Consider the following 57,671-nt stretch of genomic DNA (forward strand, 5'->3'; position numbering starts at 1 on the left):
TCGAGTTGCGACTGGTCGCCGTGCCGATCGTGAAAAGTGCCGATCTGATCGATGACAAGCTCGCGCGTGATCGATGGGATCGCCGCGTAGAGCGGGACTTCGATGCGGTAAAGCGGCGTTGTTGTGGCAGGTGAAGACGGCGCGTCCGGCGGCGGCGACGTTGGCGTGGTTGGCCCCGTGGGTGGTGGCGGCGCGGGGGGCTCGGTGGGACCGGATGGCGCTGTTGGATCGGTTGGCGGTGGCGCAGGCGGAACTGGCGGAGCGGGCGGTTCCGGCGGCGCAGGAGGGGCCGGTGGCGCAGGCGGAGACGGCGGCGAAGGTGGTGTCGGCGGCACAGGCGGCGCCGTCGTCACACTCGACCGCAAATACCAGTTGTCTCCGCTTCCCGCAGTCACGCCGCCTCGAAACAGGGCATACGTAAACGCTCCCGCCTTGACCGGGCTCGCCAACGAAAACGCCGTCGCCGCCGTCGTTGCGCCCTGAAGTGTCTGCACGACCATGATTCCATCGGATATCGTCTGGGCGCCCGCGCCGCCCGCGTTCCTTACGCCTATCGACGTATCGCCAGTGGCGCTGCCCTGCGATATCACGAGTTTCCCGCTCGGCGAACCATCCGCGCCAAGGACGCTGTCCACGAGCAGCCGGCCGGCGCGCCCCGCATAATCGCCGTTCACAACAAGGGTGTTGCGTGTACTGCCGCTCAGGTCGATCACACCCGCATTGCCCACCGATACCCGCGCGCCCGCCACGGCCGCCATGATCGCCGATGTCCCGCCGCCATTCCACGCAAGCGAACTGGTTGAATCGATGTCGAGCGCGCCCGTTCGCGTTCCGGCGTCTCCGAGCGTGAGGCCTTGAGCATCGAGCGTCACGCGGCTGGCGTTCGTTATCGCCACACTTTCCCAGTTCACAAAGCGGCTCGATCCACTTGCATCGACGTGGCTGAACGTGAGCGTGTCGCGGCCCGCGCCGGCATCGAAGATCGACGTAGACGAGAGTTGCGCGTCGCTCAGATTCGACAGCGTGGCTTCGGTTTGTCCCGAGCCAAACGTGACAGCGCCGGTGATCGTGCCGCCGTCGAGCCATTTGAACGTGGTTTGCCCGTCGCCCGCCGTGAGGCCGCGCGCAATTGAACCGCCCGAGACCGTGACGGCGTTCGTGCCGTTGCCGAGCGTCACCGCGCCGCCAATCGTGCCGCCCGATAACGCCACGGACGTATCCCCCGCGCCGGCTGTCAGGTCCAAGTCGATTGCCCCGCCGGACATCGTAAAGGTGTTCTGCGCGGCCGTCAGTCCAACACTGCCAATGCGCCCGCCAGTGATGTCCGCCACGCCGCCGTTGGTCAGGCCTCCCATCACGCGGCCGCCGCTGAGCGTGAAGCGCGGTTGCGGACCACCCTGGTCGACGTCATCGACCTGTCCTGCGCGCATCACGAAAGTATTGATGCCGGTGCCCTGCCGGATCAGGCCGCTGACCGTGCCGCCATCCATGTTGAACGTGTTCGTGCCGGTATCGGTCCAGACCGCAATACCGCCGCCACTCGAAATCTGGCCCGTGTTCGTGATCGTGATGACATAAGGCCCGGTCGATGAAACAGCAAGATTGCTGCCGCCCGATATCACGCCGCTATTCACGATATCCGCGTTGCCGCCCACGACCGATATCCCCACGTTGCCGCCCGAAATCGTCCCGGCGTTGGTGAAGCTGCCGCCGCCGTTGGCATCGATACCGTTGTTCAGATCGCTCGCAATGCGCGCCCCGGCCGCGTTCACCAGTGTGACCTCGTGCGAAAAGAAAGCGCCAAGCCCGTCCGTTCCGTGCGCGACCACCGACCCCGTGTTCGTGATGAGACCCGGCGAGGCATCGAGTGAAACAATGCCGTGTGCGTTCGACCCATAGGTATCGATGGAACCGTGGTTGGTCAGCGTGTTGTTGCCCGCCGCTCCGTTCGCAAAGAGGCCGTGCGAATTCGCGCCCGTTGTGCTTATGGAACCATTGTTGACGAGCGCGTCGCCGGTGGTTTGGGACGCCATGCCATACGAGCCGTCGCCGGATGTCGTCAGCGTGCCGTTATTGGTCAGCGTCCCGCCGCCTGCTGTGGAGAAATCGAGCATCGCGGCCGAGTTCGCCCCGCTCGTGCCGATCACCCCGCCCGCCGCGTTCAACATGGTGACCGCGGCGGAACCGTTGTACATGCCTTCCGACTCGGTGCCGGTGGTGTGGATCGAACCCGCGTTGGTCAGCGTGTTATGTCCGAAACCGGACGGCGTGCCTTCGGAGGTGATGCCGTCGAAGGTATCGCCTGTGACCTGCAGCGTGCCGAGATTCGTGACGGTGCTCGAATCCCGCACGCCGACCGCACTGCTGTTGCTCACGCTGATGCCCGCGCCCGGCTGAACGAGCACGCTGACACCCGTGCTTCCGCCAACAGCCACGACTCCCGCCGATGGATTCGGCAACCCCGAATCGCACGTCACGGATTCGCCGCTGACGGGCGCGAAGTTATCGCAGTTACCAAGCGCCGACGGCATGCGCAGCAGGCACGTCACACCGATAGCCAAACCCGGCAGACGCCTTGTTCGCAGGAACCTCGCATGGGGTAACGGCAAACGCGGCTTGGGCGTGGTTGCGGGCATCGTTTCGAGCTCCTTGTTTGCAGCCAACGAGGCAGGGCGTCCAGCGTAGAGTACGTTTTGCGCTTCGGCAATCTTGTGGAAATCGATTCAATGCGGCCTGTCGAAAACGAACGGCACCATAATGGACAAGGGTTTGCGTCCGATGCGAAACGACCTTGCCGGACGTTGCCGTCGAGAAACACAATGGCCGGATTTCGCGCATGCAAACGAAGCAAGGCGACCGATTGGCTTCAGAAACCAGAACGTTTGAATGCAAAAAACGCGGCGTCTGTTTCCAGAACCGCCGCGTTTTTTTTAACGTGCACCGCCGTAAGGCGCATGCCTCAGCGTGGCATCACGACTCCACGTCTTCCAGGCTGAAGATTTCCGTCTGGTCGTTGTACGAGAAAATCTCGCCATAGCGGCCCCAGTTGATGACGGCGTCAAGCGTTTCCTCGGCGGCTTTATCTGAGAGGAAGTCTTCCAGTTCCTGCTCGAAGCGAACCCGCGGCGCACGATGCCCCGGCCGTTCGTTCAGCACCTTCTTGATCCGCGCGGCGAGCGGCACGTGCCGCAGCAAATGCTCCGCGAACATCATCTTGCGTTCCTGCGTGCCGAATTCGGCAAATACGCGCGCGGGCGGCGTCAGGAAAATATCGCCTTCGCGGACATCGGCGAATCCAAGGTGCTGCAACACTTCCGCGACCGGAAAGAGATCGTCCACTTCCAGATGCAGCGTGCGCGCGATTTCCGGCATGTCGGCGCGGCCATGGTAAGGATCGGCGGCAAGCGTTTCGATCAAACCCGCCATCAGGTTGGTCGAAACCTGCGGCAGCCAGCTGCTCAACTCAAGCCCCTTCTTCTTCTCTTCGCCAACCTGACGCGCGGTCATCTTGGCGTAGATATCGTCGACAAGCCGCCTGAACGCCGGATCGAGACGGTTGCGCGGATGCTTGAACGGCACGCGGATCTCGGCCATCACGCGTCCCGGGTTGGACGCCAGCACCAGAATCCGGTCGCACATGAACACCGCTTCCTCAATGTTGTGCGTCACGATCAGCACCGACTTGATCGGCATCTTGCCTTGCGTCCAGAGGTCGAGCAGATCGGTGCGCAAGTTCTCGGCGGTGAGCACGTCGAGCGCGGAAAACGGCTCGTCCATGAGCAGCAGCGTCGGATCGACGACCAGCGCGCGCGCGAAGCCCACGCGCTGGCGCATCCCGCCCGACAATTCGCGCGGGTACGCGTTTTCGAAACCATCGAGACCAATCAGGTCGATGGCCGCCAGCGCGCGCTCGCGCCGCTCTTTCGACGGCACGCCCTGCGCCTCCAGCCCCGCTTCCACGTTCTGCAGAACGGTGAGCCACGGAAACAGCGCAAAGGTCTGGAACACCATCGCCACGCCTTTCGCCGGACCGGCGAGCGGCTCGTTCAGATAGGTGACCTGGCCGCCCGTTGGCTCGATCAAGCCCGCGATGATCCGCAACAGCGTGGATTTCCCCGATCCAGACCGGCCGAGAAGACCTACGATCTCGCCTTCGTGCAGCTTCAGGTTGACGTCCTCGAGCACGAGCAGTTCGCCCTGCGTCTTGTTGAAACCGCGGCTCACCTGGTCGACGTGAAGAATTTCCTTGCCGAGGCGAGCAGGCGTGGAGGGAGACGGCGGCATTGGATTGGTCGGATTCGTCTGCGTTGGCATGGGCGCTCGCATGTTACTGATTACAAGATGATGTGGCCGCTGGCGACCAGCGTCGAAAATCCAGGCGTTTTACCGGGTGTTCAATCCAGGCGCAATCGCGCTTCGGCGAAGGCGAACAGCGGACGCCACAGGAGCCGGTTGAAAAGCGTGACGAACAGCGACATCACCGCGATCCCTAGGATGATCTTCGGATAATCGCCATTGACCGTGCTTTCCGCGATATACGCACCTAGTCCGTGCGCCACAATTTTGGTATTTCCCCACGATACCGCTTCGGCCACGATGCTCGCATTCCACGCGCCGCCCGACGCCGTGATCGCGCCGGTCACGTAGTAAGGGAAGATGCCCGGCAAGATGGCCTGGCGCCACCACTGCCAGCCCTTGATCTGGAAATTGGTCGCGGCCTCGCGGTAGTCGTTCGGATACGACGTCGCGCCGGCAATCACATTAAAAAGGATATACCACTGCGTGCCGAGCACGATCAGCGGCGAGAGCCAGATATCCGGGTTCAGGTTGAACTTCACGATCACCACGACAAACACCGGGAACAGCAGGTTCGCCGGGAACGCGGCGAGAAACTGCGCGAGCGGCTGGATCTTGCTCGCAAGCGCGGGCCGCAGCCCGATCAGCACGCCGATCGGCACCCAGATCACCGACGCAATCGCAATCAGCACCACCACGCGGAACAGGGTGATCAACCCAAGCCAGAAGACGTGCCCGACTTCACGCCACGAGACGCCCGACGAAACGAACACGGTGACCTTCCAGACCACGAACGCGGTCAGCGCCACGACAATCGTCGCCCAGACGATGTCGCCGATGCGCGACGCGTTACGGGCTCTCGCCGGCGTCGATGTAAACACCGACGCCGCGCTCGCCAGGAGCGGCAGCTTCACGCCTTGCAGCGACGGTAGCCTGAGAGGCACGCGCGCCAGCTTGCCAATCAGCCAGCCTGCGGGGACGAGCAATTGGTGAATCAGGCGCGTGCGCCGGATCAGGTCGAGCAGCCAGGATTCGGGCACATTGCCCGAGCTCGTGTTTTCCATGCGGAATTTATCGGCCCAGGCAACGAGCGGGCGGAACATGAGCTGATCGTAGGCGAGGATCACGACCGTCATGGCGAGGATCACCCAGCCGATCGCGCCGAGATTGCGCTCGCCAATAGCGGTCGCCAGATACGCGCCAATGCCCGGCAGCACGATGGTACGGTTGCCCACCACGATCGCTTCCGAGGCGACTACGAAGAACCAGCCGCCGGACATCGACATCATCATGTTCCAGATGAGGCCCGGCATGGAGAACGGCACTTCGAGCTTCCAGAAGCGCTGCCAGTTGGTGAGGTGAAAGCCGCGCGAGACTTCATCCAGGTCGCGCGGCACCGTACGCAGCGACTGGTAGAAGCTGAACGTCATGTTCCACGCCTGGCTCGTGAAGATGGCGAAGATCGCCGCGAGTTCGGCGCCGAAAACACGCCCGGGGAACAACGCGAGAAAAAACGTGACGGTAAAGGAGATGTAGCCGAGCACCGGCACCGACTGCAGGATATCCAGAATCGGCACGAGCACGATGGACGCGCGCCTGCTCTTGGCCGCGAGCGTGCCATAGATCAGCGTGAATACGAGCGATGCGACCATCGCAGCGAGCATGCGCAGCGTGGTGCGCAGCGCGTACTCGGGCAAATTCGACGGATCCAGCGAAATAGCCTGCGTCTGCAGCGTTGAGATGGGCGCAAGCGTCTCGTGAAAGCCCACCGCGGTCAGCGCGAGGATGCAGATGATCAGTGGGAACGCGACGAAGTCCCATCGATTCGGTAATAGACGCCACGCCGAAGCATTCGCCGTGCGAGTCAGGTTGAAGCCAAAATCCATTGCACGCCCTCTCCGTTGAGGCTTGTTGCGGCCGGAGCGCCCTCGTCAGGGCATTCTCCGGCGTCTGTATTCCTGTGTGTATTCCTGTGCACCGGCAATCTACGCCGCGCCCGTTTCAGAATCGCACGACACTACACCAACCTTTGTTTCAGGCACAACCTCGGCCAGCCGGTTTACGTTTCGTCATCTGGCGTCACGCTGGGCAAGGCAGCCGGGCGGTTTCCGCTCGCGTACGCAAAGCGTTGCGCCCGCTCGTCAAACTGCGCGGCAAGGTTCAGAAAACCACGTTCACGCCGATAAGAAACTTGATGGACGAAAGAAAACGTCGTCCAATTCAAACGCGAAGCCGCGCGCCGTTCCCAAAGCAGACCGAAGCCGGCTTTAAACCGTTGCCGACGCGGTTCACAGCTCTTCGCGAGACCAAGCATGTTCTCGCAACGGGCGCCACTGTCGGCGATCAGCAACAGCACTTGGGGCAAGTACCATCGGCGCGCGTGGCCGCGCCCGGTAAGATGCTCGTGTGCCGGCACAAAACTCATAACATTGCTCGTCGCGCGGGGCCGCGGGACAGTCAGACAGGCCAGAATAGATGAACAAGACAACCTTCCACCGTGCGATCGCAGCGCTTGGCTGCGCATTGCTTGCATGCGTGTGCTGGGTTGCGGCCGGACTGGTGTCGGACCGAATGGTACAGCAAGAACTGGCTACGTCGATGCACGTAGAACGCCAAATGGCGGCGTCCATTGTCGACAACACCGCGCAGATCATTGCCAGCGACCTCGCCATGTCCCGCGCGATTCCCGCGACCATCGCGGAAATGGACATGATCCAGCTCGCGCTGGTTCAGCCGCATGGCTCCGCCGCCGACGCCGCGCTGAGCGTCGCCGAGCGGCGAGCCAGGTGGCTCGCCTCGCCCGCGTTGCAAAAAGTCGATAACTTCCTGCACAACGCGCGCGGTTTTACCGGCCTGGATTACGTCTGGGTCGTCGATACGCAGGGCTTTTGCGTGGCATCGAGCAATTCCACTGATTCGAACAGCTTTGTCGGCATTGACATGCGGGCGCGCGGATATATTCAGAAGGCGCTGCTCGGCGCATTCACCGAGACGTACGGCGTGGGCCGCTCGAACGGCGATCCGGGAATCTTTATCGCGACGCCGATTTACCGCGACGGACTTCTTGTCGGTGCAGTGATTGCGAAAGTGAGCATCGACCGCTTGCGGCATTGGGTGTCGCGTCCTGGAACATTCGTGACCGACAGCAACGGCGTGGTGGTGATGGCCAACGAAAGCCGGCTGGAAAACCGCGTGCTGCCCAATTCGCCCGTGCTGAAGATGTCGCGCGCGGAGCGGCTCGATGCTTACCGCCGTGTCGACTTCCAGACCTTGCGGATCACGAACGTAGGGGAGCGCGTGCGGGCGGATGCGCCGTGGCTGTCGCCAACGCTCTCGAGCGGCCTGTTCAGCGCCAATAACGGCGTGGCGCCCGCGCTTTACGACGAACGCACCGGGCTGAATTCGGGACTTGCCGCGCATATCGTGCATCCGCTGCCGAACTGGGCCGAAATCGTGCGCAACCAGCGGCGCGACCAGTTGCTCGTGTTCCTGACGGCGCTCGGCGTGGTCGGGCTGGCCGTGGTGATCACCGTGTCCTACTTGCGGGAGCGCCGCCTGCACCGCGCGACGCGGCATCTCGCGAACCAGCTGCAGTCGGCCAATACGCTGCTTTCGGCGGAAGCCCGCCATGACGCGCTGACTGGCGCGTTGTCGCGGCGATATTTCCTCGATACCTTGCGCCGCGAAGTCGATATCGCCGGTGCCGCCGGTACGCCGCTGTCCGTTGCGATCGCGGATCTGGACTACTTCAAGCAGGTCAACGACCGCTTTGGCCATGCAACCGGCGATCGCGCGCTCGAGCATTTCGTGCGCATGTGCGAGGAGCAATTGCGCGCGAGCGACGGCGTTGGGCGGCTTGGCGGCGAGGAATTCGGCCTGCTGCTTCCGCAAACCTCTCTCGCCGATGCTCACGCGGTGCTCGAGCGCCTGCGCAAGCGCTTCAACCAGGAACATTGCGCCCATCTACCCGATGACACCGCGCTGAGCGTGAGTATCGGCATCACCGCATTGAGCGAGGGCGACACTGCGGAGAATCTGCTCAAGCGCGCCGATCTGGCGCTCTATGCGGCGAAATCGGGCGGCCGCGATCGCAGCGAAGTGCACCCAGCCGACAACATCCCGCCAATGCCGCGTCATCCCGAGACCGCCTGACGCGCGCCCGGCCTTTTGCAACGCTTCCTTTTTGCTCCGGATGCACGCCAAACGCGCGGGTTAGCCTGAAGGCCGACTGGGGCAAGCAGCGTGACAGCAGGTATCATCGATACTCGAAGTCGGATATCTGCCGTTATCAGGAGGGGTGAATGAAGGGAAATCTGGTCATTGTCTGCCGCGATCAGGACGCTGAAGCATTCGATCACTTGCTGGCCGAATATGGCGCGTTCCAGACGCGGCTCTCATCCACCGCCTGGTATCTGAGGCTCGACGTCGCGCCGGAAATCATTCAGGAGGAGATTCTCGGGCGGCTGGGGAAATACACCACGCACTATATTTTCGAAGCCGCCACGGTCACGTACAACACCGTCGATAGTGAAGCGGCTTCCGCGCTGAATACCCTGTTCGATTAAAAGCGCAAGCGGATCGTTGGGGCGGGATTTGTTCCAACGCCCCGCCCTAGGCGTGCTTGAGCACGCCATCGACGTGAAGCTGATCCGCCGCCTTTGCCACGATATCGAACGGAAAAGTCATGGCGACCTGCAATCCGCCTTCCTCGCGATTGCGAATGTCGCACTCGCCGCCCACCCGCCGCACCAGTCGATCCACAATGGCAAGCCCCAGCCCGCTGTGACCGCTGCCGCCGCGCGCGGGATCAAGCCTGACAAACGGCCGGCTGGCCTTCACGAGATCCTGCGCGGCAATACCGCCGCCATTGTCAGTGACGCGCAAGACCCAGCCATTGGCCGCGCGCAAGGTTTCTATCTCGATGGGCGGCGCCCCATAAGCATGTGCATTGTCGAGCAGGTTCGAGAGCAATCTGTCCAGCGTCGCCGCCGGCAGGGCAAAGCCGCGTCCCGCCGCGAGCCGCGTCCGAATCGGTTGGCCGCCGGGGGCGACCGCCCTGTAGCTGCGCGCAACTCTCTCGCATTGCTGGTCGACTTCAACCGGTTCGCTGCGATCCGTTCCGTCATGCGCGAACACCAGAAACTGATCGACGATGTGCGCCATTGAGTCCACATCGCGCACCACGCCATCGCGCAGCTTCGCCTCTTCCATCATTTCGGCACGCAGGCGCAAGCGCGCAAGCGGCGTCTTGAGATCGTGCGCCACGCCCGCGAGCATGACCGCGCGGTCGCTTTCCGCCTGCGCCACCTCACGCACCATCTGGTTGAAACCGTGCGTCAACTGCCGCAACTCGCGGGGACCGCGCTCGGGGACGGCGGGCGTAGGCTCGCCGCGGCCGAAACGTCCCACTGCCTGCGCAAGCGAGCGCAGCGGCGTCTGGAGTTGCCACGCGGCGAGGAGCGCCGCCATGACCGCAGTTGTGAAAATGATCGCAAGCCACAGCAGCATGCGGTCGCGCGAACGCGGCGGACGCAGGGGCTGGACCGGCACGACGATCCAGTTCGCGTCGCGTGCGCCGCGCACCCACAAGCTCGGTGGACCGCCGGGCTCGCTGACACGGACGTCGGTGCCATCGGGCAGACGGTCCCGCAAGTCGTCGATAAACCGCGCAAACGGCGGCGGCACGCGATCTGTATCGGCGTCGGCGATTGGACGGGGAACGTCGGGACTGGTCGGGGCAACCACGTGCACGCTCGAGGGCAGCGGCTGATCCGGCGAATTCGCGATGTGCTGGCGCACGGCGTCGACCAGGAACGTGGCTTCTTCTACTGCGTAACGCGTTTGCGTCTGATCGCGTTCGACCCGGATGACCGCGAACCACGCGACGTGCGACAACACCAGCACGCCGATGACCAGCACAACCAGCCGGCCAAATAACGAATCAATGGGCCGGCGCATTTTGCTCGCCGTCGGGCACGAACACGTAACCACGCCCGCGCACTGTCTGTATAAAGCGCGGCGTGGACGGGTCGGTCTCGAGGATCCGGCGCAGACGCCACACCTGCACGTCGATCCCGCGGTCCGTGCCGTCGTATTCCGGACCGTGCAACAGTTCGAGCAGCCGTTCACGCGTGAGCGTGCGCATGGGGTGATTGACGAAAATCTTCAGCAGCGCGAATTCGCTGCCCGACAGCGTAAGCGGCGTCTCGTCCTGATGCAGCGTGCGCGACTGGAAGTCGAGCCTGAAACGCCCGAACGAAAATGGCTCGCGCTGCTCGGGTGCGGCGGAAGGAATCGTGCGGCGGCGGCGCAATACGGCCTGCACGCGCGCGAGCAGTTCCCGCGGATTGAACGGCTTGCCGAGATAATCGTCAGCGCCGAGTTCAAGTCCGACAATGCGGTCCACGTCGTCGGCACGTGCCGTCAGCATGATCACGGGAATGTCGTCGCCGGACGCGCGGAGCTTGCGCAACGCGGTCAGTCCATCGACACCCGGCATCATGAGGTCGAGCACGATCAGGTCGGGGCGCTCGCGTTCGAGGCGCCGTTCGAGCGTGCCCGCGTCATGCAGCACCGATACCTCGATGCCCTGCCGGACCAGATAGTCGCGCAACAAGTCGCGCAGTTCGGAGTCGTCGTCGACGACAAGTATTTGAGTAGCCATGCGACGCAGTTTAACGCCAGTCCGAGCTCAAGATGCCGCAAAACCTCCGTAAACAGTTACCGGGTGTTACCGCGAAAGCGGCGCGTAAACCGGCGTAATAACGCAATAGCGGCTCGTAACACGCGTATCCGGCCAACTCTCTACGCTGTGTCTTACCGAAGGCGCGACGACCCAGTCGACACAGCCAGATCGGATCAGCTCCAGTTCAGTTCGGCACTTGGCCGCTGGGGCTCCGCAAATCAAAAAGGAGTACGCCATGTTGAAGCAGTCCCGATTCCTCGCCATCACCGCTGCGGCGCTCGCGCTGTCCATAGGTACAGCCAACGTCGCGAGTGCGGCGACCCCGGATGCACCGCCCCCGGGTGGCCCGGGCATGATGATGGCCGAAGGCGGTCCCGGCGGCCCCGGCGCTCATCGCGGGCACGGAATGGAAATGCGCATGAAGAAGGAACTGGACAAGCTGCACAGCCAGTTGAATCTCAACGCCGACCAGGAAAAGCTGTGGCAATCCGCGCTGCAAACCATGAAGCAAAATCATGAGGCAATGCGCGCGAGCCATCAGCAAATGCGCGCGCAGATGGAGTCCATGAAACAGCAACCGATCCTGGACCTGAACGCCATGTATGCGACGCATCAGAAGATCGAGCAACAGAATGCCCAGTTGCGCGACCAGACCAGCGCCGCATGGCTCAATTTCTACAACGCGCTCAATGACCAGCAAAAGACCACGGTCAGCTCGGCGTTGAAAGCCCGGTTCGCGAAGATGCATGAGCGTCAGGAAAAAATGCATCAGCGTTGGGGCCAGCATCATGGCGCGCCGGCCGCTGGTGCATCGGCGGTTCAGCCTTGAGGCACTGACAAGGTAGCCCGCGCATGAAAAAAGCCGTGGACCTGTTTGTTTGGTCCACGGCTTTTTCGTCGCCTGCGACTGACCGCGGTACTTCTTGCGCTCAGGCGAGATCGAACAAGATGACTTCCGCGCCGGTTCCCTGGTCGAGCGTCACCTTCGACACCCCTTCGAGCTTGGCTGCGTCGCCGGCCGAAAGCGCTTCGCCATTCACCGATACCGCTCCCCGCGCCACGTGCACATATACGCGGCGCCCGGCGGCAACGTCGAAGTCGGCGCGCTCGTCGCCATCGAAAAGACCGGCGTAAAGCTCGGCGTCCGCGCCCAGTTTCACCGCGCCGTCGCGCCCTTGCGGCGAGGCGATCACCCGCAGGCGGCCACGCTTTTCGGCATCGTCGAAATGCTTTTCTTCGTAGCCCGGTGCGTTGCCCTCGGCGTCCGGGATGATCCAGATCTGCAGGAAATGCGCGGGTTCGGTGGCGGAACCGTTGAATTCGCTGTGCCGCACGCCCGTGCCGGCGCTCATGCGCTGGACGTCGCCGGGACGGATGGTCGAGCCGTTGCCCATGCTGTCCTTGTGAGCGAGACCGCCTTCGAGCACGTAACTGATGATTTCCATATCGCGATGCCCGTGCGCGCCGAATCCCTGCCCGCCCGCGATGCGGTCTTCGTTGATCACGCGCAGCGCGCCGAAATGCACGTGCTCGGGATCGTCATAGCCTGCAAAAGAGAAACTGTGATACGAGTCGAGCCATCCGTGGTTGGCATGGCCGCGTTCATTGGCACGTCGAATCTCAAACATTTCGAACTCCCGTTGATATTGCGATGGAGAGAATGTAAGGGCGCACACGCTCCGGAACAATCGCCTGCACAGGCACCACACCGTCCTGAAAATGCATGCAATCGATACGGCCCACAAACCGCAAGACGGATCGGCGAGCCGCGCGGGCACTCGCGCGCGCGACGGCTTCGGGTAGAATACCGGCCTTTTCGGGACCGGTTGGTGCCGGGCGGATCGGCGGAACCCCGAAAGCTGCCTTGGACATCCTTTCACGCGGCCAGCCCGAAAGCGCTTTTTGTCTTTTCAACGGCCTTTCAAACGCTGCGCACCAATTTTGGACATCTAGAATAGGCACCGCCCGAGGCTGCTTACGGCACGCGGGGCACGCCGGCGACGGGTGGAACGGAGCGAAAGCGCAAACCAAAGGCAAAGACGCGAAGGACCGGACATCCGCCGGGCCGCAAACAAGCTAGTAGAAAGCGACCGAACGCAATCCGGGCAAAAAGCGCGGCTGAATAGGCAAAGGCGCGGGCACAAGGCAAAAAGCCAGCGCCGACGCGCACGTCATCAAGGAATCACCATGTTTCTGCAAGGCTACGGGCCGCTCATCCTCTCGGGCACATGGCAAACCGTCAAGCTGGCGGTCTTGTCGCTCGTGTTCGCATTCGTGATCGGCCTGATCGGGGCGGCGGCGAAGTTGTCGCGCAACCGCATCTCGTCGGGCGTCGGCACGGTCTACACCACGCTCGTGCGCGGCGTCCCCGATCTCGTGCTCATGCTGCTGCTCTTCTACAGCATCCAGATCTGGCTGAATCACCTGACCGACCTGCTTGGCTGGGATCAGATCGATATCGATCCGTTCGTGGCCGGCGTGATCGTGCTCGGCTTCATCTACGGCGCGTATTTCACCGAAACTTTCCGTGGCGCGTTCCTGTCCGTGCCGCGCGGCCAGCTCGAAGCGGGCGCGGCCTATGGCATGACGCCGTGGCAGACCTTCTCGCGGATCATGTTTCCGCAGATGATGCGTTTCGCCCTGCCCGGCATTGGCAATAACTGGCAGGTGATGGTGAAGGCGACGGCGCTGGTGTCGATCATCGGTCTCGCCGATGTCGTCAAGGCCGCGCAGGACGCCGGCAAGGGCACGTTGCGGTTCTTCTTTTTCACGCTGCTCGCGGGCGCCGTTTATCTCGTCATCACCACACTGTCGAATCTCGTGCTGATGTGGCTGGAAAAGCGCTATTCCTCCGGCGTGCGCAAGGCCGATCTATAGGCCACGGCACCGATCACGCTTCCTAAAAGAAACCCGGCACATCCCACGCGGCGGAATCCATGCTCGAAATCATCCAGGAATACTGGCGCAATTATCTTTTCACCGACGGTTATCGCATCACCGGTCTTGCCATCACCATGTGGCTGCTGGTTGTATCGATCGTGCTCGGCTTCTGTCTGTCCATTCCGCTCGCGGTCGCGCGGGTGTCGAAGAACAAGCTGCTCTCGCGCGGCGTCTGGGTCTACACGTATATTTTTCGCGGCACGCCGCTCTACGTTCAGCTTTTGCTCTGCTACACGGGCCTCTACAGCCTGCAAGTGGTCCGCGATCACGTCCTGCTCAACGAATTTTTCCGCAACGGCATGAATTGCACGCTGCTCGCGTTCACGCTGAACACGTGCGCATACACCACGGAAATCTTCGCCGGCGCCATTCGCGCCACGCCTTATGGCGAGATCGAGGCCGCGCGCGCGTATGGCATGTCGTCGTTCACGCTGTACCGGCGCGTCATCCTGCCCTCGGCATTGCGGCGGGCGCTTCCCTATTACAGCAACGAAGTGATACTGATGCTGCACGCAACCACGGTTGCGTTCACGGCGACCGTGCCGGACATCCTCAAGATTGCCCGCGATGTGAACTCGGCCACGTATCAATCGTTCCAGGCGTTCGGCATCGCCGGACTGCTTTATTTATGCATTTCGTTTGCGCTCGTGTGGCTGTTCCGCCGCGCGGAACATCGCTGGCTCGCTTACTTGCGGCCGCAAGGTAAATAAGCCTCATGGATCAGGCACACATGAACTCTCCCGCAACCAAGCTTTTCGTCGATGGCCTTCATAAGCAGTATGGCGATCACGAAGTCCTCAAGGGTGTGTCGCTGAAGGCGAAGGCTGGCGACGTAATCAGCGTGATCGGCTCGTCAGGGTCGGGTAAAAGCACGATGCTTCGCTGCATCAACTTTCTCGAGCAGCCGAACCAGGGCCGGATTTTTGTCGACGGCGAGGAAATCCGTACGCTCAAGGACAAGTTCGGCGCGCTGAAAGTAGCCGAACCCAAACAGTTGCAGCGCATGCGCACGCGGCTTTCCATGGTGTTCCAGCACTTCAATCTGTGGTCGCACCTGAGCGTGCTCGAAAACGTGATGGAAGCGCCGGTGAAGGTGCTGGGGTTATCGAAACAGGAGGCCCAGGACCGCGCGCGCAAATATCTCGAGAAGGTCGGGCTCGCGCCGCGGCTGGAAAAGCAATATCCGTCGCACTTGTCGGGCGGCCAACAGCAGCGCGTGGCCATTGCACGGGCGCTCGCCATGCACCCCGACGTCATGCTCTTCGACGAACCCACTTCCGCGCTCGATCCCGAACTCGTGGGCGAAGTCCTGAAGGTCATGCAGACGCTTGCCGAAGAAGGCCGCACGATGATCGTGGTCACGCACGAAATGGCATTCGCCCGCAATGTGTCCAACCACGTGATATTCCTGCACCAGGGATTGATTGAAGAGGAAGGTCACCCCGACGAGGTCTTTGGAAATACGCGCAGCGATCGGCTGAAGCAGTTCCTGTCGGGAAGTCTGAAGTAAAACTACAAGGTTTCCATCTGCTGATATAGATCAAATTCAAAAGCGTCCTGACGGGCGCTTTTTTAGTTTGAATCTCTAAACATGTGGCGTTTTTTTAGCGTTCGCGCTTTAGCCGCAGATGCATCCCCCAGTCAATAGATGCAATCCATAGCGTTAAGCCCTCAAATCTCGCACTGCCTTATCGCATAAGCCTTTAGGCGATATCTGCATCAATTTGTGCGAACTCACAACACACCAACCATTGCATTTTCGAGACAGAAAGTAGCCAGACAACAATTTTCTTGGCGGCACAAAGGTATTTTGCTAAATTAGTAATCAAAGTACGGAAACGAAGTTCATTAAAAGTAGTTTTACTTCAAAAAGAACTGAGGAGACACCGATCCGACGGGTCGGTTGTGACGTGGGCGGCCTCTTTAACCGTCTGAATCACGGACACCGCCCCTTCGCGTGTCACCCCTCTAAATAGTTTCCGGTTTGGCGCGCTGGCGCTGAACCACTACCGCCGCACTTGGGCTTCTATTTTTTGACAGGGTTGGAGGAGATGATGAAGAAAGCTTTGCTCGCGGCTTCGCTGCTGACGGTCGGCGTTGCAGCACACGCTCAAAGTAGCGTGACGCTCTATGGCCGGCTTGACGCTGGTCTGGAATACATGACGGGCGTGCCGACTGGCGCGAATGCTGCCGGCGCTGCCAACAGCAGCGGACACCGTTTCCGTGCGGAAAGCGGCGACTGGGGTACCAGCCTCTGGGGCATGAAGGGCGTTGAAGATTTGGGCGGCGGCAACAAGGCCGTGTTCCAGTTGGAAGGCAGCTTCAACACCATGACCGGTCAAGGCCCGGGCAACAACGGCATCTTCAATCGTTGGGCGACGGTCGGTGTCGCCAACGACCAGTTCGGTACCTTCTTGCTGGGTCGTGAACTGTTCATCTCCAACGGCGTGTGGGACTTCGACCCGTTCGGTCAGTCGAACTGGTCGTCGGCTTCGCTGGTTCGTGGCCGCAACTGGCCGCAATCGAGCAACAACGTGTCGTACCAATCGCCGAAGGTCGCGGGCTTTGACTTCTACGGTCAATACGCGTTTTCGAATGCGACGAACTTCAACGGTAATGGCACAACGCCGCAAGGCCGTGAAGCGGGCGCACAGATCACCTACACGACGCCCCTGTTCCAGATCCGCGGTTTGTACGATGAAATCCGCAACGCGAACAATGGTGGCCTGTACGGCGGCAACCCGGGCGACATCAATGCAGGCAACGTCTCGGGCGGCGTGTTCGCGGCGTCGCGTGAATACACGGCTGCTGTGAACGTGTTCCTGGGTCAGTTCAAGATCCAGGGCGCTTATCAGGCGATCCGTACCTCGGGCGCAACGGGCGTTCTGCCGGGCCAGCCGACGACGCTCGATCACGAATGGGGCGGTATCACGTGGCAAGCAACGCCGGCGGCTGCAATCATTGCAGCGGCGTATCACGTGAACGGCAACAACGGCGCAGGCAACGCGACGATCTACACGATCGGCGGCTCGTATAACCTGTCGAAGCGCACGTTGCTGGATATTCAAGTGGCGACGGCACAGAACAGCAAGGGTGCTAACTATGGCCTGAATGCGAATAACCCGGGTACGGCAGTCAGTACCGATAACCCGCTGCCGGGTCATAGCCAATCCGGCGTTTATGCCGGTATCCAGCACTCGTTCTAAGCTGAACGGGTTTGCCCGGGCAATAACGACAGAGAGAGTTTGGTTTTTTAAAGCGTAGGTTTTTATAGCTATAGCTTTAATTTTAGTTTTAGTTGGTTTTCACGCTGCTGCGAGAGGCGCGTATCGGTGCGGTGTCCGGAAGGGCATCGCACCGTTTTTTATTTGGGTGGCACCCGGTGATTTGGGCGCTGGTTTCAGGTCTTCGCGCGTTTCGTCTTAGCTGAATTTTTTAGCACTGTTAGCCACTGTCCGTGGCGGGACTTCATTTCTTTTTCCAAACGGCGAAAAAGAAACGAAGCAAAGAAAACGCCTTTCAACCGCTCATTCCTACAGGCCCGAGCGTGCAGTGACATCTGCATGGGACTTCAAAAGAACGCTCAGCCCATAACCCTGGATAGTTGAAACCCTCCCCCTCCGTATCCCTACATCCACACGCTTCGCCTTCCGTGTTCTCGGGCTAGTTCATACGTTTGCTTGTTCCGACAGTTCTATTCCCGGGTTTGCAAATGAAAATGCCGCCGATGCTTTTCGCATCGGCGGCATTCCTTGTTGTTGATACCGCGTTTTTTCTTAATCTCGGGCTATGCCCGCCGCGCCGTGGCTCAGCCAATCCAACACCGCACCCGTGTCGTCATCGCCCGCTTCCCGTACCTTCGTCATCGCTTCACTGACATCCGCACTCACGTTCGGCACCGCCCGGCGGATCGCTACGCCTACCGCCAGAATGTCAATCATCACAAGGTGCAAGATGCGCGAGATCATCGACATCTGCGACTCACGTATCTCAATGTGATCCGTCTCCAACGCAACCGTCGCACGCTTGGCCAACGGCGTATTGCTAGACGTGATCGCAATCACCGTCGCACCCTGCTGCATCGCGATTTCAAGCACACGCAACAACTCCGGCGCACGCCCCGACTTCGATACCGCCACAATCACATCGCCCTTGCCCAACAACGCCGCCGACGCCGCCTGCATATATAAATCGCCATACGCAATCGTCGGGATGCCAAAACGAAAGAACTTGTAGTGCGCATCCTGCGCCACGATGTTCGAATTGCCCAGCCCATAAAACTCGATCCGGCGCGCTCCATTCAGAATATCAATCGCACGCTCCACGTGATCGAAATTCAAATGCTCACGCAATTGAAGAATCGCCGAAACGGTATTGTCCAGAACCTTCGCGCCAAAATCCGTGGCGGTATCGCCAAGATGCACTTGGCTATGGCTCACCGGAATCGTCCCCGTCAAACCCGTCGCCAGCTTCAGCTTGAAATCGGATAATCCCTGGCAGCCAAGCGAGCGGCAAAAGCGAATCACCGTCGGCTGGCTGACGTCGGCTTTACGCGCAATATCGATGATCGGATCATTGATGATGGAACGCGGATGATTCAGCGCAAGATCGGCGACCCGGCGCTCTGCCGGCGTCAACGCATCGCGCATCTGGCGAATGCGCTCGAATACAGCGGACGATCCCCCATTCGCACGATTGGACAACTGCTCGGACAATATCGCCGATACCCCCAGAAACGCCGGGTATTCAGCGGTAATGATGAACGTGGGCACACTCGACAAGTATTGCTGGAAGCGCCCCTTCGCCTCGAAACGCTCACGGAACGACGACTTCGTGAAAAGCTCGCCAAGCTTCAGCACCACGCCGCCGCCAATGAAAATGCCGCCCAGCGCGCCCAGCGTCACCGCAATATTCCCGGCGAAGGTGCCAAGAATGCCGCAGAAACAATCGACGGCTTCCAGCGCAAGCGGCTCGCCGTCGTGCGCGCGCTGCGTGATGCTGGCCGATTCCAGGTCGTCCGGCACGGCCACGCCATCGCGTTCAGCCAGCGCCTGGTAAATCAGCAGCAAGCCAGGACCCGCCGCCACGCGCTCGAACGATACATGCGGAAATTTCCGGCGCGCAAAACGCAGGACTATGTCCTCCGTTTCATTCGATGGCGCAAAACTCGCATGGCCACCCTCGCTGCCAAGCGCGATCCAGCGGTCATCGGCGGGAATCAGGCCTGAGACGCCCAGGCCCGTACCGGGCCCAAGCAAGCCAATCACGCTGCTCTGCCGGCGCGATCCGCCGCCCACCTGCACACGCTGGGCATCGGTCAGGCCGGGCAGCGCCATGGCCAGCGCAGTGAAATCGTTCACGACCAGCAGCGTGTCGAAACCGAGCGCGCGGCGCGTGGCTTCAATGGAGAAGCTCCAGTCGTGATTGGTCATCGCGACATGATCGCCGTCCACCGGATTGGCGATCGCCACGGCCGCATGATTCACGCGGCTGACTTTCGTATCCTTCAAGTACTGCTGCATGGCTTCCGCAATGCCCGGGTAATCGTTGCCCGGATACACGCGAATCTCGCCAATCACGCCCGGCGCCGTTTCGAGCGCGAAACGCGCGTTGGTGCCGCCGATGTCAGCCAAAAGCCGGGGTCCGTCAGCGTGCTGGCTTCCGGCCGCTATCGTTACGGCCTTACTTTGCACACCAGTAGACATCGAGCCTGACTCCTTCTGCTTTTGCCAACGTGGAGATGGCGTTTTTTTGCGGTGCGGCGAGCGCGGCGTTCAATACATCGAGTTTCTTTTGCCCGCCGATGAACAGGAAAAGGTGTTGCACACCCTTGAGCGCGGACATGGACAGCGACACGCGCGCATGCGGCGCGCTGCCCGGATGAACGGAAATGAACCGGTCTGCCGTGGTGATCGCGAAATCCCACTCAGGGGCATCGGCGAAAATGGACGCAGTGTGGCCGTCTTCACCCATGCCCAGCACGGCGACGTCGGGCACGCGGCGTTGCGCATCGGCGTTCAGGTCGGCAATGTGCGCGTCCAGCGGCCGATTCGTATCCACGAGCGGCAGGAAATAGGCGCCGCTGGCCGAGTTTTGCAGCAGCGCCTCGCGCACGAGATGCGCATTGCTGGCGCTATCCGTTTCAGGCACCCAGCGGTCATCCACGAGCGTTACATCAATATGCGCCCAGTCGAGCGCATGCGTGGAAAGCGTTTGCAAGAACGGCTTCGGACTCGTGCCGCCCGAAACGGCAAGCGTTGCGTGCTGGGCTGGATTACCCGACACGGCGGCATCCGCCGACGCGGCTCCGCGAGCCGCGAGCGTCGCGGCAAGCGCGTCGCCCACCGCTACAGCCAATGCGTCGGATTGGGCGCCTGGCTCATCAAAAGTATGAAGCTGGATCACTGCTCCTCCATGCTGCCTTGTTTTGGTTTCATTTCGCCCGACGTGGACGCTTCCAAAACCCCGGAAGCGCCGCCCGACGGGATTTGTCTCGGCTTTAATTGCAACATGTTTACAGCACAACCGTCCTGGAACACGTCCCCACCGACCCGTTCGACTCGCCGAGCGGGCTTAATTCTCTTCTTCGAGCCAGCACGTCCCGTGTTGCGCCAGCATCGCGCTCGCGGCAGCCGGTCCCCACGTGCCCGAAGCGTAAGGCTTCGGCGGTTTTGTCGATGCCGCCCATTCATCCAGGATCGGTTCCACATAACGCCACGCCGCTTCCTGTTCGTCACGCCGCACGAACAACGCGAGACGGCCGTTGATCACATCGAGCAGCAGGCGCTGATACGCCTCCATCTGCCCTTCCTTGAAAAACTTGTCGAAGGCGAGATCCAGATGCACGCTCGCGAGATTCATGCCTTCGCCCGGCTGCTTGGCGAGGCAATACAGGCGAATGGTTTCGTTCGGCTGAAGGCGGATCACGAGACGATTCATGCCGGCGCGCAACGCGTTGGCGCCGAGCGCCGAGTGCGGCACCGGCCTGAAATTCACGACAATCTCAGCCGTGCGGTCCGCGAGCCGCTTGCCAGTGCGCAGGAAGAACGGCACGCCGGCCCAGCGCCAGTTTTCGATCTCGACCTTCAACGCGACAAACGTCTCAGTATGACTATCAGGCCGCACGCCATGCTCGGTCGCGTAAGCGGGCACCGATGTGCCCTTGATCACGCCCGAATGATATTGGCCGCGCACCGCGACCTTGCTGATGTCGCGCGGATCGACGGGCTTGAGCGCACGCAGCACGCGCAGCTTTTCGTCGCGCACGGAATCGGAGTCCATGGAATGCGGCGGTTCCATCGTTACGATGGAAAGAAGCTGCAGCAAGTGGTTCTGCACCATGTCGCGCAAGGCGCCGGTATTGTCGTAGAAATCGCCGCGCGCTTCCACGCCGAGTTCCTCGGCAATGGTGATCTGGATGCTTTCCACCCATTCGCGACGCCACAGCGGTTCGAACAGCGCATTGCCGAAGCGCAGCGCGAGCAGGTTCTGCACCGGCTCCTTGCCGAGGTAATGATCGATCCGGTAGATCTGTTCTTCCGCGAAGATTTCGCCCACCGCGTCGTTGATGGCCTGCGACGACGTCAGATCGTACCCAAGCGGCTTTTCGAGCACGATGCGCGCGTTTTCGCTCAAGCCGACGTCGGCGAGCGCACGGCAAATGGGCACGAACAGCGACGGACCGGTCGCCAGGTAAAACACCCGCGTGCCGCCGTGCCGGTTCACTGCATCGCGCAGCAGCTTGAAATCTTCCGGCTTGCCAAGATCCAGCCGCACATAGTCGATGCGATCAAGAAAGCCCTTCCACACCGCGTCGTCCACCCCGTTTTTCGATACATGCGGCTTCACGTGTTCGTCGACCCAGCTCAGATACGCATCGCGATCTTCCGACGCGCGGGCCACCGCGACGATCTTTCCGCCTTCGGCAAGCATGCCGCCACGATGCGCTTCGAAAAGCGCCGGCAGGATCTTGCGCATCGAAAGATCGCCTGTTCCGCCGAACAGAACGAATGTGAAATTCGAATCGTTTTGCATGTGTCTCCGCAGGGGTTCTGAAGGACCGTAGTCCGATAAAATTTTTTTTGACACTGAATTGTAGTTTAACTACAATTCAAATCAAGGGGTAACGTGATCTCGGAAAAAAACACTTAGTCAACCAGAACATGCGTGTTTTCCCGGAGATTCATGTCTAGTTGCATGGTAATAGACCTGCGCCAATGACGCTTTTGCCGAAAGGTTCACCATGGGTAATGTCATGGCTACGGTTAAAGCTGCAGGATGCAGAACCCCCGACGCACGCCACGCTGGCCTGCCAGTGTGAACGGGCAAAAATCAAAAGAGGAGACACAGTTGCGATTCGACACACTCATCTCTTGAGAGCCGTACGGCCGAGGTTCGGTCTGCGGCCAGACTGGCGCGCCCACGGATCATTGCAGGGGCAACCGGTCTTATCCCGCTGCCATTGCCGACTCCGGCCACTTCAAGTCTGTTCAGTTCCAGCCATCGCTTCCTGGCGGCATCAGGGGCCAATCGTTTTTTGTTCAGGTGTTCGGAGGAGATAAACAATGAAATTTCGCAAGCTCATGGGCGCGCTCGGCGCTGCAGGTCTGTTGTGCGGCGTGACGGCACAGGCGGTTCAGGCTGCAGAAGCCGTTTCCGTGCTGCACTGGTGGACGTCTGGCGGTGAGTCGAAGGCTATTGGCGTGTTGAAGGACGACATGACCAAACAGGGTTACACCTGGAAGGACTTTGCTGTCGCCGGCGGCGCGGGCGCTGCGGCCATGACCGCACTGAAGACGCAGGTGATCTCGGGCAACGCCCCGTCCGCCGCGCAGATCAAGGGTCCGCTGATCCAGGAATGGGCCGATCAGGGCGTGCTGGTGAACATTGACTCGGTCACGGGCGACTGGAAGAAGAACCTGCCGCCGGAAATCGACAAGATCATGCACGCAGGCGGTCACTACGTCGGCGCGCCGTTCTCGGTACATCGCGTGAACTGGCTGTATATCAACAAGGACGCGCTGGACAAGGCAGGCGGCAAGGCGCCGACCACGTGGCCGGAATTCTTCGCCCTCGCCGACAAGATGAAGGCGAACGGCATTGTTCCGGTGGCTGCAGGCGGCCAGCCGTGGCAAGACCTGACCTTGTGGGAAGACGTCGTGCTGTCGCAAGGCGCGGACTTCTACAAGAAGGCGATTGTGGATCTGGACCAGAAGACGCTGAGCTCCGACCAGATGGTCAAGGTGTTCGACACGGTTCGCCACGTCCAGTCGTACTTCGATAACGGCCGCACCGGCCGTGACTGGAACCTCGCCACCGCCATGGTCATCAACGGCAAGGCCGGCATGCAGTTCATGGGCGACTGGGCCAAGGGCGAATTCGCGGGCGCGAACAAGAAGTCGGGTACGGACTATGTTTGCGTAGCGGTTCCGGGCACGGAAAAGGCTTACACGTTCAACGTCGATTCGTTCGTCTTCTTCCAGCAGAAGGGCGCGAAGGATGCAACGCCGGGTCAACTGGCGCTGGCGAAGACCATCATGACGCCTGAGTTCCAGGAGCAGTTCAGCCTGAACAAGGGTTCCATTCCGGTTCGCCTGGGCGTGCCGATGGCCAAGTTCGACGATTGCGCGAAGAAGTCCTACGCTGACGAGCAAACGGCTTTGAAGTCGGGTGGTTATGTTCCTTCGCTGGCTCACGGCATGGCGCAAGGCGATGCAACGGCAGGCGCCATTACCGACGTGGTCACGAAGTTCATGAACTCGACGCAGGATTCGAAGAGCGCAGTTGCCGCTCTCGCGAACGCAGCGAAGACGAAGTAAGGCGCGAAGTGAAACGGAAGTAAGCGTTTTACTGTGACGCACGGGCGCGTTCCGGAAGGTGCGCGCCCGAAAGCACAAGTTGATTATCGTAAAAACCGCTGTATCCCTGTTCCGGCCTGAGACTCTTGCCGGCAAATTTTCAGGAGTCGAGAAGTGGCTGCCTCCCCTAGCGGTATCGCGAGCAAGACATCGCGCACCCCGCCCCGCCGCACGTCGCCCATGGCGGCGCTTGCCGATACTTATATTCCCAAGCTGGTACTCGCGCCCAGCGTGCTGATTGCGCTGGTGTTCGTGTACGGCTTTATTCTGATCACCGGCTATCTGTCGCTGACGAACTCGCGACTGATGCCACGCTACGATTTCGTCGGCTTCCAGCGATACACCGAGTTGTTCAACAACGACGTCTGGTGGACGTCTGCTGCGAATCTCGGCTGGTTCGGCATTCCGTTCATTGGAATCTGCGTTGGACTCGGCCTTTTCCTTGCCATCCTTCTTGACCAGAAGATCCGCAATGAAGGCGCGCTGCGCGCAATTTTCCTGTACCCGATGGCGTTGTCGTTCATCGTGACGGGGACGGCGTGGCAATGGATCCTGAACCCGGGCCTCGGGCTTGAAAAAGTATTCCATGACTGGGGCTGGACGAGCTTTTCGTTCGACTGGCTCGGCAACCCCGACAAGGCCATCTTCTGCGTCGTGATCGCGGCCGTATGGCAATCCACCGGTTTCGTGATGGCGCTGTTCCTTGCGGGCTTGCGCGGCGTGGATGGCGAGATCTTCAAGGCGGCGCAAATGGACGGTGCATCCTTGCCGCGCATTTATCGCAAGATCGTGATTCCGAGCATGCGGCCGGTCTTCTTCTCCGTGCTGCTGATCCTCTGCCACATCACCATCAAGACGTTCGACCTCGTGGTTGCATTGACCGCGGGCGGTCCGGGCACGTCGTCGTCGCTGCCGGCCATGTTCATGTACACGTTTTCGTTCAACCGTGGCCAGCTTGGACTCGGCGCAGCATCATCGATGATGATGCTTGCTACCGTCGTCGCCGTGCTCGTGCCGCTCATGTATCTGGAATCGAGGAGCACCCGCAATGGAATCTAAGATGACGATCAGCCGCGCCGTCATCTATGCGGCGCTGATCCTGTTTGCCCTGTATTTCCTGTTCCCGATCTACGTGATGCTCTCGACGTCCTTCAAGGACCTCGACCAGTTGCGCACCGGCAACCTGCTCACGCCGCCGACTTCGTTCACGTTCGCGCCGTGGGTCAAGGCGTGGTCGCAATCGTGTACCGGCGTGCGTTGCGACGGCATGGAACCGTTCTTCATGAATTCCGTGCGCATGGTGATCCCGGCGGTGCTGATTTCATCGATAGTCGGCGCATTCAACGGCTACGTGCTCACGCACTGGCGTTTCCGTGGCGCGGACCTCGTGTTCACGCTGCTGCTGGTTGGCTGCTTCATCCCCTTCCAGGCCATCCTTTTGCCCATGGCGCGTCTGCAAGGCCTGCTGGGACTTGCGAACACCACAACGGGGCTGGTGCTGGTCCACGTGGTGTACGGTATTGCGTTCACGACCATGTTCTTCCGCAACTTCTACGTGAGCATTCCGGCGGAACTGGTGAAGGCGGCGCGTATTGACGGTGCGGGTTTCTTCACCATTTTCACGAAGATTTTGCTGCCGGTATCGCTGCCAATCTTCATGGTGTGCCTGATCTGGCAATTCACGCAGATCTGGAATGACTTCCTGTTCGGTATCGTGTTCTCGGGCGTGGATTCAATGCCGATTACCGTGGCGCTGAACAACCTCGTGAATACATCGACCGGCGTGAAGGAATACAACGTCGACATGGCTGCCGCGATCATTGCCGCCCTGCCCACCCTGCTCGTCTATATGGTCGCCGGCCGGTTCTTCGTGCGCGGCCTGACGGCGGGCGCGGTGAAAGGCTAGCCGAAGGCTGATTTCCGCGGGGCGCCGTGCAACCGGTTCGAGCCGCAACAGCGCTCCGCGATAAAGATCAACAGATGCACGGACGATCACACTCCGCGCGAGAGACATTAAAGGATTCATAGCATGGCAAGCCTTTCAATCCGCGACGTATACAAGACTTATGCGAACGGCGTTCCCGTTCTGAAGGGCGTGAACATCGATATCGAGGATGGTCAGTTCCTGATCCTCGTTGGCGGTTCGGGCTGCGGCAAGTCCACGTTGCTCAACATGATCGCCGGACTGGAAACGGTCACCAAGGGCGACATCATGATCGACGGCAAGACGGTGAACAACCTCTCGCCTAAGGACCGCGACATTGCGATGGTGTTCCAGTCCTACGCGCTGTATCCGTCCATGACGGTGCGCGAGAACATCTCGTTCGGGCTGAATATCCGCAAGGTGCCGAAGGACGAGCAGCAGGCAATCGTCACGCGCGTGTCCGATACGCTGCAGATCCAGCATCTGCTCGACCGCAAGCCCGGCCAGTTGTCGGGCGGCCAGCGTCAGCGCGTGGCAATGGGCCGTGCGCTCGCCCGCGATCCCGTGATGTTCCTGTTCGACGAACCGCTGTCGAACCTGGACGCGAAGCTGCGTATTGAAATGCGTTCGGAGATCAAGCTGCTGCATCAGCGCCTTGGCACCACGATTGTGTACGTGACGCACGATCAGATTGAAGCCATGACGCTCGGCGACCGGATCGCGGTGATGAAGGACGGCGTTGTGCAGCAGTTCGGCGCGCCGCAGGACATTTATGATTCGCCGTCGAACCTGTTCGTGGCAGGTTTCATTGGCGCGCCGCCGATGAATTTCATCGATGGAAAACTGGTCGAGGCCGGGTCGGGCGTGGGTATCGAGCTGGACACGGGTGTGTCGCGTTCCGTGCTGAACCTGCCCTTCGACGCTACTTCCGTGCGTGGCAAGATTGGCCAGAACGTGATTCTCGGCTTGCGCCCCGAGCGGATCACGGATGCGCGCAGCGCGCACAACGTGGAAGACGCGCGCCTGCAGCCGGTCGAAGTGAAGATCGACGTGATCGAGCCGACCGGACCGGATACGCTGGTATTCACGCAAGTGAACGGCAAGCGCGTGGTGAGCCGCGTGCATCCGGCGGCAAACCCGCAGCCGCTCACGAACATGACGCTGTTGTTCGATGTATCGAAGGCCGTGTTGTTCGATGCAAAGACGGAAGAGCGGTTGGCTTAATCGGATTGTTGGCCGGATAAACGAAACGCCGCTGGGTCTTCAGGACCAGCGGCGTTTTCTTTAGAGCCAAACCGGGAATGACGGAACGCCGGGAACGCCCTATGTGGGCGTTGAAGCGCGTTGACGGGCCAGCGACCTGTTGAAGTCGCCTTTGAAAATCGCCGTTCCTTGATGGGTCAGGTTCGAGTGTGCATCGATCGCCGGCGTTATGCCGATTTGCGCGATCCGCCGGCAAAAGGCGTAATCCTCCGAGAGATAGATGCCTGATTCTGGATCAATCATTGTGTCGAAGAATGTGTAGTGAAATCTGGCCATCTTTCCGGTGTTGTGATCCGGACGGTCGATCAGGCCGGCCTTGTATTGAAGCTCGGGAAAGGCATAGACGAGCCGCAAAAATACGTCTCGCTTGATCAGCATGAATCCTGTGGGTGCATGGAGTGCATCGACAAAACCGCTGTGATCGGGTTCCAGTGCGTCCGCAAATCCCGTAGCCGGATATCTGGCAAAACGTTCGCGGAAATCGGCATGAGTCGTGCCGGCTGGCAACGCTTCCGGCAAGCCCGTTTCTGGCCAGTTATCAGATTTCAGCGGATAGACACCCGCCACCACCGGACGATCGGCTAAAAGCAAGCGGACAATGTCCGAACCTTTGAAACCGATATCGCTGTCGATCCACATCAGATGCGTGAACTGCTCGTCCGCGAGGAATTCGGCAACCATTGTGTTTCGAGCCCGCGTGATCAGACTGTCGAAGCAGTTGAAATTGATCTTGAGACCAAACCCGTGCAAATCCGCAGTGTCGTACAGGTCCAGCAATCCGCAAACGTAGCCGTTTGTAAGCAGGCCCCCATAACTGGGGGTTGCCACGAAAACATTGGCGGGGATTCTTGCAATAGTGGTCATCTTTTCTTTGGAATGATAAATCGATGGTCTTGCGCCTCGGGCCGCCGCCGTCACGCACCGGAGCAAGCTGAAAAGCATTCTAGCGGAACGACACATCTCGAAAAACTTGGCCAAGGCAACCGTTGCGCGCGCGTGCGCTGCGTTGAACAGGCACAATCCGCTGTCATCGACTATTCCCGGCGGCGAGCCATCGCGCTTCCTTCCGGCTGACGCATGTCCGGCATGACCGCGCCTTTCCCGGCCGTTGTGACGGACTTGATCGTCAGCGGTTTGCGCGCTGCAGGCGGGATCCTTCTGCCGAGATCGGACGCAATACTTCGCCGCACCGGATGGATTGCACGGTTTGACACGTCACCACGCATATTTGAGCCCAAGACGCACAACATAGGCGTGATAGCTCTGCGCACCCCATGCGCCGCTTACATTGCTCCACGCGCTCCAGTTCTTGCCGAGATCGCCGTTGAGCCCCAGCTTCGCTTCATAACGATTGGCGGGATACAAATTGCCCACCGGCACCTGGTCGAACGAGATGGTGTTGTCCGTGCTCGTGTGCCACCAATTGGCCGTTGCATAAAACTGCACCTTCTTGCCCGCGCTGCGCTCGAAGGTGCGTTGCAAACGCAGTCCCAGCCGTGTGATGGGGCCGCTGGAACTGGCGCCATCCACCTGTGTGCCGTTCGGTTCGGTCAGTGAATTCTGGTGATAGTCCACATAAAGCAACTGGCCTTGCGGCACGAACACCCATTCGTTGATCAGGGGGAACGCATAGCCCAACTCGCCCGACACTGCCCATCCGTGCGCGTTGTAATTCACCGTTTGCAACTCGTCGCCTTCCACGCTGTTATTGAACCAGCCGTATTGGAGCCAGGTGTCGGCGTATGCGCCGAGCCGGCTCGCTTCATTTTGATACCAGGTGCCATAGGCTCCGACGCTGTCGCCCGCCACGTTGCCGCTTGCCCGCGCCGAGTTGCCTGCGGCCTCCACGTTGCTTCGGGCCGTCTCGTAGGTAGCCATCAGTCCAAGATGCAGGAGATCGGCATTTGAGAGCAACTTTTTCTGCACCAGCTCGCCGCCGCCGTTCATCAAGAACGAATCCGTATTGACGTGGAAGGTGCCATCGGCGCTGTTACTGCCTTCGTTACGCCCTTCCATCCGAAGCCAGACCGAGCCTGGCCCGCTGCCGGTTGTCTGCGAGGTACCGCCGGTGCGGTCATCCAGGGTGTGGACGAACATCTCTGCGGCCACGTGCTGGTTAGCCAGGTAAGCCGCCACTTCCGGCCGAAAAAGCGGCTGCGGCGGCGCGGGCGGCGTAGGAGGTGTCGGAGGCGTCGGAGGCGTGGGTTCAAGTTCAGTGCGCAAATACCAGTTGCCATCCTGAGCCTGTTCGCCGCCCTGGAACAGCCGATACTCATACGGGCCCGCCACCGCGCGGCCGCTTAATGAGAAAGCGCCCGTGGCCGAATGCGCGGGGTCCTGAACCTGTACCACCATGATGCCGTTATCGACCGTCGTCGCCCCGGCGCCGCCGACGTTCGTTACCACAAGCTGCGTGGCGCCCCTGGCTCAGACCAAGGTGCCACCCACCACCAGCAAATCGGAATTCGATGCGGCTCCGCCCTGGTTCAGAACGGTGTCAATCAGGACTTTGCCGCCGTTCGAGGTGTAGATGCCGCCCGTGATCATGCGGTCGCCCGCGACGCCATTTGACATCGTAACGGTGCCGCGATTATCGAGATTTCCCGCGATAGTGAATGTCGCATCCGGCGCATTGGCGAAAGCCGGAAGCGCGTTGCCTACGGCAATCACGCCATCGTTGGTTACGGACCCGGTGACCTTGCCGTATCCACCCAGGGCGCCTGCGGCACCGACCGTGACCGGACCGCCGCCAGCCAGTTCAGCGCCGAGGTGGGATGCATCTCCTATCGCCAAGGTGCCCGCGTTGATGTTGGTCGTGCCGCTATATGTTTGCACGCCATTGAACAAGACCATGCCGCTGCCGGCCTGCGTTACCGATCCCGCTCCGCTGATGATTCCATCGAACGTCAGGTTGTCCGAACGATCGAAGCTCAGCATTGCGTTGTTGCTCACATTGCCCACTATGCCGCCTGCCGTTCCGCCATTGCCCAGTTGCAAAGCGCCGGCGCTGATCGTGGTGCCGCCCGTGTAAGTGTTGTCGCCCGTCAGGATCAAGACGCCATTGCCCTGCTGAGCCAGCGAACCCGTCCCGCTGACAATCCCGCCATAAGTCGTCGCATTGCCGCGGTCAAACACCAGCGCCGCGTTATCCGTGATATTGCCGGCGTAGCTGCCGGTGTTTCCGCCGTCACCAATTTGCAACTTCCCCGCGTTGATTGTCGTAGCACCTGTGTAGGTGTTCTCGCCGGTGAGAATCAGCGTGCCGCCGCTCGCGTTCAATGCGCCACTGGCGCCGCTTATGACGCCGCCAAACGTGCCGCCGTTGTTGATCGTCAGGTTACCCGCATCGATATTGAGGGCGCCCTCCCCGCCGAGCGCGCCAATCGACTGGGTCCGGCCGTTGATATCGGCGGTGGCGCCAGCACTCACGTCGAGCATGGCGGTGCGTCCCAAGGCGTTATTGCTGCCGAGTACGAGCGTGCCGCCATGAACGGTGGTCGTACCGGTGTAGTCGCTCGCGGCGTTGGCGAGAATGGCCGTGTTGACCGCATCGATGAAGAGGTTGCCGCCGCCAGTGATCCTGGCGTTCAGTGTGTTGTCGACGGCGTTGGCGTTGGTCAGTTCCAGCGTCTGGCCGGCTAGCAGGTCGAGTTGCAGAAGGTCATACCCGAGCCATACCCCGGCGTTCGCGCCGGCCAGGACATTGGTGGCGTAGTTGTAGCTGGCAATTGCAACGGCCGTGCCGTTTTCGCTCAGCGCGACGGTCTGCGGAGCGGCAACCGGGGAGCCGTCGAATTTGGTGAGCGGCAACCGCGAGCCTGCACCTGTCACGGTGCCGGTGGCAGATATCAGTTGGAGCTCGATATTGTCGTCCTGGTCGAACAGCGAGGGTTGCGGAGGCAACGCGTGAACCGGGAAGTCACTGGGGATACCGAGTGCGATAGTGCCGCCTGACGCTACGTTCAGGTTCCCGACAGCGAGTTTGCCATCGGGAACGAAACCGGTGCTGATTATCTGAAACGTGCCGCCATTGAAGACGAGGTTGCCGATCGTTCGATTGGCGCTGATCTGGGCCAGCCCGCCGGCGTCCAGACGCAGCGTGGTGTTGGGCATCGCGCTCTGTGCGTTGTTGTCCAGCATGAATGTGCCGCCGGCAATGCCGATGGTGCCGGTAAAGGCGCCACCAACCGTATTGCCCAGCGTGAACGTGTTGGCGCCGCTGCCGAGCGAGGCCTGCAGGGTGCCGCCGCCTGTCAACACATTATTGAAAGTGTAGTTGCCGCTGGCCGGGTTGTTGATCAGTAACGTTCCCGCGTTGGCGAGACTGGCAATGCCGCTGCCAATGCTGCCCGCGCCGGTGAGTTCAAGCGTACCGGCGTTGATGGCGGTGCCACCGCTATAGGTGTTGGCAGCAGTCAGGACCGTTGTGCCGCTGCCTTGCTGGGTCAGCGAACCGGTGCCGCTGATTAGTCCGCCGTAGGTCACGGCGTCGCTGCGATTGAAAACTAATGCGGCGTTGTCAGTGATATCGCCGGCAACTGAGCCGGCGGTTCCGCCACTGCCGATTTGCAGGGTGCCGGCGCTGATTGTCGTGCCGCCCGTGTAGGTGTTGCTGCCCGTCAGGACCAACGCGCCGCTGCCTTGCTGGGTCAGCGAACCCGTGCCGCTGACCACACCGCCATAAGTCGTGGTGTCGCCGCGATCAAATACCAGCGCCGCGTTATCGGTGATATTGCCGCTCACCGAGCCCGTGGTTCCACCATTGCCGATCTGCAATGTGCCCGCGTTGATGGCCGTGCCGCCCGTGTATGTATTGTCACCCGTCAACACCACGGTGCCACTGCCTTGCTGGGTCAGCGAACCCGTGCCGCTGACCACTGCGCCATAGGTCGTGGTGTCGCTGTGGTCGAACGCTAGAACCGCGTTATTCGTGATATTGCCCGCATAACTGCCGGTGGTGCCGCCATTGCCGATCTGCAACGTACCTGCGTTGATCGTCGTAGCGCCGGTGTAGGTGCTGTCGCCCGTCAGGATCAGCGTGCCGCCGTTGGCATTCAGCGCGCCACTGGCGCCGCTGATGGCGCCGCCGAACGCACCGCCGTTGTTGATCGTCAGATTGCCGGCGTCGATATTGAGCGTTCCTGCTCCGCCGAGAGCGCCTATTGCCTGGGTCTTGCCGTTGATATCCGCTGTCGTTCCCGCATTCAGCGCCAGTAACGCAGTGTTGCCCAGCGCGTTGTCACTGCCGAGGACCAGCGTGCCGCCGCTGATGGTCGTGTTGCCGGTGTAGTCATTGGCGGCGTTTATCAGGGTGATGCTGTCGGTGGCGTCTATGGTGAGCGCGCCGCTGCCGGTAATCCGGGCCTTCATGTCAGCCGCCCCGCCTGCGGTGGTGTCGCCGGCAAGCGTGAGGGTCTGACCGGCTTGCAGATCAAGCTGGCTCAGGCCGTAGCCCGCGTAAAAGCCAGTGCCAGCTCCTGTATTCAGCGTGAAGCTATAGGTTCCGATGGCAACGGTATTGCCGCCTTGAGCAATGTTCGTGGTGGCGCTGGCGAGCGGGCGGCCCGCCAGATCGGCGAGCGAAAGGTTGCTCGCATTGCCGCTGACGCTGGTCGCGCTGATCAACCGGGTGTTGGCGCCGTCATCCTGAGTGAGCAGCGAGCCGGTTGGATTGACCGCGCTGCCGGGATCAACCCGCACGGTACCGCTATTGAGCGTGAGTACTCCGGTGCCAAGCGTGCCTGTGGGAAGGTTCGCGAAGATCAGGGTATTGCCGTTCAGCGTCAGGTTGCCGATGCTTTGGGCGCCCGCGCCCACGGTGGTTGTGTTGCCCGCGTTCAACTGCAGTGTGGCGTTCGTGAGTGTGCTCGTGTTGGCGCCGGCAAGGCTAAAAGTGCTCTGGCCGAGCGTGACCTTACCGGTGAAGGCATTTCCCACAGTCGCGCCGAAGTTGAAACTGTTCGTGGCGCTGCCGAGGGTGGCAGTAAGCAGGCCACTTCCGGTGAGGACATTATTGAAAGCATAGTTGCCACCGGCGGGGATCAGCGCGAGCGTGCCACCGTTAGCTATGTTGGCTGCACCGCTACCGATAGTGCCCGCTGTACCAACTTGCAGGATACCTGCGTCGATATTCGTACCGCCTGTATAAGTGTTGGCGCCGTTGAGAATCAGCGTGCCCGTACCCTGCTTGGTGAGCGCGCCGACGCCAGCGACGACGCCGGAAAGCGTGTCGGCGTTCGCCTCCGTATCGATAGTGCCAGCAGTGTTGAGAGTGACGGTTCGGGCTGTGGTAAGCCCACTTGTGAACTGCAGCGTCCCGCCATTGAAGCTCAGCCCTCCGGCTGCGGACCCAAGATTGGCGTCAGCACCCACGCTCAGGATGCCCGCATTGAAATAGGTGCCCCCCGCGTAAGTGTTCACGCCGGTGAGCGTGGTCGTGCCGCTGCCCGCTTGCGTCAGCGACCCTGTGCCGCTGATCACTCCACCATAGGTCGCGGCATTCGAGCGATTAAAAATCAGCGCGGCGTTGTCGGTGATGTTGCCGGCCACCGAGCCGGTGGTCCCGCCATTTCCAAGTTGCAGGATGCCAGCGCTGACGGTGGTGCCCCCTGTATGGCTGCTGTCGCCCGTCAAGACAAGGGTACCGCCGCCTTGCTGCGTCAACGAACCTGTGCCGCTGACCACTCCGCCATAAGTTAGCGCATCGGAATGGTTGAAATTCAACGCCGCGTTATCGACGATATTGCCAGCCACGCTGCCGGTCGTGCCACCGTTGCCTATCTGCAAGGCGCCTGCGCTGATAGTAGTGCCGCCCGTATAGGTGTTGGCGCCGGTCAGGATCGTTGTGCCCGTGCCTGCTTGCGTGACAGTGCCTGTACCGCTGATCGAATTGGCCAGGGTCACGACATCGGAGCGGTTAAAGTTCAGCGTGCCGTTGTCGATGAAGTTGCCCGAAACGCCACCGCTGGTGCCGCCGTTGCCGAGATTCAAAACCCCGCCGTTCGCGATAGTCGTGCCACCGCCCGTGCCGCTATTGCTGATCTCGCCAGTCACGGTCAATGCGCCGTTGACGCTGAGGGTGTTGGCAGCCGTACCAATCAGGTTGATCCGGCCACCGAGGCTCCAGATGCTGCCGGTGGCGGCGGTTAAACCGGAAAACCCCTGCGTGACCGCGTTACTTTTCCCCAGAAAATCGCCATTTTCGCTACCGGTTTCTATCAGGGTAATGGAGTTGCCGGTACCCGCGCTGATCGCAGCCGCGTTGCTGCTTACTCCCGCGGCAAGAGAAGACGTCGTACCGGTGCCTCCGTGCAGATTCGAGCCCGCGCCTAACGTCAGCGAGTTGCCCGATGTACTGAAATAGATTGCGGAACTGGTGCTGCCGCCGTACACGGCTCCACGATTGACGATGTTGGTGACACCCAGCGACGACCATATTCCGGTCACAGCGGCCAGTCCGGTACTGGTTCCAATGGAACCCGTATTCGTGATATTGGCGATGGCTGACGCAGCGCTCACCTTGACGGCAGCCCCGCTTCCCTCCGTGTTTATTACGCCATTGTTAATGATGGTGGTCGCAGCAGCACCGCCCACATCTACAACCACGTTATTGATCTCGCCCGGCCGGTTTAGTACGCCTGTACTGCCGATCTCCAATGTACTTCCGGCACTCATATGCATGCCGGCGCCCGAGTTCAGAATGCCGTCCGATGCAAGGGTTCCAGCTACCGTTACAGTGCCTGTCGTGGTGACCTCGGCGCCGGCGTTGATATGGGAGAAAGCACCATTGGCCACGGTCAGCGAGCTAGCAGTGAGCAGACCGCTCTGCGCAAAATTCAAGGATCCCGCATTGACCGACACCGCTCCGACCGAGTTACCCGCACCGCTCAAGGTCAATGCATTGCTGCCGGTTTTCGTCAGTCCGCCAGTTCCACTGATCAGGCCGCTGAGGTTCGTGTCGCTGCTGTTATTGACCGTTAGCGTTGCCGACCCCAAAGTGACGGAGCCGGCACCGCTAAGATTGTTGACTGTCTGGGCGAAATTATTCAGCGCGAAAATCGCACCACTGTTCACGGTCACCGCACTGCTACTGGCAAAAACGTTAGCAATGCCTGCGGTGAGCCTCCCCGCCTGGATAGCGGTGGCACCGGTGTACGTATTAGCTGTGGAAAGCGTCAGGTTACCCGTACCCGACTGGGTGAGCGAGCCAGTCCCGGAGATAAGCGCGGCATAACTGATCGCATTACTGCGATCAAAGACCAGCGAACCGTTGTCAACAATGTTGCCAGTCACGCTGCCAGCGGTGCCTCCATTGCCGACCTGCAGCGTAGCGCCCGAAGCGATCGTGGTACCGCCTCCCGCGCCACCATTGGTCAGCGCACCGGCAAGGGTAAGGACGCCGCTTTGCACATTGGTAGCGGTAGCGGTCGTTCCTGTCGTCGTGTTCGCGCCGCTAAGCGTCCAGGCAGTGCCGGACATGTTCAGGGTATTGAATCCAGTCAGATTGCTACCTGCGCTGCCCGATCCTTGTAGCGTCAGCACATTGTTTGTGCCAGTGCTGGCGACACCGCCGTTGAGCACCGATCCCGTTCCGAGTATCAGCGTATTCCCGTTTCCCGTAACGGAAACCGCCGTGCCGCTCGTGCCGGTAATGGTGCCGGTGTTGGTCAGGGAAACACCATTGCTTGCGAGTACAGCGCCAGTACCTGCACTGAATGTACCGCTGTTGCTGAATGCACCTGCTGCTGCGCCGCGCGCCCAGAAGGCGTAGTTGGCCGATCCGCCGTAGATTGCGCCCGCGTTGGTACCATCGACGCTGCCAGTGTTGAAAACGACGCCATAGCCCGTACCCCCACTCGTGCCGATCGTGCCAGTTGCACCCTGGGTAAGCGTGCCCCCGGACTCGAAGTACACTCCGGAGAAAATGCTGCTGCTGGTTGTAATTGAACCGTCGTTACCGACGGTCGCTCCTGCACCCGTGATCTTGACACCATCTTCTGTGCCGGCAATAGTGGCGCCCGCATGATTGGTCAGTTGGCCGCCGTTACTCAGCAGGACACCCGTAGAAGTGTTGCCCCTGATAGAGGAAAAATTGTCCAGGGTGACGCCGTTGAGCGCAGCCGAGGACAAGGAGATGCCGGCGACCGCTCCGGTTATCGAGCCGTGATTGCTGAGAACCCAGTTCTGCGCGTTGCTGCCGTCGATACCATCACCCGACGATGCACTGATAACCGTGCCCGCCGGCGCATCGAAAGTGGTCGAGCCCGGGCTCAGGGTTTGCAGCGTGACCGTGGTTGCCGCGCTGGGGATCGAAACGGTTTGCGCATGTGCCTGTGTCTGACTGATGATCGCGCCAATACTGATTAGCAGAATTCCGGCGCTAATGGGTGTCAGGCAGCTTCGGGGGCCGCCGGCAAGGCTTTGTCTATTTTTATAACCGAAATGCAACTGGAAAAACACTGCAGCCATTTGCATGGAATCAAGTGCCCAATCCGGCGCGGCTGGACGAATCCGGTTCATTTATGGCCTCGCTTTGGATGCGGTTACGTTGCATTCAACAGAGTTCGAAACATTATTTCGCCATTGCATGAGCAGCCCCGTCAGTATTAGCACTGGTTAATCGCTGTATTAATGATCCGAATACAGCATGCCTTCGTTGCCGCTCCAGATTCATCGCATGACGATCAACGGGATTGTTGATATAAATTGAACGACGCCGCCCATTCATTTTTTTCGGGTATCAGGCCACAGCAACTAAGCAGCCGCGCTATCTAAATAGATCAGACAAGGATTAACCATGCGTGCGTGGTATTGAATTTTTCTGCATGGATCGATGGATCATTCAATTAATCGGTATTTTTGTTTTTTTTGAAGAATAATCGACGCCTGTAGCCAGCCTCTACTCAGGATTTACCTGCTCGCCTTTGGGATCATCCTATCTTATGCAAGAGCATCCGAGTGCTTTATTTGTTATTTGCTGCGTTTGATGTTTTTACTCTTTAAGGATTTTTTCAATTCAGGCTCAATCTGTGCATCATAAATTATCAAACTTGCAGCCCGATACGTGTTCGTATCTGATTTTTTTTCACAACTTTGCAACGAAATATATGCCTGATCCGACTATCAAAAAATTATTTTTATCGTTACGTTCCGGATAAGGAAACACTAAAAGCGATAATCAACACAAATACGCAGAAGCTTGGTCTGCAATAACGAACTTGACACGCGTGTCGAAGCGCCGAAATCGCCGAGCCGCGCGATCCGAAATCAATTTGACCCGGGGCGGCGTGATGCAACGCCGTAAGGCACAATTCCCCTTCCGAATTTTCGCCAAGGCCGGCTATGTGTTCTCCGGCGACCCAAAGCAGGCTTTGCTCTCCACATGACAGATTCCTTCCTCAGCCGACGTCCCGAACTCGAATGGCCTGTTGCCGACGGCCCTGACCCGTTTATCGACCTGGAAACACTTGAGGACGCCCATGTCAACGCGTGGGTAAGCGCGCAAAACGCGCGCACCATAGAAGCCTTCGGCATGACCGCCGGCACCGACGCACTCACGAAGCGGTTGGCAAAGGCCTACACCTCGCAGGAACGCATCGTTTCGTGTTCGCGTTACGGCGACTGGGGCTACAACACCTGGCAGGATGAGCAGAACCCGTTGGGCATAGTGCGGCGCACGGCCTGGAAAAAATGGCTGGCTGGCGCGCCCGAATGGCAAACAATCCTGGACGTCGACCAGATCGACTTGAATACGAGTGCCGCCAAAGACGGCATCCGCTGGGCGCTGCACGACTTCGACATGCTCTATCCCACCTGGGACCGGGCATTGGTCAGCCTGTCGCCGGGAGGCTCCGACGCATGTGTGGTCCGCGAGTTCGATATCGAAACGCGCGCATTCGTGGAAGCCGGCTTTACACTCCCCGACGTCGGCAAACACGGCATTTCGTGGATCGATCGCGACACGGTGTATGTCGGCTGGGACGATAGCGCGCACAGCAAGAAACCCGCGCTGACCACATCCGGCTTTCCACGCCAGGCGCGTAAATGGGAGCGTGGCACGCCGCTCGCCGACGCCCCCGTGGTCTTTGAAGGCAAGCGCCGCGATGTATCGGCGGGTGTGGATTACGATCAGATCGAGAAGTTGCATCTGGCTTCGCGCGCAACGTCGTTCTTCGAGACGCTGCAATACTGGCTCGATGAAACGACCGGCGAGTGGCAACAATACGATGTCCCGCTCCACGCGGAACTCGAGCACTGGAATGGCTGGCTGTTCGTCACGCCGCGCGAGTCCTGCGAATTGGGCGCAACGACCTACGCTGCCGGTTCGCTGCTCGTCATCCGCCGCGATGCCTTCCTTGAAGGCGCGCGCAATTTCACCGTGCTGTTCGCGCCATCGGGCCGCAGCGTCCTCGCTGATATCGACTTCACGAAGCACTGGCTGGTGGTGTCGCAGATGGACGATGGTTCGCCGCGCGTGGAATTGCGTGGCCCGCCGGCCGGTCTCGAAGGTGAATGGACGCGTCGCGATTTCCCGCTGCCGGCGGCCAGCCAGTCGTATGTGGATTCCATCGACAGCGAGCGCGACGACACCGTGCTTGTTCACGTCGAACATTTCCTCGCGCCGCCGTCGCTTTACTACGCCGATTTCGCGCAGCCGGAAAGCGAATGGCAACTGCTCGCGCGCCTTCCGGCTCAATTCGATGCAACCGGGCTGGTTGCCGAGCGGCGTCACGCACTATCAACCGATGGCGTCGCCATTCCTTATTGGTTGATCGGCCGCGAAGCGAACGTGCGGGGTCATCGGCCGGCGCCTTGTTTGCTCTATGGCTATGGTGGTTTTGAAGTCGCGCTTGACCCGCACTACGATGCGACCACGGGAATCGCGTGGCTCGAGAGTGGCGGGTTATACGCGGTCGCGAACATTCGCGGCGGCGGCGAGTTCGGGCCTGAGTGGCATCAGGCTGCGCAGCGCGAGAACCGCCGGGTTGCCTTCGATGACTTCATCGCCGTTGCAGAAGCGCTGGTGTCGTCCGGGGTAACGACATCGGAACAGCTTGCCATACGGGGTGGAAGCAATGGCGGTTTGCTGACTGGCGTGATGCTCGTTCAGCGCCCGGAGTTGTTTGGCGCGGTGTTATCGGAAGTGCCGCTGCTCGACATGGCGCGGTTTCATGTGTTGTTGCAGGGTGCGTCGTGGGTCGATGAATACGGTGACCCGGACAACGCGGAGGACTTGCGTTTCCTGCTGAGTTATTCGCCGTATCAAAACGTGAAAGCGGAAACGGTGTATCCGCCGGCGTTGTTCACGTCATCGGCGACGGACGATCGCGTTCATCCGGGCCACGCCCGCAAGATGGCGGCGCGGATGCAGGCGCAGGGACATGAGCGCGTGTGGTATCTGGAGAACCGCGACGGCGGTCACGGTGCTGGCATTGAGGCGGAAAGCATTGCGCGGGTGGAAGCAACGGCGTTCACGTTCTTGAAAGAGATGCTTCAACAACAATAATGAAATAACGAAATAACGAGCCAAACCCGGGGCGCGTTTTTCTGTTTGACTGCCACGAACGCGGGTGGCGAAGCGTGTGGGTATCTGTTGCCGGAGCGGGAGGGTTTCAACTGTCCGGGGTTATGCGCTGAGTGTTCTTTTGAAGTCCCAAGCAGATGTCAGTGCACGCTTGGTCTCATTAAGAATTAGCGGTTGGAAGGCGTTTTCTTTGCTTCGTTTCTTTGTCGCCGTTGGACAAAGAAATGAAGTCCCGCCACGGACAGTGGCTAACAGTGCTAAAAAGGATCAACGAACAAGGAACCCGCGAAGACCTAAAAAGCGGGACCCCACAGCAACCCCACCGCCCACAGCAACAAAACCCCGCCGTCACCCCGCGCGCAGCGCCCTGACCGGCCGTCCATGCCACCGCAACACCATCGTCCGCCCGACAAACGTCAACACGCCGGTCACTCCGATCACGATCCCCATCCCTTGCGGGGTGCCATCGTGCAACATCCCGACCGCAACACTGGCGAGCGCCCCGAGCGCCAACTGCACTGAGCCGAACACTGCGGCTGCGGCGCCTGCGTTGTGTGGGTATCGATGCATGAGATCGGTTGTGCAGTTGGCCGACAACAACCCCACAACGCCGACCACGAAAAACAGGCACCCGACGATTGCCCACAATCCCCCCACCCCGGTAATACAAACAAACGCGGTCGCCAGCGCCGCAACAACACTGACAAACGAAGCAATGGAAATCAGTTTCAGTGATCCCAACGGCCCGACGAGCCGCGTATTCGCCACATTCCAACCGATGATCCCGATAATGTTCAGCCCAAAGAAAAACCCGTAGTGCTGCGGCTTCACATGAAAGTAGTTGATATACACAAACGGCGTCGCCGTGATGTACGCGAACATGGAAGCGAACGCCATCCCGCCGCATAAAGCGTGGCCCCAGGTAACGGGATCGGTGAGAAGACGCCCATACGCGGCAAACGACTGCCCGAGCGCTGAAGTCGCGCGTTTTTCTCGCGGCCACGTTTCCGGTACACGCAGATAAGTCGTCACGGCGCACAGCAAGCCGAATAGCGACAGCGTGACGAACACCGCGCGCCATCCGCCAAGCAACAGCAACTGCCCGCCGATCAGCGGCGCAAGCAACGGCCCGATAGACGTGACGATAGCAAGCATGGACAGCACGCGAGCCGCGTCAGACGGCGCATGCGCATCGCGCGCAATGGCCCGCGCCAGCACGGAAGCCGACCCCGCGCCCAACGCCTGCAGAAAACGCAGGACCACCAGTGAATCGATGGAAAACGACAGCGCGCATCCCACGCTCGCGAGCGCGTACAAGATGATGCCGCCAAGCAGAACGGGCCGGCGCCCATAAGCGTCCGAAAGCGGCCCATATACAAGCATTCCCAACGAAAAGCCGAGCATGAAACTGGTGAGCGTGATCTGCGCGGCCGCCGCGGTCGTGCCGAACGCGTTGGCGAGCGCGGGCAGGCTTGGCAGATACATATCGATGGAAAGCGGACCGCACGCCGCCAGCGCGCCGAGCAGAAGGATCAGCCGACGGTCGGAACGGCGCTTGATGATTTCGGGCATGGGAGACGAAAAGAACATGGGAAAGACACGAGACTTCGTTCCGGCGACGGGACCGCCCGTGCAAAAGCCTTGGCAATGGTGTTCGGCGCCGAAAAAAACGACTCAAGCGAACGACTTAAACGACGCCTTAAAAGTGCAAGCATTGTACGCGCACGGATCGGCGGCGCTGGACCGCGACTGCGAGGGACGCCGCCCTTGCGGCCTGATCCAGGCGACTCCGGTACAATTTCAGCTTGATTTCCTGCAGCCGCGCCAACGCGCCGGGCCACCATCCGGCATCTGATCGAGGCCCGATCAGCGCCCGCGACCGCAGCCTTCTGAAGCAACACACGCCATCCAGCGCAGGTCCAGTCATGTCCAGAAATGAAGCTCTCTTCGAACGCGCCCAGAAAACCATTCCCGGCGGCGTGAACTCGCCGGTACGCGCGTTCCGCTCGGTCGGCGGCACGCCGCGATTCATCCAGCGCGCGCACGGTCCGTATTTCTGGGACGCCGACGGCAAGCAGTACATCGACTACATCGGTTCATGGGGGCCGATGATTCTCGGCCACGTTCATCCGGAAGTGCTCGAAGCCGTGCAGCGCGTGCTGGCAAACGGCTTCTCGTTCGGCGCGCCGACCGAATCCGAGATCGAGATCGCGGAAGAGATCTGCAAGCTGGTGCCATCTATAGAGCAGGTTCGCATGGTTTCCAGCGGCACGGAGGCGACCATGAGCGCGCTGCGTCTTGCGCGCGGTTTCACGAAGCGTGACCGGATCATCAAGTTCGAAGGGTGCTATCACGGCCACGCGGACAGCCTGCTCGTAAAGGCGGGTTCGGGTTTGCTGACGTTCGGCAACCCCACGTCGGCAGGCGTTCCCGCCGATATCGCCAAACACACCACCGTGCTCGAATACAACAACGTCGAGCAGCTTGACGAAGCGTTCGCCGCGTTCGGCTCGGAGATCGCCTCGGTGATCGTGGAGCCGGTGGCGGGCAACATGAACCTCGTGAAAGGCTCGCCGGAATTCCTCGCGGCATTGCGCGCGCGTTGCGACGAATACGGCTCGGTGCTGATTTTCGATGAAGTCATGTGCGGCTTTCGCGTCGCGCTTGGCGGCGCGCAAGCGGTCTATGGCATCAAGCCGGACCTTACGTGTCTTGGCAAGGTGATCGGAGGCGGCATGCCCGCTGCGGCATTCGGCGGCCGTCGGGACATCATGGCGCATCTCGCGCCGCTCGGCGGCGTGTATCAGGCGGGCACATTGTCGGGCAATCCGATCGCGGTCGCAGCCGGCCTGAAAACGCTGCAACTGATCCAGGCGCCGGGTTTCTACGACACGCTGACAACACAAACCCGCCATCTCGCCGATGGTCTCGTCGCGGTCGCGAAGGAAGCGAACGTGCCGTTTTCCGCGGACGCCATTGGTGGAATGTTCGGCCTTTATTTCGCCGAAAGCATTCCGGCGAGCTTCGCCGAAGTCACGAAAGGCGACACAAAGCGCTTCAACGCTTTTTTCCACGAAATGCTCGACAGAGGCGTGTACTTCGCGCCGTCGGCGTATGAAGCGGGTTTCGTCTCGATCGTCCACGACAACGCCGTGATCAACGCCACGCTCGACGCCGCCCGTGGCGCTTTCGCCCGGCTCGCCGCCTGAAACGCCAGAAAAGAGAGGCCGCCGCAATGTTTTCGCAGACCGATTTCTCGCACATGGAACGCGCGCTCGCGCTGGCCGCGCGTGGGATGTACATCACGACGCCGAATCCGCGCGTCGGCTGCGTGCTGGTAAAGGACGGCGAAGTCATCGGCGAAGGTTTCACGCAGCCCGCCGGGCAGGATCACGCCGAGATTCGCGCGCTGAAGGACGCACGCGCGCGCGGCCACGATCCGCGCGGCGCGACCGCTTACGTGACGCTCGAGCCGTGCAGCCATTTTGGCCGCACGCCGCCGTGCGTGAACGCCCTGATCGAAGCACGGGTCGCGAAAGTCATCGCTGCCATGGAAGATCCGAATCCGGCTGTCTCCGGGCGCGGCCTTGCGATTCTCCGTGACGCGGGTATCGATGTGCGCTGCGGCCTGCTCGCCAACGAGGCTTATGAACTGAATATCGGCTTCGTGTCGCGCATGACGCGCCGCCGGCCGTGGGTACGCATGAAAGTCGCGGCCACGCTCGACGGCCGTACGGGCTTGCCGAGCGGCGACAGCCAGTGGATCACGGGCGAAGCCGCTCGCGCCGACGGCCATGCGTGGCGCGCCCGCGCATGCGCGATCCTGACGGGCATTGGCACGGTGCGCGAGGACGACCCGCAACTCACCGTGCGCGCGGTGGACACGCCGCGCCAGCCGCAGCGCGTGCTGATCGACAGCCGCCTCGACGTGCCGCTTGGCGCGCGCATTCTGGAAGGCGCGCCGCCGTGGGTTTTTTGCGGCGCCGAGCCCGATCCTGTCAAAGCCGCTGCGCTGCGTGAACGGGGTATCGAGTTCACGCCGCTCACGAATGAACATGGCAAAGTCGATCTCCCCGCTATGCTCGGCATCCTCGCCGATCGCGGCATCAATGAGCTACATGTCGAAGCGGGTCACAAGCTCAATGGCTCGCTGTTGCGCGAGGGCTGCATCGACGAATTGCTGGTTTATCTGGCGCCCAGCCTGCTTGGCAACGCGCCCGGCATGTTCGACTTTGCGCCGCCAGACACGCTCGAAGCGCGGCCGCATCTGCGGTTTCACCGGATCGACCGGATTGGCGACGACGTGCGGATTCTCGCGCGCTTCGCCGTTGTGAAGGCCGACGAACCGGCGGACGCGCGGCCTCTTATCTAACGCAAAAGTAACGCAAAAGCCCAAGGAATCTCAACGATGTTCACAGGAATTGTCGCGGCGGTGGGCCGCATAGAAGCCGTAACGCCGCTTGGTTCGCCCGTTGACGCGGATACCGGTGTGCGCCTCACGGTGGCATCGGGCGGCCTGGATCTCGCGGACGTCGAACTCGGCGACAGCATCTCCATCCAGGGCGCGTGCATGACGGTCATCGAGAAATCGGCGGCGTCGTTTGCCGTCGATGTATCGCGCGAAAGCCTGAACAAGACGGCAGGCCTCTCCCAACCCGGCGACGTGAACCTGGAAAAGGCGCTCCGCGCGCACGACCGGCTCGGCGGGCATCTGGTGTCGGGGCACGTGGATGGTCTTGGCGAAGTGACGCGGTTCGAGCCGGTTGGCGAATCGCATGAGTTGCGGATCCTGGCGTCGAAAGATATTGGGAAATACCTGGCGTACAAAGGCTCGGTGACGGTGAACGGCGTGAGCCTGACGGTGAACACCGTGAACGACCGGCCGGACGGATGCGAGTTTTCGATCAACCTGATTCCGCATACGGTGGAAGTGACGACGCTGCGGCATCTGAAAGCGGGATCGAAGGTGAATCTGGAGATCGATTTGATTGCGCGATATGTGGAGCGGATTTTGAGTGCGTCAGGGACGGCAAACTGACAACACATAATTATGTGTAGCACATAAATCTGCGTTAATATCTTCGCTTATTTATCACTTATGAAGGTGCGCAATGGCGGAAACGGTCAACTTCACCGGCGCGGTCGATCACGATCTGCTCAAGCGCGCCAAGATTCTCGCAGCAAAGTCCGACACGTCGATCAACGCGCTCTTTAACGCCGAACTGCGCTATCTGGTCGAAACCTTCGAAGCGGCGGAAGCCAGCAACAATCAGAACTTTCGCACGCTGCTCGACTTTTCGCTGGGCCGACTCGACGACAATCAGGCCATTCAGGCGCTCGGTATCGCTAGCGACGAGGACTTGTTCCTGCTCATGGCCCGCGCTCACCTTCCCATGCCGCGGCTGCCGGAGCCGGCCGTGAGCCGTATGGTCGACGACCTGAACGCGCTGCCCAAATAACCCATGCCAGCCAATACCACCCTGCTTCCCGATGCAGGGCCGCTGATCACGCTCGCCTATGCGAATGCGCTCGATCTTCTGCTCGCACCGGGCTGGCCTATTGAACTGGTCGATATGGTGCTGTACGAGGTAACGCGTAACAAGACGCCGACCAGCGAACGCATTGCAGCCTGGGCCAGCAAGCATTGCGGGCCTGTCCTCGAGACCAAAGTGTTTCGCCATTACACGCAGGCAGACAGGACGGCTCCAGCCCGCAGGGCGAACCTTGGCGAGTTGGCCATTCAGGAAGCCATGAACGATCTCAGTCTTGATGACCGGCGGATCGGCGTCTTTCTGTTTGAAGATCACAAGATCGCACGCGCCAGTTTTCTGGTGCCGGACAACTGCAGGAAAGTTTCAACGCGTGCATATCTCATGTTTCTGGAACAACAAGGTCTGATCGATTCGGCAGCGCAAATCGAGCGCGCGGCGATCCTTGCGGGACGGCAGTTTTCGCAAATTCGCTTTCCGCCTGACTGACGCGCGCGGCAATGACCTGAAGACAACTCGGCGTCGACCCGACTGCGGCCATTCCCGCTGCCGACGCCCGACACACCCAAAACCGGCAAAACCCCGGCGTTGCCCCTCCCTGTGGCGTAAAATACGCCCTTTCCCGAACGGACGACCATCGCAATGACGCTCGCCTCCACTCCAGAGATCATCGCTGAGCTGAAAGCAGGCCGGATGGTGATTCTCGTCGACGAAGAAGACCGCGAAAACGAAGGCGATCTTGTCATCGCCGCCGATTTCGTGACCGCGGAAGCGATCAACTTCATGGCGCGGCACGGCCGTGGACTGATCTGCCTGACGCTCACGCCCGAACGTTGCCGCCAGTTGAACCTGCCACTGATGACGCAGAAAAACGGCACGCAGTACGGCACGGCGTTCACGGTCAGCATCGAGGCAGCCGAAGGCGTGACCACGGGCATCTCGGCGGCGGACCGCGCCCGCACCATCCAGGCGGCCGTCGCGCACGACGCCAAGGCCGAACATATCGTCCAGCCGGGCCATGTTTTTCCGATCATGGCGCAACCCGGCGGCGTACTCGTTCGCGCCGGACACACGGAAGCAGGTTGCGACCTTGCGGCCATGGCCGGATTGACGCCGGCATCGGTGATCTGCGAAGTGATCCGCGACGACGGCGAAATGGCGCGTCTGCCCGACCTGATCGAATTCGCGAAGCTGCACGACATCAAGATCGGCACCATCGCCGACCTGATTCATTACCGCTCGCGCACCGAATCGATCGTGGAGCGCGTGGCCGAACGCACCATGCAGACGGCGCACGGCGCGTTTCGCGCGGTGTTGTATCGCGATCAGCCGAGCGGTTCGCCGCATATTGCGCTGGTGCGAGGCCGGCCGGCGCCGGACCGCGAGACTCCGGTGCGCGTGCATGAACCGCTTTCCGTGCTGGACCTGCTGGAAGTGGATTCGTCCACACATTCCTGGACACTCGATGCCGCCATGAAAGAGATCGCCGCCCGCGATCTCGGCGCAATCGTGCTGCTCAATTGCGGCGATTCGAAAGAACATCTGGTCGAGGTCTTCCAGGCTTTTGAACGGGAAGACAAGGCGGCCGAACTGAAACGCCGGCCGATCGACTTCAAGACCTACGGCATCGGCGCGCAGATCCTGCGTGAGCTGGGCGTGGGCAAGATGCAGGTCCTGTCGAACCCGCGCAAGCTTGGCAGCATGTCCGGTTACGGACTTGAAGTGACGGGCTTTATTCCCATGCCAGGTTGTCCCGCTACGCAATCCATGGATCCAGCCGACGCCGCTTCGTTCTCTCATTTGCGCTCGGTTTGAAGTGATCCGACCGGCGCTCGCCACCACACGCTCACACTGACAACGGACAAATAATGGAAATCGGACAATATCAACCGAACCTCGACGGCGACGGACTGCGCATCGGCATCGTGCAATCACGCTTCAACGAACCGGTTTGCAACGGGCTCGTGGACGCCTGCACCGAAGAACTTGAACGGCTTGGCGTGATCGGCGAAGACGTGCTGCTCGTCACCGTGCCGGGCGCGCTCGAAATCCCGCTGGCGCTGCAAAAGCTGGCTGAATCGGGTCAATTCGATGCGCTCATCGCACTTGGCGCGGTGATTCGCGGCGAGACTTATCACTTCGAGCTGGTATCGAATGAAAGCGGCGCGGGAATTTCGCGCATTGCGCTCGACTTCGGCACGCCGGTCGCAAACGCCGTGCTGACCACGGAAAACGACGAACAAGCGGTTGCCCGCATGACAGAAAAAGGCCGCGACGCGGCGCGCGTGGCGGTCGAAATGGCCAATCTCTCGGTGGCGCTGGAACAGCTCGGCGGCGACGACGAAGATGAAGACGACGAGGACCGTGCATGAAAAGCGCTCGACGCCGCTCGCGCGAACTCGCGACACAAGGGCTTTACCAATGGTTGCTGTCGGGCTCGCCCGGCGGCGAGATAGACGCGCAGTTGCGCGGCGCGCAAGGCTACGACAAGGCCGATCAGGAGCACCTGGACGCCCTGCTGCACGGCGTGATCAAGGAAGCGGACGTCATTTCCGCCGAACTTCAGCCGTGCCTTGATCGTCCGCTCGACCAGCTTTCCCCGGTCGAACGCGCGGTGCTGATGGTCGCCGCATTCGAGTTCAAGCATCACGTGGACATTCCGTATCGCGTGGTGATCAACGAAGCCATCGAGCTGACCAAGACCTTTGGCGGCTCCGACGGCCACAAGTACGTGAACGGCGTGCTCGACAAGCTCGCGGTCCAGTTGCGTCCGGCGGAAGCGCAAGGCCGCGGACAACGTACCTGAATCGATCCTTCCAACGCCGATGAACTTCGCTAAAGATCCGCTCGGCGCCGTGTCCGAACGCGCGATTCGCTATGCGGCGCGCGTGGACGCCATTGAGCCCTTCTACGTCATGGAACTGGCGAAAGAAGCGCAGGCGCTCGAACGCGCGGGACGCGACATCATCCATATGGGTATCGGCGAGCCGGATTTCACGGCGCCCGAACCGGTGATCGCAGCGGCTGCCGACGCCTTGCGGCGCGGCGTCACGCAGTACACGAACGCGCTCGGTCTGGCGTCATTGCGCGAGGCGATTTCCGGCCATTATCGCGATGCGTTCGGACTCGATATCGATCCCGCGCGAATCGTGGTGACGGCGGGCGCATCGGCGGCATTGCTGCTGGCGTGCACCGCGCTCGTGGACCGCGACGACGAAGTCCTGATGCCCGATCCCTGCTACCCGTGCAACCGCCATTTCGTGGCGGCGACCGAAGGCCGTCCGGTGCTGATCCCGAGCGGCCCGGCCGAGCGGTTCCAGTTGACCGCCGCGCAGGTTGAAGCGCACTGGACGCCCGCCACGCGCGGCGTACTGCTCGCATCCCCGTCCAACCCGACTGGAACGTCCATCGAAGCGGCGGAACTGTCGAAAATTGTCGACGTAGTGCGCTCGCACGGCGGTTTTACGATCGTCGACGAGATTTATCAGGGCTTGAGCTACGACGCGAAACCCGTATCGGCGTTGTCGCTCGGCGACGACGTGGTGACGGTCAATAGCTTCTCGAAGTACTTCAACATGACCGGATGGCGGCTTGGCTGGCTGGTCGTGCCGCCCGGAATGGTCTCGACGGTCGAAAAACTCTCGCAGAACCTGTTTATCTGTGCATCCGCGCTCGCGCAACATGCGGCACTCGCGTGCTTCGAGCCAGCCACGCTGGCGATCTACGAATCGCGTCGGCTGGAATTTGCGCGCCGACGCGATTTCATCGTGCCGGCGTTGCGCACGCTTGGATTCGACGTGCCGGTGGTGCCGGACGGCGCATTCTACGTCTATGCTGACACGCGCCGCGTCGCGCATCCGGCTGCCGGCGACAGCACCGCGCTGACCCGCTCGATGCTTCATGACGCAGGTGTTGTGCTGGTTCCGGGGAACGACTTCGGCGTTCATGCACCGCGGGACTATATCCGTTTGTCGTACGCGACCGCGTATTCGAAACTTGAGGAGGCCGTACAACGGCTTGGGACGTTGTTTCGCGCTTAAGCCGTAGTGATTCAGCCTTGGCGAATGAAAAAAGCCGTTCCAGCATGAAGCTGAAACGGCTTTTTGTATCTGCTGCCGGATCTATCGCGTGAAAGACCTTCTCAAGCGCCCACTTCCCAAGCCCCGCCATGCTCATGCTTGTTGGCTTGCGTCTCGGCGTCGTCGGTTTCCTTGCGATCGCTTGCCTGCGGCGACGCCGCCTTGGCAGGCGCTGTAATCGGCGGAACGCCATCGAGCGTGAAGTGGACGCGCTTGTCAGCGGAACCGTTCGCCGATGCCATCACCGTCTTTGGCGCGACTGGCTGCGCCGGCGCTTGCGGCGCGTTGACCGGCACGTTGCGGCCGCGGGCCACGTCGCGAAGCCGTGCGCGTTCGGCCAGCACCTTCGCGCCGTAGCCGCCATCGTCCTGTGCCGTCGAACCTACGTAGAACCGCAGGCCGCCCGCCACCGAGCCGCCGCGCGCAATGCAATCCTTCAGCACCAGCGCGCCGACCTTGATATTCGCAAGCGGTTCAAGCGCGGCGTGCGAACCGCCAAAGTATTCGAATTTGTCGGAATGAACCTTCGACATGACCTGCATCAGGCCCTGCGCGCCCACGCCACTTTCGGCATACGGATTGAAGCCCGATTCGATCGCCATCACGGAAAGCAGCAGCAGCGGGTCAAGGCCGACTTCGCGACCGGTATCGAAGGCTGCACGAACCAGTTCGCTCACGGGCTCCTGCGCCACGTGATAACGCCGTGCAATGAAGTTCGCGACGAGGTTCTGCTCACGCGTGGAGACCAGCACACGATCGTCGCGGGCATCGGCTACGACGCGCTGCGAGGAAATGGCGCTGGCAAGCGTTGAAACTGTCGGCAAGGTGCGGGGATCGAGTCCGTTCGGCGATACTGCAAGGCTCAGTCCGCCAGTGAGCTTGCGGGCGCTGTCGTCGTCGCTGGCAGCGGCGCCAAGCGAGGTCGGATCGCCGTTGCGCAATGCTTCTTCGCGCTGGTGCCCGATTGCGAACGGCGGCAACGGCTGGCCGGCGAGCAAACGCGCGGGGCCGGCTTGTACCGCAGCCGAGACCAGCGGCATCAATTTTGCGGCGAAAGAACCGCGCCATGCGGGAAGTAACCACAGCGCAAGCGCGGTGACAACGGCCGCGCAGCCGACCAGGCTGAACACGGTAAGACTCATATGTTTGGCGCGACGTAGCGCAGCACGTAGATACAGCGCTATGCGAGCGTCGGGACGCCATGACAACCAGGCATTCATTGGAGCTCCCAAATGCATTGATTTCTACAGATGTAAGCCCTGAAAACCGGCACATCACGCAGAAATCGATACCGCCAGCTCTGGGATAGCCCACGAGCGGTATCGGGAAAACGGCACAAACCGTTGGGATGGCCTGACCGGAACACTTCGATTCCGGGTGCGCGCGGCACGAGGAACATGCCAGGGCGCGCACACAAGCCACCACGCGAAAAACCGGCGAAGAAGGGCGCCGGCGAGAAAACCAAAGCCATTGCAAAACCGGAACAATCCGGCCGGGCGACGCACAGCGTCATTTCAAAAGACCCGTGGCAGTGGTAAAAAGTTTCAATCGGTGTTGTTAATGTCGATGGATTCTAGCAGCCTCAAATGATCCGTCAATGCTGAGAAATGTAAAAGCTATTACTTTTGGTTATTATAAACGGTGTTCAGAGCCTTCAAACCACCTTCCCAAGCGGTTTTCCAGCGGTCAGGCCCGAGTTGTGCCGTTGTGTGACCTGACGTACCGACATCGACACAGGTAAAATCGACAATCGCCCGCGCGCGCCAATGCGCGTCGGCTGCGGATTTCCTTTCCTCGCAGGCCCTCCCCCTTAGCCGATGAAATACAAAGACCTGCGTGACTTCACCGCCCGCCTAGAAACGCTCGGCGAGTTGCGCCGCATCAAGCAGCCGGTTTCTCCCATTCTCGAAATGACCGAACTGTCCGACCGCGTGCTGCGATCGGGTGGCCCAGCATTGTTGTTCCAAAAGCCTGCCGGACATTCCATGCCGGTGCTGGCCAATCTGTTCGGCACGCCACGACGCGTGGCGCTTGGCATGGGTATCGAAACAGACGCGCAAGCCATGTCGGATCCCAGCCTTTTCAGCGATAAAGCCGCCCTCGAGTCGCTGCGCGATGTCGGGCGTTTGCTATCGGCGCTCAAGGAGCCCGAGCCGCCGAAAGGGCTCAAGGACGCGGGCAAGCTGTTGTCCCTGGCCAAGGCCGTGTGGGACATGGCGCCGAAAACGGTGAGTTCGCCGCCGTGCCAGGAAATTGTATGGGAAGGCCAGGACGTTGACCTTGCACGCCTTCCCATCCAGACATGCTGGCCAGGCGACGCCGGCCCGCTGATCACATGGGGCCTCACGGTGACGCGCGGTCCGAACAAGACTCGGCAGAACCTCGGCATCTACAGGCAACAGTTGATCGGGCGCAACAAACTCATCATGCGATGGCTGGCGCATCGCGGCGGCGCGCTCGACTTCAGGGAATTCGCGCTCGCCAATCCGGGCAAGCCGTATCCGGTGGCCGTTGTGCTGGGCGCCGATCCCGCCACCATTCTCGGCGCGGTAACGCCAGTGCCCGACTCGCTCTCCGAATACCAGTTTGCCGGCTTGCTGCGCGGCGGCAGGACCGAACTGGCGAAGTGCCTCACGCCGGGTGTCGATACATTGCAGGTTCCCGCGCGCGCGGAGATAGTGCTGGAGGGATTTATCCATCCGCAAGACGGTCCTCTGCCGCAAGCGCCCGAGGGCGCGCCGCCCCGGCCACAGAATCATGCTTCCGCGAAATACGAGCATGCGCTCGAAGGCCCGTACGGCGACCACACGGGTTACTACAACGAACAGGAGTGGTTCCCGGTCTTCACGGTCGAAAAGATCACCATGCGCCGCGACGCGTTCTATCACTCTACGTATACAGGCAAGCCGCCCGACGAACCCGCCGTGCTCGGTGTGGCGCTCAACGAAGTGTTCGTGCCGCTCTTGCAGAAGCAGTTCACCGAGATCACCGACTTCTATTTACCGCCCGAAGGCTGCAGTTACCGCATGGCGATCGTGCAGATCAAGAAGAGCTATCCGGGACACGCCAAGCGCGTGATGTTCGGCGTCTGGAGTTTCCTGCGGCAGTTCATGTACACGAAGTTCATCGTGGTGGTGGATGACGACGTGAACATTCGTGACTGGAAGGAGGTGATCTGGGCGATTACCACGCGTATCGATCCATCGAGGGATACGGTGCTCGTCGATAACACCCCGATCGACTATCTGGATTTCGCGTCTCCGAAGGCGGGCCTGGGATCGAAAATGGGACTCGACGCCACGAACAAATGGCCCGGCGAGACGGATCGCGAATGGGGCCGGCCAATCCTGATGGACGACGCGGTCAAGCGCCGCGTCGACGCGTTGTGGGACGAGATCGGATTTTCGGGAGGCACGCCATCATGAGCGTTGCGGCGACGGTTTATCGTGGGGAATCGGTGGAAAACACGCACGCCGCGCACGTCGCGGTAGTCGATGCCGAAGGCCGTGTGTTGTACGCGTTCGGCGATCCTTCGCGCATGACGCTGGCGCGCTCCGCCGCAAAACCGGCGCAGGCGCTGGCCGTGCTGGAAACCGGCGCGCTCGAGCGTTTTGGCTTCGATGACGCCGATCTCGCCCTGATGTGCGCGTCGCACAACAGCGAGCCGCGCCACATAGAACGCGTACGGGCGATGCTTGCAAAGGCGCACGCGAGCGAATCCGATCTCCGGTGCGGCGGCCATCCGCCGTTATCGGATGCGGTCTGGAAGGACTGGGTCAAACGCGACTTCACGCCCACGGGCGTCTGCAGCAACTGCTCCGGCAAACACGCGGGCATGTTGGCGGGCGCGCAGGCGCTGGGCGCGGCGATCAAGGACTATCACTTGCCCGCCCATCCGTTGCAGCTTCGGGTCAAGCAGACCATGGCGGATATTTGCGATCTTCCGGACGATGGCGTGCAATGGGCTATCGATGGATGCAACCTGCCTACGCCGGCATTTCCACTGGATCGGCTGGCGCGCCTTTTTGCGAAGATCGCGGATGCCGCAACACGTCCGGAAACGACGCCGCGCTCGAACGCCCTCGCCCGGATCTATCGCGCGATGACGGCTTATCCCGAACTCGTCGCCGGCGAACAGCGTTTTTGTACGGCGTTGATGCGCGCCTTCGAGGGCGAACTCGTCGGCAAGGTGGGCGCCGAAGCGAGCTATGCGATCGGCGTGCGTGGGTCGGAGTCGAGCGGCGCGCTGGGGATCGCGGTGAAAGTGGAGGACGGCAATACCACCGTGCTCCATGCAATCGTGGCCGACGTGCTCGCGCAGCTCGGCATTGGCACCGAAGCGCAACGCGAAAAACTCGGCGCTTATCGCAATCCGGCGATGCGCAACACCATGGGTATCGAAACGGGCCGGCTTGTGGTTTCAGTGCCGCTCGAACGCATGTAACTGGCGCCTCGCTCAATAACAACTAACAAGGAAAGCCTGGATGCACGCGTTGCCATTGCTGTCGGATGGATTTTTTCTGTCGTTGTCGCTGTGTCTGGATATCGGTATTGCAAACGTCGCGATCATCTCGCTGACGCTTTCCCACGGATTCAAGCCCGGCATGATGCTGGGTCTCGGCACCTGTTTCGGGGATCTCGTGTACGCCGCGCTGGCGCTCGCGGGCATGGCGGCTTTACTCCAGTTCGACGCCGTGCGCTGGATCGTATGGATCGGCGGCTCAATCGTTCTGCTGTTTCTTACGTTCAAGATGGCACGTGAGGCGCTGTACCCGGCTTCGGCGCCTTCGGTGGAAGGCGAGCCCGATCTTGCCACGCCGCGTCCGTCACATCTGCGCAGCTTCTTGCGTGGCGTATTGCTGGCGGTTTCATCGCCGAGCGCCATTCTGTGGTTTGCCGCCGTGGGCGGCGCGCTGATTGCAAAAGCGGGCGCAACCGGCAAGCTGAGCGCTTCGGTGTTTCTCACCGGATTCTTTTGCGGCGGCCTCGCGTGGACTGTGTTTATCTGCGCGCTTGCAAGCCACGGCCGCAAGCGCGCGGGAACGGCGTTACTGCGCGCTTGTCACGTGTTGTCGGCGGTGCTGTTCGCATACTTCTCTTACAGCGTTATCGTGCATGGATATCGTGATCTGATTTGAAGAGCGTGCCGGCGTTCTCCTGTAACTGCATCAGCCGGCATGCCAGCAAACGAACCGTGTCTGCATTACCAGCGCGGAAAGACCGGCCCGCAAAGCAAAACGGCGCAACACGACTCGATCGTGTTGCGCCGCATTTATCAGCTTGCAACGTAGCCAGCCGCCCTACGGCAGGTCAATGACGCCAACCGCCATAACCGCCGCGATAACCGCCCCGATATCCATAACCGCCGTGATAACCACCCCAGTACGGGCGACGGTAATACCCCCCGCCGACGACAACCGCAGGCGGCGCGTAGACCACGGGCGGCGCGTAATAAACAGGCGGCGGCGGTGGCGCGTAATACACCGGCGGCGGTGGCGCGGCATACACCGGATATGCTGGCACCCCAATGCCGATCCCCACGGACACATGAGCTTGAGCCGCACTCGTAAAGCCTGCGCCGAGAGCAGCGGCAATCAGAAACGGAACTAATTTTTTCACTTTTCTTCTCCTCGCCGCAGGACCCGTGCACACGACGGGACAACGCAACGACATGCATTCAATGTAGCGAAAAACCCTGAATCCCACCTTAAGCATTTGTAGCAAATTGCAATTGGCATCGTCTTAAAACTGGGCGCTTTTCTCCCAGTTTCAAGGGTTACCGCCCTTGTCGGCGAATGGCTGCAGCCGCGCAGCGGGTGATATTAAGGATTTGCGGGGCTCTCTACCGATTACGCATTGCATCGAGCGTTTATTCCAAATGTCACCAAAGAAATGATTGATTACACTTGACTGTCGACGTGCACAAATAACAAAGCCCCGCCGACGGAAAACCATCGGACGGGGCGCAATGCTTTTTAGGCCTGATCGGCGACGTGGGCGTCGCCGCGTCGCCTAGCCCACTTTTACGTAGGCGAATTCGCGCGTGACGCTGGGCGGCACATAGGCCCCGCTGATCCGCACGCGTGGTGTGAGCCTTTTGCGTTGATCCCACCACTGACGCCGATGCGTCTCGCTGAGAAAACGAAGATGTTTCCGGTAAGCAAAGATACTCATGACGACTCCCGAACGTTGCGAAACCAGCACTGGCAATCAAAGAACCCAATGTGAAGCGCCCTGGACTGTCGCCTGCGAGCGAAACGCCGCCTGTTCACCAGTGCGCATCGCGCGATGGATTCGCGCGACAATCAATCCAACCCTTTCGATCAAGCAAAGTCCATGCCTTTTTGTCGCGATTACGCATTCCGATGCACATGTGTACAACCGGGCCGGCCGCCGCGCCGTGTGCGATACAAGCGTGCCGATGAAAGTGCGTAAGTACGAAACTGCAAGCGAACTTTTCGAAGACCGTCGCCAACATGTCGATATTTGTATTTTTAACCGTTCTCAACGACGCCATTGGTGCGACGGCGAACGCTCGGGAACCGGAACTGCCACTCCGTTTGCTCGACTCACAGCGTGCGGCAACCATCCCAAGGTGCGCTCAAGCCATGCTATCGTGATGCCCGGCGCGCCCGCGTGGCAAAGCCGCCGGGGGACTCGGCAGGCGCGCCGGGCGATTGCTTCCAAAACGCCCGTTTGAATGTCCGGGTTGACACCGGACAGAAACGTGTAGAAACGGCCACAAACGCCCAAGGATCCGGCCGCCTTCGACGCCAATCCGTTCAGCTACGAGAAAAAACAATGATCAAGGTCAGCTTTTTATATCCGTACAGCGAGAATGCGCGCTTCGACATCGATTACTACTGCTCGCACCACATGCCGTGGGTTGCCAGCTTGCTGGGCAGCGCATTGAAAGGCTGGTCCGCGGACGCCGGCGTCGCGGGCGGTGCGCCGGGTTCGAAGCCTGCGTATGCGGGCGCGGGTCACCTGCTGTTCGATTCCGTCGATGCCTTCACGGCGGCCGTCGCGCCGCACATGAAAGCATTCACGGACGATATTCCGAATTACACCGACGGCGATCCGCCCGTTGTGCAGATCAGTGAAGTTCGCGCGAGCAGCTAGACGGCTGACTCGCCATGCGGCCGGTGTCCCCGCGCCGCTTTTATACTGCCCTCGTGATACCCCGCGCGGCCGCGAGCGCCGCGCTTTTGCCTCGAAAAGGAATTGAGATGTTCGGCGAGATCGCCCGTTTTGTACTCAACACTGTCTTTACGCTGTTTGGCGCCGCGCTGTTGCTGCGCGCCTGGATGCAGTTCGTCCGCATGCCGCCGTACAACCCGGTGTCCAACGCCGTGATGCAGGCCACCAACTGGCTCGTCCTGCCGTTGCGCAAGATCCTGCCGGCCACGAAGTCAGTTGATCTGGCGAGCATCATTGCGGCGTTCATTGCTGCGCTCGTATTCCTGATCCTCATGGTGCTGCTCGCGGGCGTCGATGCAGCGGGTCTTCCGGTGCTGCTTCCCACGCTGCTGCTGGTCGCGGTGATCACGGTCATCAAATGGGCGCTGAATCTCATCATCTGGATGACTATCCTGATGGCGCTGCTGTCGTGGCTCAATCCTCAATCGCCAGCCATGCCACTGCTGTATCAGCTCACGGCGCCGTTTCTGGAGCCGTTGCGGCGCATCTTGCCGCGCATGGGCGGTATCGATCTGTCGCCCATCCTGCTGTTCGTGATCGTGCAGGTGCTGCTGATGATCGTGACGCGCCTTGCCGTGACGATGACCACGTTCGGCATCTGAAAGCTCGCCGCGGAACCAAGGTTGCGGGAACGCAGCCGTTCCGCGTAAAATCGTGGTCTCTGCGGGCGTCGTATAATGGCCATTACCGTAGCTTCCCAAGCTACAGACGTGGGTTCGATTCCCATCGCCCGCTCCAGTCATGAAATGCAAAAAGCCGCCCTCGCAGGCGGCTTTTTGATTTAAGGCGGCGTGGTTGTTCACTGCGGTTCACTGCCGTTTACTGCCATACCGCCTTTGTCCCGCCCCGGCTCAACCACAGATTCCATCCTTGCCGATGATCCACGATCCCACCCCAGACCACGACAATGCCAACGCAGCCAATGCGGGATCAAGCGAAGTCGAGCAGACGCCCGAAACCCGCCCGCACCGCCGCATCCGCAGCTTTGTGACGCGCGCGGGCCGGGTATCGACAGGACAACGCCGCGCGCTCGATGATTTCGGCCCGCGCTTCGTCCTGCCTTTCTCGCCGCAACCGCTCGACTGGGACGCCGCGTTTGGCCGCAGCGCGCCGCGCGTGCTTGAAATCGGCTTTGGCATGGGCGGGACAACAGCGGAAATCGCCGCAGCACGCCCAGCCGATGACTTCCTGGGCGTCGAGGTGCATGAACCCGGCGTGGGCGCGCTGCTCAAGCTGATCGGCGAACAAGGGCTGTCAAATATCCGGATCGTCCAGCACGACGCCGTGGAAGTGCTCGAGCAGATGATCGCCGGTCAAAGTCTTGACGGTGTCCACATCTATTTTCCGGACCCGTGGCACAAGGCGCGTCACCACAAGCGCCGTCTGATCCAGCCAGCGTTTGTCGCGCTGCTGGT

General features: G+C 60.8%; 45 protein-coding genes, 1 tRNA gene and 1 pseudogene (2 of these 47 cut by a window edge). 30 read left to right on the forward strand and 17 right to left on the reverse strand.

Annotated elements, in window-relative coordinates; translation table 11 throughout:
* The 4 genes from AWB64_RS02755 to AWB64_RS02770 form a co-directional block, all read right to left on the reverse strand.
* Positions 1-2,636, reverse strand: the 5' portion of a protein-coding gene (locus AWB64_RS02755; protein WP_060817059.1) for an autotransporter outer membrane beta-barrel domain-containing protein. Its footprint begins 841 nt before the window's first position; only the first 2,636 of its 3,477 coding nucleotides appear in the window; it begins with the start codon at positions 2,634-2,636; its stop codon lies beyond the left edge, outside the window.
* A gap of 334 nt (positions 2,637-2,970) precedes the next feature.
* Positions 2,971-4,284, reverse strand: coding sequence for an ABC transporter ATP-binding protein (locus AWB64_RS02760; protein WP_060817196.1), 1,314 nt, complete (start codon positions 4,282-4,284; stop codon positions 2,971-2,973).
* 110 nt (positions 4,285-4,394) lie between these two features.
* Positions 4,395-6,182 (reverse strand): ABC transporter permease, encoded by a 1,788-nt coding sequence (locus AWB64_RS02765; RefSeq protein WP_060817060.1) that lies wholly within the window; start codon positions 6,180-6,182, stop codon positions 4,395-4,397.
* Positions 6,183-6,355: 173 nt separating this feature from the next.
* The gene (locus AWB64_RS02770; RefSeq protein WP_157766574.1) at positions 6,356-6,652 is read right to left on the reverse strand and encodes a hypothetical protein; all 297 of its coding nucleotides are present in this window, start codon (positions 6,650-6,652) and stop codon (positions 6,356-6,358) included.
* Positions 6,653-6,771: 119 nt separating this feature from the next.
* Between AWB64_RS02770 and AWB64_RS02775 the strand changes: the two genes are divergently transcribed.
* Together AWB64_RS02775 and AWB64_RS02780 are read left to right on the forward strand one after the other, a co-directional pair.
* Positions 6,772-8,448: a sensor domain-containing diguanylate cyclase gene (locus tag AWB64_RS02775; RefSeq protein ID WP_060817062.1), complete on the forward strand. Its 1,677-nt coding sequence runs from the start codon at positions 6,772-6,774 to the stop codon at positions 8,446-8,448.
* 149 nt (positions 8,449-8,597) lie between these two features.
* A complete protein-coding gene (locus AWB64_RS02780) occupies positions 8,598-8,861 on the forward strand; it encodes a double-stranded DNA-specific endonuclease (RefSeq protein WP_060817063.1) in 264 nt (87 codons plus the stop codon).
* Between the two features lie 46 nt (positions 8,862-8,907).
* On the opposite strand, the gene AWB64_RS02785 is transcribed toward AWB64_RS02780, so the two are convergent.
* Both AWB64_RS02785 and AWB64_RS02790 read right to left on the reverse strand, forming a co-directional pair.
* The gene (locus tag AWB64_RS02785) at positions 8,908-10,254 is read right to left on the reverse strand and encodes an ATP-binding protein (RefSeq protein WP_060817064.1); all 1,347 of its coding nucleotides are present in this window, start codon (positions 10,252-10,254) and stop codon (positions 8,908-8,910) included.
* Positions 10,238-10,960 carry a response regulator gene (locus AWB64_RS02790; RefSeq protein WP_060817065.1) on the reverse strand — a complete coding sequence of 241 codons (723 nt, stop codon included), beginning with the start codon at positions 10,958-10,960 and terminating at the stop codon, positions 10,238-10,240. Before AWB64_RS02790 ends, AWB64_RS02785 begins: the two co-directional genes overlap by 17 nt.
* 256 nt (positions 10,961-11,216) lie before the next feature.
* Between AWB64_RS02790 and AWB64_RS02795 the strand changes: the two genes are divergently transcribed.
* Positions 11,217-11,810 carry a Spy/CpxP family protein refolding chaperone gene (locus AWB64_RS02795; protein WP_060817066.1) on the forward strand — a complete coding sequence of 198 codons (594 nt, stop codon included), beginning with the start codon at positions 11,217-11,219 and terminating at the stop codon, positions 11,808-11,810.
* 100 nt (positions 11,811-11,910) lie between these two features.
* Here AWB64_RS02795 and AWB64_RS02800 read toward each other — a convergent pair whose 3' ends face one another.
* A complete protein-coding gene (locus AWB64_RS02800) occupies positions 11,911-12,609 on the reverse strand; it encodes a pirin family protein (RefSeq protein WP_060817067.1) in 699 nt (232 codons plus the stop codon).
* 559 nt (positions 12,610-13,168) lie between these two features.
* Here AWB64_RS02800 and AWB64_RS02805 point away from each other — a divergent pair.
* The 4 genes from AWB64_RS02805 to AWB64_RS02820 all read left to right on the forward strand — a co-directional run bounded on the left by AWB64_RS02805 (position 13,169) and on the right by AWB64_RS02820 (position 17,127).
* The gene (locus AWB64_RS02805; protein WP_060817068.1) at positions 13,169-13,858 is read left to right on the forward strand and encodes an ABC transporter permease; all 690 of its coding nucleotides are present in this window, start codon (positions 13,169-13,171) and stop codon (positions 13,856-13,858) included.
* 59 nt (positions 13,859-13,917) lie between these two features.
* Entirely contained in the window at positions 13,918-14,631 is a 714-nt protein-coding gene (locus AWB64_RS02810) for an ABC transporter permease (protein WP_060817069.1), read from the forward strand.
* A gap of 20 nt (positions 14,632-14,651) precedes the next feature.
* A complete protein-coding gene (locus AWB64_RS02815; protein ID WP_060817070.1) occupies positions 14,652-15,431 on the forward strand; it encodes an ABC transporter ATP-binding protein in 780 nt (259 codons plus the stop codon).
* 544 nt (positions 15,432-15,975) lie between these two features.
* Positions 15,976-17,127 (forward strand): porin, encoded by a 1,152-nt coding sequence (locus AWB64_RS02820; protein WP_060817071.1) that lies wholly within the window; start codon positions 15,976-15,978, stop codon positions 17,125-17,127.
* 570 nt (positions 17,128-17,697) lie between these two features.
* Here the strand turns inward: AWB64_RS02820 and AWB64_RS02825 are convergent.
* From AWB64_RS02825 to zwf, 3 genes are all read right to left on the reverse strand, one after another.
* The gene (locus tag AWB64_RS02825) at positions 17,698-19,626 is read right to left on the reverse strand and encodes a bifunctional transcriptional regulator/glucokinase (RefSeq protein ID WP_060817072.1); all 1,929 of its coding nucleotides are present in this window, start codon (positions 19,624-19,626) and stop codon (positions 17,698-17,700) included.
* Positions 19,604-20,326 (reverse strand): 6-phosphogluconolactonase, encoded by a 723-nt coding sequence (pgl, locus tag AWB64_RS02830; RefSeq protein ID WP_060817073.1) that lies wholly within the window; start codon positions 20,324-20,326, stop codon positions 19,604-19,606. The genes AWB64_RS02825 and pgl overlap by 23 nt, the downstream gene beginning before the upstream one ends.
* Positions 20,327-20,494: 168 nt before the next feature.
* Positions 20,495-21,955 (reverse strand): glucose-6-phosphate dehydrogenase, encoded by a 1,461-nt coding sequence (gene zwf, locus AWB64_RS02835; protein WP_060817074.1) that lies wholly within the window; start codon positions 21,953-21,955, stop codon positions 20,495-20,497.
* Positions 21,956-22,485: 530 nt separating this feature from the next.
* Between zwf and AWB64_RS02840 the strand changes: the two genes are divergently transcribed.
* The 4 genes from AWB64_RS02840 to AWB64_RS02855 all read left to right on the forward strand — a co-directional run bounded on the left by AWB64_RS02840 (position 22,486) and on the right by AWB64_RS02855 (position 26,926).
* Positions 22,486-23,739, forward strand: coding sequence for an ABC transporter substrate-binding protein (locus AWB64_RS02840; protein WP_060817075.1), 1,254 nt, complete (start codon positions 22,486-22,488; stop codon positions 23,737-23,739).
* A gap of 219 nt (positions 23,740-23,958) precedes the next feature.
* Entirely contained in the window at positions 23,959-24,837 is an 879-nt protein-coding gene (locus AWB64_RS02845) for a carbohydrate ABC transporter permease (protein WP_099050474.1), read from the forward strand.
* Positions 24,827-25,684, forward strand: a complete 858-nt coding sequence (locus AWB64_RS02850) for a carbohydrate ABC transporter permease (RefSeq protein WP_075643223.1) — start codon at positions 24,827-24,829, stop codon at positions 25,682-25,684. Before AWB64_RS02845 ends, AWB64_RS02850 begins: the two co-directional genes overlap by 11 nt.
* Before the next feature lie 123 nt (positions 25,685-25,807).
* A complete protein-coding gene (locus tag AWB64_RS02855) occupies positions 25,808-26,926 on the forward strand; it encodes an ABC transporter ATP-binding protein (protein ID WP_060817078.1) in 1,119 nt (372 codons plus the stop codon).
* 99 nt (positions 26,927-27,025) lie between these two features.
* Here the strand turns inward: AWB64_RS02855 and AWB64_RS02860 are convergent, their stop codons facing one another.
* From AWB64_RS02860 to AWB64_RS02875, 3 genes and pseudogenes are all read right to left on the reverse strand, one after another.
* Positions 27,026-27,943 carry a hypothetical protein gene (locus AWB64_RS02860; RefSeq protein ID WP_244163911.1) on the reverse strand — a complete coding sequence of 306 codons (918 nt, stop codon included), beginning with the start codon at positions 27,941-27,943 and terminating at the stop codon, positions 27,026-27,028.
* A gap of 237 nt (positions 27,944-28,180) precedes the next feature.
* A pseudogene (locus AWB64_RS02870) lies at positions 28,181-29,377 on the reverse strand (autotransporter family protein); the annotation flags it as partial.
* Between the two features lie 15 nt (positions 29,378-29,392).
* Positions 29,393-36,484 (reverse strand): autotransporter-associated beta strand repeat-containing protein, encoded by a 7,092-nt coding sequence (locus AWB64_RS02875; RefSeq protein WP_060817081.1) that lies wholly within the window; start codon positions 36,482-36,484, stop codon positions 29,393-29,395.
* 862 nt (positions 36,485-37,346) lie between these two features.
* Here AWB64_RS02875 and AWB64_RS02880 point away from each other — a divergent pair.
* Complete coding sequence (locus AWB64_RS02880) at positions 37,347-39,470, forward strand: prolyl oligopeptidase family serine peptidase (RefSeq protein ID WP_060817082.1); 2,124 nt, start codon at positions 37,347-37,349, stop codon at positions 39,468-39,470.
* Positions 39,471-39,836: 366 nt separating this feature from the next.
* Here the strand turns inward: AWB64_RS02880 and AWB64_RS02885 are convergent, their stop codons facing one another.
* Positions 39,837-41,060 (reverse strand): Bcr/CflA family multidrug efflux MFS transporter, encoded by a 1,224-nt coding sequence (locus AWB64_RS02885; protein ID WP_060817083.1) that lies wholly within the window; start codon positions 41,058-41,060, stop codon positions 39,837-39,839.
* A 16-nt stretch (positions 41,061-41,076) separates the two neighbouring features.
* Here AWB64_RS02885 and AWB64_RS02890 point away from each other — a divergent pair, with 16 nt between their 5' ends.
* The 10 genes from AWB64_RS02890 (at position 41,077) to AWB64_RS02935 (ending at position 49,017) form a co-directional block, all read left to right on the forward strand.
* Positions 41,077-41,343, forward strand: a complete 267-nt coding sequence (locus AWB64_RS02890) for a hypothetical protein (protein WP_157766575.1) — start codon at positions 41,077-41,079, stop codon at positions 41,341-41,343.
* A gap of 70 nt (positions 41,344-41,413) precedes the next feature.
* Positions 41,414-42,697, forward strand: coding sequence for a glutamate-1-semialdehyde 2,1-aminomutase (gene hemL / locus AWB64_RS02895; protein WP_060817085.1), 1,284 nt, complete (start codon positions 41,414-41,416; stop codon positions 42,695-42,697).
* A gap of 26 nt (positions 42,698-42,723) precedes the next feature.
* Entirely contained in the window at positions 42,724-43,860 is a 1,137-nt protein-coding gene (gene ribD, locus AWB64_RS02900; protein ID WP_060817086.1) for a bifunctional diaminohydroxyphosphoribosylaminopyrimidine deaminase/5-amino-6-(5-phosphoribosylamino)uracil reductase RibD, read from the forward strand.
* A gap of 36 nt (positions 43,861-43,896) precedes the next feature.
* Positions 43,897-44,526 (forward strand): riboflavin synthase, encoded by a 630-nt coding sequence (locus AWB64_RS02905; RefSeq protein WP_060817087.1) that lies wholly within the window; start codon positions 43,897-43,899, stop codon positions 44,524-44,526.
* Between the two features lie 73 nt (positions 44,527-44,599).
* Entirely contained in the window at positions 44,600-44,947 is a 348-nt protein-coding gene (locus tag AWB64_RS02910; protein WP_060817088.1) for a hypothetical protein, read from the forward strand.
* A gap of 3 nt (positions 44,948-44,950) precedes the next feature.
* Positions 44,951-45,466 (forward strand): hypothetical protein, encoded by a 516-nt coding sequence (locus AWB64_RS02915; RefSeq protein WP_060817089.1) that lies wholly within the window; start codon positions 44,951-44,953, stop codon positions 45,464-45,466.
* A 153-nt stretch (positions 45,467-45,619) separates the two neighbouring features.
* Positions 45,620-46,792 (forward strand): bifunctional 3,4-dihydroxy-2-butanone-4-phosphate synthase/GTP cyclohydrolase II, encoded by a 1,173-nt coding sequence (gene ribBA, locus AWB64_RS02920; RefSeq protein ID WP_060817090.1) that lies wholly within the window; start codon positions 45,620-45,622, stop codon positions 46,790-46,792.
* A 53-nt stretch (positions 46,793-46,845) separates the two neighbouring features.
* Positions 46,846-47,349, forward strand: coding sequence for a 6,7-dimethyl-8-ribityllumazine synthase (gene ribH, locus AWB64_RS02925; RefSeq protein WP_047896193.1), 504 nt, complete (start codon positions 46,846-46,848; stop codon positions 47,347-47,349).
* The gene (nusB, locus tag AWB64_RS02930) at positions 47,346-47,783 is read left to right on the forward strand and encodes a transcription antitermination factor NusB (protein ID WP_060817091.1); all 438 of its coding nucleotides are present in this window, start codon (positions 47,346-47,348) and stop codon (positions 47,781-47,783) included. The genes ribH and nusB overlap by 4 nt, the downstream gene beginning before the upstream one ends.
* A 19-nt stretch (positions 47,784-47,802) precedes the next feature.
* Positions 47,803-49,017, forward strand: coding sequence for a pyridoxal phosphate-dependent aminotransferase (locus AWB64_RS02935; RefSeq protein ID WP_060817092.1), 1,215 nt, complete (start codon positions 47,803-47,805; stop codon positions 49,015-49,017).
* 101 nt (positions 49,018-49,118) lie between these two features.
* Here AWB64_RS02935 and AWB64_RS02940 read toward each other — a convergent pair whose 3' ends face one another.
* On the reverse strand, positions 49,119-50,276 hold the full coding sequence (locus AWB64_RS02940) for a transglycosylase SLT domain-containing protein (RefSeq protein ID WP_060817093.1): 1,158 nt from the start codon (positions 50,274-50,276) through the stop codon (positions 49,119-49,121).
* 597 nt (positions 50,277-50,873) lie between these two features.
* Here AWB64_RS02940 and AWB64_RS02945 point away from each other — a divergent pair.
* Genes AWB64_RS02945 through AWB64_RS02955 form a run of 3 tightly spaced genes read left to right on the forward strand, consistent with a single transcriptional unit; the run spans position 50,874 to position 54,194 of the window.
* On the forward strand, positions 50,874-52,481 hold the full coding sequence (locus AWB64_RS02945; RefSeq protein ID WP_060817094.1) for a UbiD family decarboxylase: 1,608 nt from the start codon (positions 50,874-50,876) through the stop codon (positions 52,479-52,481).
* Entirely contained in the window at positions 52,478-53,500 is a 1,023-nt protein-coding gene (locus AWB64_RS02950; protein ID WP_060817095.1) for an asparaginase, read from the forward strand. The genes AWB64_RS02945 and AWB64_RS02950 overlap by 4 nt, the downstream gene beginning before the upstream one ends.
* Positions 53,501-53,540: 40 nt before the next feature.
* Positions 53,541-54,194 carry a LysE family translocator gene (locus AWB64_RS02955; protein WP_060817096.1) on the forward strand — a complete coding sequence of 218 codons (654 nt, stop codon included), beginning with the start codon at positions 53,541-53,543 and terminating at the stop codon, positions 54,192-54,194.
* Between the two features lie 172 nt (positions 54,195-54,366).
* Here the strand turns inward: AWB64_RS02955 and AWB64_RS02960 are convergent, their stop codons facing one another.
* On the reverse strand, positions 54,367-54,675 hold the full coding sequence (locus AWB64_RS02960; protein WP_060817097.1) for a hypothetical protein: 309 nt from the start codon (positions 54,673-54,675) through the stop codon (positions 54,367-54,369).
* A gap of 393 nt (positions 54,676-55,068) precedes the next feature.
* The gene (locus AWB64_RS31845; protein WP_167353894.1) at positions 55,069-55,230 is read right to left on the reverse strand and encodes a hypothetical protein; all 162 of its coding nucleotides are present in this window, start codon (positions 55,228-55,230) and stop codon (positions 55,069-55,071) included.
* Between AWB64_RS31845 and AWB64_RS02965 the strand changes: the two genes are divergently transcribed.
* The 5 genes from AWB64_RS02965 to trmB form a co-directional block, all read left to right on the forward strand.
* Positions 55,229-55,756, forward strand: coding sequence for a hypothetical protein (locus AWB64_RS02965; protein ID WP_157766576.1), 528 nt, complete (start codon positions 55,229-55,231; stop codon positions 55,754-55,756). The genes AWB64_RS31845 and AWB64_RS02965 overlap by 2 nt on opposite strands.
* A gap of 101 nt (positions 55,757-55,857) precedes the next feature.
* Positions 55,858-56,178: an EthD family reductase gene (locus tag AWB64_RS02970; RefSeq protein ID WP_060817099.1), complete on the forward strand. Its 321-nt coding sequence runs from the start codon at positions 55,858-55,860 to the stop codon at positions 56,176-56,178.
* 107 nt (positions 56,179-56,285) lie between these two features.
* Positions 56,286-56,858 carry a YggT family protein gene (locus AWB64_RS02975; protein WP_060817100.1) on the forward strand — a complete coding sequence of 191 codons (573 nt, stop codon included), beginning with the start codon at positions 56,286-56,288 and terminating at the stop codon, positions 56,856-56,858.
* A 61-nt stretch (positions 56,859-56,919) separates the two neighbouring features.
* Positions 56,920-56,994, forward strand: a tRNA-Gly gene (locus AWB64_RS02980).
* 138 nt (positions 56,995-57,132) lie between these two features.
* On the forward strand, positions 57,133-57,671 hold the 5' portion of the coding sequence (gene trmB, locus AWB64_RS02985; RefSeq protein ID WP_060817101.1) for a tRNA (guanosine(46)-N7)-methyltransferase TrmB. Its footprint extends 217 nt past the window's final position; only the first 539 of its 756 coding nucleotides appear in the window; the start codon lies at positions 57,133-57,135; the stop codon falls past the right edge of the window.

Origin of the sequence: Caballeronia sordidicola (assembly GCF_001544455.2) — a bacterium.
GTDB classification, from domain to species: Bacteria; Pseudomonadota; Gammaproteobacteria; order Burkholderiales; family Burkholderiaceae; genus Caballeronia; species Caballeronia sordidicola.

Bases quoted from the DNA above. Each gene is read 5' to 3' on its own strand.
- AWB64_RS02850 (WP_075643223.1), top strand. From the start codon at position 24,827: ATGGAATCTAAGATGACGATCAGCCGCGCCGTCATCTATGCGGCGCTG.
- AWB64_RS02760 (WP_060817196.1), bottom strand. From the start codon at position 4,284: ATGCCGCCGTCTCCCTCCACGCCTGCTCGCCTCGGCAAGGAAATTCTT.
- ribD (WP_060817086.1), top strand. From the start codon at position 42,724: ATGTTTTCGCAGACCGATTTCTCGCACATGGAACGCGCGCTCGCGCTG.
- AWB64_RS02880 (WP_060817082.1), top strand. From the start codon at position 37,347: ATGACAGATTCCTTCCTCAGCCGACGTCCCGAACTCGAATGGCCTGTT.
- AWB64_RS02780 (WP_060817063.1), top strand. From the start codon at position 8,598: ATGAAGGGAAATCTGGTCATTGTCTGCCGCGATCAGGACGCTGAAGCA.
- ribH (WP_047896193.1), top strand. From the start codon at position 46,846: ATGGAAATCGGACAATATCAACCGAACCTCGACGGCGACGGACTGCGC.
- AWB64_RS02875 (WP_060817081.1), bottom strand. From the start codon at position 36,484: ATGAACCGGATTCGTCCAGCCGCGCCGGATTGGGCACTTGATTCCATG.
- AWB64_RS02815 (WP_060817070.1), top strand. From the start codon at position 14,652: ATGAACTCTCCCGCAACCAAGCTTTTCGTCGATGGCCTTCATAAGCAG.
- AWB64_RS02785 (WP_060817064.1), bottom strand. From the start codon at position 10,254: ATGCGCCGGCCCATTGATTCGTTATTTGGCCGGCTGGTTGTGCTGGTC.
- AWB64_RS02800 (WP_060817067.1), bottom strand. From the start codon at position 12,609: ATGTTTGAGATTCGACGTGCCAATGAACGCGGCCATGCCAACCACGGA.
- AWB64_RS02795 (WP_060817066.1), top strand. From the start codon at position 11,217: ATGTTGAAGCAGTCCCGATTCCTCGCCATCACCGCTGCGGCGCTCGCG.
- AWB64_RS02825 (WP_060817072.1), bottom strand. From the start codon at position 19,626: ATGTCTACTGGTGTGCAAAGTAAGGCCGTAACGATAGCGGCCGGAAGC.
- AWB64_RS02805 (WP_060817068.1), top strand. From the start codon at position 13,169: ATGTTTCTGCAAGGCTACGGGCCGCTCATCCTCTCGGGCACATGGCAA.
- AWB64_RS02885 (WP_060817083.1), bottom strand. From the start codon at position 41,060: ATGCCCGAAATCATCAAGCGCCGTTCCGACCGTCGGCTGATCCTTCTG.
- hemL (WP_060817085.1), top strand. From the start codon at position 41,414: ATGTCCAGAAATGAAGCTCTCTTCGAACGCGCCCAGAAAACCATTCCC.
- AWB64_RS02970 (WP_060817099.1), top strand. From the start codon at position 55,858: ATGATCAAGGTCAGCTTTTTATATCCGTACAGCGAGAATGCGCGCTTC.
- zwf (WP_060817074.1), bottom strand. From the start codon at position 21,955: ATGCAAAACGATTCGAATTTCACATTCGTTCTGTTCGGCGGAACAGGC.
- AWB64_RS02820 (WP_060817071.1), top strand. From the start codon at position 15,976: ATGAAGAAAGCTTTGCTCGCGGCTTCGCTGCTGACGGTCGGCGTTGCA.
- AWB64_RS02840 (WP_060817075.1), top strand. From the start codon at position 22,486: ATGAAATTTCGCAAGCTCATGGGCGCGCTCGGCGCTGCAGGTCTGTTG.
- AWB64_RS02940 (WP_060817093.1), bottom strand. From the start codon at position 50,276: ATGAATGCCTGGTTGTCATGGCGTCCCGACGCTCGCATAGCGCTGTAT.
- AWB64_RS02775 (WP_060817062.1), top strand. From the start codon at position 6,772: ATGAACAAGACAACCTTCCACCGTGCGATCGCAGCGCTTGGCTGCGCA.
- AWB64_RS31845 (WP_167353894.1), bottom strand. From the start codon at position 55,230: ATGAGTATCTTTGCTTACCGGAAACATCTTCGTTTTCTCAGCGAGACG.
- AWB64_RS02765 (WP_060817060.1), bottom strand. From the start codon at position 6,182: ATGGATTTTGGCTTCAACCTGACTCGCACGGCGAATGCTTCGGCGTGG.
- AWB64_RS02905 (WP_060817087.1), top strand. From the start codon at position 43,897: ATGTTCACAGGAATTGTCGCGGCGGTGGGCCGCATAGAAGCCGTAACG.
- AWB64_RS02965 (WP_157766576.1), top strand. From the start codon at position 55,229: ATGACGACTCCCGAACGTTGCGAAACCAGCACTGGCAATCAAAGAACC.
- AWB64_RS02790 (WP_060817065.1), bottom strand. From the start codon at position 10,960: ATGGCTACTCAAATACTTGTCGTCGACGACGACTCCGAACTGCGCGAC.
- AWB64_RS02945 (WP_060817094.1), top strand. From the start codon at position 50,874: ATGAAATACAAAGACCTGCGTGACTTCACCGCCCGCCTAGAAACGCTC.
- nusB (WP_060817091.1), top strand. From the start codon at position 47,346: ATGAAAAGCGCTCGACGCCGCTCGCGCGAACTCGCGACACAAGGGCTT.
- ribBA (WP_060817090.1), top strand. From the start codon at position 45,620: ATGACGCTCGCCTCCACTCCAGAGATCATCGCTGAGCTGAAAGCAGGC.
- AWB64_RS02975 (WP_060817100.1), top strand. From the start codon at position 56,286: ATGTTCGGCGAGATCGCCCGTTTTGTACTCAACACTGTCTTTACGCTG.
- AWB64_RS02890 (WP_157766575.1), top strand. From the start codon at position 41,077: ATGGGAAAGACACGAGACTTCGTTCCGGCGACGGGACCGCCCGTGCAA.
- AWB64_RS02810 (WP_060817069.1), top strand. From the start codon at position 13,918: ATGCTCGAAATCATCCAGGAATACTGGCGCAATTATCTTTTCACCGAC.
- AWB64_RS02855 (WP_060817078.1), top strand. From the start codon at position 25,808: ATGGCAAGCCTTTCAATCCGCGACGTATACAAGACTTATGCGAACGGC.
- AWB64_RS02955 (WP_060817096.1), top strand. From the start codon at position 53,541: ATGCACGCGTTGCCATTGCTGTCGGATGGATTTTTTCTGTCGTTGTCG.
- AWB64_RS02935 (WP_060817092.1), top strand. From the start codon at position 47,803: ATGAACTTCGCTAAAGATCCGCTCGGCGCCGTGTCCGAACGCGCGATT.
- AWB64_RS02910 (WP_060817088.1), top strand. From the start codon at position 44,600: ATGGCGGAAACGGTCAACTTCACCGGCGCGGTCGATCACGATCTGCTC.
- AWB64_RS02950 (WP_060817095.1), top strand. From the start codon at position 52,478: ATGAGCGTTGCGGCGACGGTTTATCGTGGGGAATCGGTGGAAAACACG.
- AWB64_RS02845 (WP_099050474.1), top strand. From the start codon at position 23,959: ATGGCGGCGCTTGCCGATACTTATATTCCCAAGCTGGTACTCGCGCCC.
- AWB64_RS02915 (WP_060817089.1), top strand. From the start codon at position 44,951: ATGCCAGCCAATACCACCCTGCTTCCCGATGCAGGGCCGCTGATCACG.